Genomic DNA, 57,671 nt, shown 5'->3' with positions numbered 1-57,671 from the left:
ATAGTGGTGGCATATTCTTTAAATCGATCAGAGCTATCATTTTTTATTTCGAGATGAACCCAGCTTTTCCATACATTTTGAGTCTTGTCATAGATGCTTTTACTTTGTATGTTAGAAATAGCAACTTGATCGTTTCGTAGTTGATCGTGCCATGGTTCATCTTGTGGTGCTCCAAAAAAGATATGTTCGATTGCGTCTATTTTTGGATTGGATAAGAGTAGATTATCCAAAACAATCCAATTATAAAATGAAGATAAGTATGGAGTTTGATGAGTCTCAAGAAAAGCTCCATTTCTATCATCTTTATGTTTCTTGATAGTTTGTATTGTTTTTTTTAAGGATGTCGTATCGATAAAATATGTTTTGGTATAGTCTGGAGAATATACATAGTCTAAGGTTTCTTCTAAAGTATATCGATCCATTTTATAAGTGATCGTTATGCACGTTGGAAGTACTAAAAAACTTAGAATAGAAATACTTCTTAATAACTTAATGGATATTTGATTTTTTAATGTATTGAAGTTTTTAACAAGTTCCTGTACATGAATAACAAAAAGAAGCAATGGGGAGAGCATTAAAAATCCAGTGCCAACAATTACTATTGCAATAACAGATAATGGAAGGAAAGGTAGAAATACCATAAAGAAATATAAAGTGTAAGAAAATGTAATGCTTCTTCCTATAAATATTAAAAGTTGATATGTTTTATTTTTGATAGTAGGTAAGCATACTAAAATTCCATTGATAATAGCTAAAATATAAAACCAAACATTAGTGAAATTTCCAAAAATCCCTGATTCATTAATACTATATGAATTAAATAATATACCATTGTTGATAGCAAGTCCTAAAAGTGGGAATACAATTGTTATGGGTATTTTCCATATAAGATCATATTTTTTCCAGACAGCTCCTTTTTTAATAGCTAGAATATAAATTCCTCGTACTATAAAGAATAGAAATAATAAGGTTCCAATTATGATAAATATCAATAAAATATGGAACCCAAACTGATGATCGAATGGCTGCCAAAGAGGAATAATAACTTGTGAGAAAATATACCAACAGATTGGAATAGCAATGGCTGCCGCAAAATTTATCAATGCATTATGCTTTTTTCTTTAGGAGTAAACTGAAGAACGACAATCAATAAAGAATAAAAAAGGGTAGGCATTAAAAAAGTACCCAGATATAGAACAATATTCCCTGATATCATCCATCTTGGTATTGAAAATGGAATTATCTGATCAGCATATTCGCCGTATAGATAGATAAAGGGAATATACACTAATAAAGCGATCCATCCATAAATGGCAGATACTTGTCTTTTTCGTACTATCAAGAACAGTGTGTATGCAAAGTTCAAGAGTCCTAATATAAACAGTATACTTCCAAATATTTTCCAGTATGCAATATGAGAATCTTCTAGAAGACTTTTAACAATGTTAAACTGGCCCCAAAAAAGGAAGAATACCAAAACAATTGGAAGTGTATTTATGATTAGCAGCCATTTAGGATTACGTAAGTTGTGCATGGTGCGTATATTTTTTAATTAATGTATCGGTGATTAGATAAGTGACTATCAAAAATGATAGATTAACGAGAATACCTAAACCTTCATGGATCACATGAGTTTGAAGGTGTAATAGTTCACTAAGCCTGTTTTGCGAAATAATTGAAACAAATATTCTAGCAGTATTCACAAAGACAGTGATCACTAAAGAAAACAATAAAATTAGAGGGAATACAATCATTTTTATAAAGTGTGTTTTGGAATACTCAAGGAATAGATACAATAGCATTAAGAACAGAATTGTCCAAAGATTAAATCCAGCACAAGATTTATCGATGATGATATCAAGTTTTTGATGATAGTATCCTATGTTATCAATATATTCCGAAGAAGAACCTACCATAGCACTAAAAAGAAGATCTGTGGGTTTAAGTAAAAAAGTCAGATCTTCTAAATTTGATTGCTTAAATCCAAATTTTAGTAGCGCGAAAAGAACTATTCCAAATATATAATAATAGCTATTTTTAGAGATATTCATTTTACTGTTTTTAGTTATGATTTTATGAACTCCATTCAATTTTTCTGGAGACCATCATTATAGTTCCTAGAATTAAGAATAACCCTATACTTCCTACCAATAATGCATAATCTTCTAGCTGAATTATTACAAAAATAAAAGCGTATAGAGCGATTAATGAAGTAGATATTAAACCCATAAATTTTAGACTTCTTAAGATGGCTTTCGAATATACAGAAATAAGAAGTATAACCGAGGTTCCTGCTATGAGATACGCATATAGGAAGCTAGAGTGCTCTGATATGGATATAAGTAAGATGTAGAACATCGTTAACGCTAATCCGATCATTAGATACTGAAAAGGATGAATATTTATTTTACTAATCGTTTGTATCAAGAAAAATACTAAGAAGGTTAAAGCTATTACCAGATAGCCATATTTTGCAGTTCGTTCACTTTTTTGATAATCATCTACGGGAACTATAAATTGAACTCCAAATGCCGAGGAGTTTATGTAAGGTAATTCTCCAAAAAACTCTTGTTCGAACTCTCTATTAACCTGCAGTACTTTCCAATTTGCCTTAAAACCTTTTTCTGTAATAGATTTGGTTTTAGGATCAGGCAGATAATTTCCATCAAACTTTGGTGACGCCCAATCAGAGGTAATTGCGACATTGGTTTCTTTACCTACTGGTATAAATTTTAACTGATTGCTACCGTTGATAATTAGGTCTAAACTAAAGTCTACCGTTTTCTCTTTTGGCCAAGATTTTTCTTGTAAAAACTTCGTTTCAAGAGTATTTGTGTAGGAATCTTTAGAGTATTTGGATTGTAAAATATAATTTTCTGGTCCCAATTGTAATTGAAGATTACTTTTGATTCCTTTTAAGTTAGTTGAATTTACGATGATGGTGGATTTGTCCCATAAAATATCTTCCTCGGCTACATCTTTTATTTCGAATGAAGGAGTGGTAAAAGAACCTTTTATTTTCATGTCTGATGTATATACAGGAGATTTGTAAATTCCTCGTTTTAAGTTGTCTGTAGAAACATTAGCTTTGATGTCTAGAAGATTAGGAAAAAAATATGCATTATGAAGTGTTATCATATCTTCTTCTAGATAAGATTTAGTTTTCTCATCCCAGATTTTTTTTGTTTTATGAGTTTGGTATGGGATTTTTAAAACAGGCCCGTAAAGTAGCACTTCATTTCCCCATTTCTGATTAATGTCATTTACAACTGTTTGTTCTTGTCGTATCGATCTTTCTTGTATTAAATTTTTAATGTAGGAAAGTGGAATAAGTAATACCAAAATGAGAATTCCTACCATAAGCATACGGATGGTTACAGAAGTTTTTATCCATTGTCCAAAGGACTTTTTTTGCTTTTGAGTTTCCATAGTTTTCTTGTTTATAATGATGATATTTTTAAATAGTTTCTTTTTGATAATGGCGGATTAGGTGATAGGTAATAATTAAAAAACCTCCAAAACCTATTGTAAAAGCCCAGGTATTGATATGTTCAATAGGAGAAATAATTCTTCTAAATATATCACCGAGTATATGCATTGGATTTTGCAACAAGTCCCAGCTGTTCCAACGAAGTATTCTTCCCATATAAATTCCAAATCCGCAGAGTAATAGCGTAGTATGGATAATGAAAGAGACAGTCTTTTTGGAAAAATGATAACCAATGAAATTTTGCATCATTCTTAATGAAGCAAATCCTATGATCAATCCATTGATGGCAAAGGATAGTATAAGCAAGACATCGAACCAAACGGAATGTAATGTGCTCAAGCGGATATGCTGTAAGTCTGTAAGGATATAAGGAGCATTAGGTAAAAAAGCAAGCCAACTTATGAATCCAATAGCGAGCAAGAATCTATTTTTATATAGCTCATGAAAGCTAAGTAATGTTGTAATTGCATACGGTATGCAGGCTAAAAATAGATTCCAGATGAGGAATAGGAAAAAAATAGAATCTAATTTTGAAACTCTAATAAACAATAAACTTAGGCTGAAGATAACAGCTATACTATATCCTTTTATGAATGGTAATTGTTTTTGTAAATATTTCATGCTAGAAAGGTTTTTGGAAATGGATTATTAGCTACGATGAGGAAGTATCCTATAGTAATAGGAATGTTTAGTAAAAAGATCCCAATAGTGGTTAGATTCTCTTTTGAATTGTGATAATTTATAATAGAGTTAGCGATTAAACCAATCAATGTAATTCCGTTTAATACAATGGCAATTATGACATAAAAAAGGCCGATTACTATAATTTGATCCCAAGGTATAATGATATGCATTAGTAAAATGATCGTGCCTAATAAGAAACTGCAGGTGGCAATCATAAGTGCGTTCCGATTGATGGATTGTGTTATTTTCATGATGTAGAGATTAAAAATGTGGTTTGTATTGTTTTTAAAGGAGTGTCTAGTAATTTCCTGAAATCCAGCTGGTAAAAAGAATATGCACTTTTACCTTTTTTGAAAGCATTTCTAAATAAATTGAACTTGTCTGGGTAGAGTATAGTTCCAATAAGTATTACCGTAAATAGGTAGGCGCTTTTTTTTCCATTACCCAGCAGATAGTATTGCATTGCAATTTCTTCAGACACAGTAATTCCAGTAGCTGTAAGTACATGAAATACATCATGATTCTCAAGTTTAGGTTGAGGTGAAAAATCGTGTTTCAATAAAAATGCACCTAAATAAAAACCAAGAGTTTCTTTGGGGAATTGTAGTAGTTGTGAGACAGAGATATCCCAAGGTTCTTCACTTTTAAACCATTTTTGGTATGGAATCTTACTCCATTCGTATAAAGTTTCCAATAAAATTGCTCTCATTTTTTTGTTTTTTAAAAGTACTTTGAAATTCAAAGTAAATAGGTAAAAAAATATAACTATTGTTTTAGTAGTTTTTCAATAGCTTCTACATGTTTTTTAAAAGCTTCTCTCCCTTTTTTGGTAGCACTATATCTGGTATTTGGTTTACGTCCGATAAATGATTTTTCGACTAGTATATACGCTTCTTTTTCTAATGCTTTGGTGTGACTCGCTAAATTTCCATCTGTAGCCCCCAATAACTCTTTTAGCATTTTAAAATCAGCATATTCATTAACGATTAGGATAGACATGATACCCAATCGAATTCGATGATCAAATGCTTTATTTATGTTGCCAATTATGTTTTTCATTTCGTATCCCAAGAGCTCTTTAGGATTTTATACTCGTTTCGTAAGGACTAATGTTTCAGATAGTCCTTTTCTCTTCTATAAATAGTCTTCAAATCTTTTGATAATAGCATCTTACACTTTTCCAAGGATAAATCTGATATGGATACTGTTTTTTTACCTTTCTTGTAATCTATATAAAAGGTTTTCCAATGCTCAGGGAATAATATACCCGATGCTAAAAACAAAAGACAAAATATGCTATAATTACCATTTCCAAATAAATAAGCTTGCATTCTTATTTCATCAATTGGAGACATGCTGTATCCCAGTATGATGTGTTTCATATCGTGCTCTTCGAATTTTGGTATGATCTTAAGATTAAGGCTGTTCAACATTTTAAAAACATCATTTCCGATTGTTCCTTCAGGCAGTAAAGCTAATTCTTTTAGTTGTATTTTACTTTTAGATTGAAATAAGTATTGCAAAGGTTTAATGGCTATTGATATTTTCAAATTTTCAACAAAAGATTCTCTTAGTTTATAAGGTTTGTTGATCGTTATTTGTTTTAGGTCAAGTATCATAATGTCATTATTTACTAATTAGAATAATCATGTTGAAAATAAATCATACTTCCGTAAATAATGTGCATCACCCCAAATCCAAGTACCCAAAACCAGAATCCAAAACCAGGATATATGGCACATGCCAAACCTAATATAATTTCGACATATCCCAAATATTTTACATTACCAATTGTATATTTAGAAGCATTTACCAAGGCTAAACCATAAAAAATAAGCATCAACGATCCTGTATGTCCATAGTGATTACTATAGATTTTTATCAGAATGTAAATACCACCAGTTATTAGTGGAATTAAAAAGGCTGCCAGTAATCTTCTGGAAGTGCCATTCCATAGGGTTTCGTTATTTTTTCTTGCTTTTCTATTACTTAATATCGCAGCAGTAACAATACTCAATATAGCTATCGCCGCTAGATCAATTAAAATGTAGTTGAAGATTTTACTATGCAAAATAAGGTAATCTCTACCGCTAGTACTCACTAGATAATATGCAATGGCGGCCCCTATAATCGCATATATTCCTGCGAGTATTCCTGATAAACCACTTAACGAGAAAAATCGTGATGATTTGTTCATCATATTTTTAATCTCCGTGATGTCTTTTAAATAATCTTCTGTGCTCATTTTAAAAGTACTTTGAAATACAAAGTAAAAATAAATAAATGATACTCACAAATTTTTTTTGAGATTAAATCAATTTTTATTCTGAAACTGAGATTCCAAACTTTCTTTTGCTTCTAAATCTTCTAATGCTTTACCAAGCAGCGCTGTAGGGATTAAAGCATTGTAATCTTTCCAGAAACTAGGATCATAGGGGAGAGGATAGGTAAACAAAGAATTAGAGAAATTATTTTTAAATATATTTTCATTTTCAGGTGGTGATAGCTTTTCGGTTTTAATAGAGTTTACAACTAATTCTGATTCTGTGGTAGCTTTATAACTTTCGAATAAGTCACCTTTGTTGTCATAAGAATTAGTGACTTTAATTCTTTTTAGATACCATTTATCACGATACGCAGAGAAATTAACATAGACTTTAAAATCCTTTAAACTAGTAATACGTGTAATAAAAGCTTTTTTGGATTCTTTTTCTACTATCTCAGGTGTTCTTAGTTGTGCAGCAAAGCGTTCGTTTAATTTCTTCTTTGCTTTTTTTGTGAGTTCGTAACTATAGGAAATGATACCTTTACTTTCTTCTTCTAATGTTATTTCTCCGATATAGGGAGCTTCAATATCATTAGAATCCTTGGGTTTAAATGAGATGATATATACCAATTTATTATTGTAAGTACTCTTTCCGTATAAAGTGAATTTATATTTGTGATTTATCTTAGGATTAAAAAAATCTGCTTGCCGTTTTACTTTGTCAGCTCCCGTAAGTCTCAGTGGACCTCCGCCTATCTCATTATTTTCTAACCATTTTAAATTGGTAGTATCAATGGATTTTAGATCTTCTGATTGTTCCATAATCTTATAATCTTGAAGGTTATCGCTTTTTCTTAGAGCAATTATTTTAGTTTTATCCCTCATGTCAGCCACAAACTCCTTAGGTTCTGGAAATGGAACTTGATTTATATTAAATTCTAAACGATTGAATTGCTTGTAATTGGTGTTGGATAATAAGTAATCAAAATTATTGTCATATGCAGAATAGTAAATTTCCGTTGCTGCATCAGCAAACTTGGTATAATTATCATTTATTTTGGTTAGCTCTCTATAATACGTTTCTAGCGTGACAGGTTGTTGCGCATAGTTTTTGGGGATAAGAGAGATTGCTTCATTAATCATTTCCTTGTATTTGTTTTTCGCAGTAACCACAATTTCATCTAATGAGGTAGAGATTGATTTTAAAAAAATCTTCTGAGTAGGAGATTTTAGCTTTTTTACTGGGATACTGTTATTCTCATAACCAACGAATGAAAAAATGACTGAAGAGGAAGCATATTTTTTACTAAAAGTTAATTCGAATTTTCCATCTTCATTCGTAATAGTTCCTATAGAAGTATTTTCTAGTAGTACATTTGTAAAAGGCAAAGGATCTTTCGTTTCCTTATCAAATACAGTAGCTTCGATAGTAATAGTTTCTTGTTTCTTTTGTTGTGCGAAAGAACTAGAGGATCCAAACCCTAACAACAGGATAATAAAAACAAATAGGAGTGTTATGTTTTGAGGTTTCAAAGTGATTAGATATCTTGGGGTTACTAATATGCAACAGTCTTTCTAAAATACTATTTTTTATTGAAACCAGCGGAGCAATATATCTTAAATCAACCTGAACCATTTAAAAGGATGTTACTTCAAGTTCAGGTGATTGTAGAGTCTACTCTTCCTGAAGCCGAATTATTATTTAAATGGAGAGTTCCTTTTTACTATGTTGAAAAGGCACCCATTTGTTATTTAAACGTAACGAAAGGATACTTGGATATTGGTTTTTGGGCTGCACAATATTTTACCGATCACCTAGATAAATTGCAAAGTGATAAGAGAAAGTATGTCAGATCCTTGCGCTACAGAAATTCAGATGAGATAGAAAATGATATATTGATCGAATTACTCGAGCAAGCATACCAACATAGAAATAAGAAAATTATAACGAGTTAACAGTTTGTCTGATTGCGACTAGATTGCTTAGTAATTTTTCTAGATACTGTAAATCTAACATATTAGCTCCATCACTTTTAGCATTTGCTGGATCATAATGTGTTTCCATAAATAATCCATCTACACCAGTAACAACTCCAGCACGAGCAATTGTTTCTATCATATCTGGTCTACCACCAGTAACTCCACTCGATTGATTTGGCTGTTGTAAAGAATGGGTAACATCTAAAACTGTAGTTGCATATTGCTTCATCGTAGGAATACCTCTAAAATCTACAATCATGTCTTGATATCCAAACATGGTTCCTCTATCCGTAACCATCACTAAATCACTATCGCTATCTTTTACTTTTTTCACAGCGTGTTGCATGGCTTCAGGACTCATAAATTGTCCTTTTTTCAAGTTTACCGTCTTCCCAGTCTTCGCGGCTGCTACCACTAAATCTGTCTGTCTAACTAAAAATGCTGGAATTTGCAAAATATCTACATACTCTGCAGCCATTGCAGCATCATCATTTTCATGAATATCTGTTATCGTTGGAACTTCGAAAGTCTCGCCTACTTTGCGTAAAATTTTCAATGCTTTTTCATTCCCAATTCCGGTAAAACTATCAATTCTACTGCGATTAGCTTTCTTAAAAGAACCCTTAAAAACATATGGTATTTTTAGCTTCGAAGTAATCTCAACTACTTTTTCAGCAATGCGCAACGCCATTTCTTCTCCTTCAATAGCACAAGGCCCAGCAAGAAGGAAAAAATTATTTGCATCCAGGTTTTTTAGGTTTTTGATTTTAGAAAGTTCCATGTTTGTGATTTAGAACAGCAAAGATATATCTTTTAGTTCATATTGTTACTTTTATGTGAATAGCTTTATTATAGAAACTCAGAGAAAGAAATAGAAGTAACAGATTAAGAAAAATAATGAAATATTAAATCTCTAAAGGATTGTTATAAACATAAGAATTTTAATATCAAATTCTGATTATAATTCCTAATACTGTAAAATATGTCCTGTCTTTGGTAAAGGTTTTAAGTATCTGATTTTTAGGTGTTTTTAATATTTTAAAATTAATATACAAACTATTAAAATATAATGTAAATTTGCACGCTTAAAATCAGGCGTATATGACTGCTATAAAAAACATTGCAATAATTGCACACGTTGATCACGGTAAAACTACCTTGGTAGACAAGATTATGTATCACTGTCAATTATTTCGTGAAAACGAGAACACAGGGGATTTAATTTTGGATAATAACGATCTAGAACGTGAAAGAGGAATTACAATTACTTCAAAGAATGTATCTGTAACCTATAAAGGAACAAAAATCAATATCATTGATACTCCAGGTCACGCCGATTTTGGTGGAGAAGTGGAGCGTGTATTAAACATGGCAGATGGTGTGCTATTATTGGTGGATGCTTTTGAAGGACCAATGCCACAAACACGTTTTGTTTTACAAAAAGCAATTGATCTAGGATTGAAGCCTTGTGTGGTTGTAAATAAAGTAGATAAAGAAAACTGTACTCCTGATGAGGTTCATGAAAAGGTTTTTGACCTTATGTTCGAATTAGGAGCAGAAGAATGGCAGTTAGATTTTCCAACGGTATACGGTTCTGCTAAGAACAACTGGATGAGTGATGATTGGCAGAAGGAAACTGAAAATATAGAACCATTGTTAGATATGGTTATGGAGCATATTCCTTCACCAAAAGTGCAAGAAGGAACGCTACAGATGTTAATTACATCTTTGGATTTCTCATCATTTACGGGACGTATTGCTATCGGTAGATTACAAAGAGGAACACTTACTGAAGGAATGCAGGTTTCATTGGTAAAAAGAGACGGAACCATTAAAAAGTCAAAAATAAAAGAACTCCATACGTTCGAAGGATTAGGAAGAAGAAAGGTAGAGAAGGTAGAAGCTGGTGATATTTGTGCCTTAGTAGGATTAGAAGGTTTTGAGATTGGAGATACCGTTGCAGATATAGAAAATCCTGAAGGACTAGAAACTATTGCCATCGATGAGCCAACAATGAGTATGTTGTTTACCATAAATGATTCTCCATTCTTTGGTAAAGATGGTAAGTTTGTTACTTCTAGACATATCAAAGAAAGATTAGAAAAGGAACTAGAGAAAAACCTGGCACTTAGAGTAAATGAAACGGATAGTGCGGATAAGTTTATGGTTTTTGGTAGAGGAGTACTGCATTTATCAGTTTTGATAGAAACGATGCGTCGTGAAGGTTACGAATTACAAATCGGACAACCGCAAGTTATCATCAAAGAAATTGATGGTGTAAAATGTGAGCCTATAGAAGAGTTAACTATCGACTTGCCTGAAACGGTATCAGGAAAGGCAGTAGAGATGGTAACCTTAAGAAAAGGTGAAATGTTAAGCATGGAAGCCAAAGGAGAACGTATGATTTGTGAATTCTTAATCCCTTCTCGTGGAATCATAGGATTACGTAATCAATTGCTTACTGCTACTGCTGGAGAAGCAATTATGGCACATCGTTTTAAAGAATATCAACCTTTAAAAGGTGACATTCCAGGACGTATTAATGGATCCTTAGTTTCTATGGAAAAAGGAACTGCAATACCATATTCAATAGATAAGTTACAGGAAAGAGGAAAGTTTTTTATCGATCCAGGAGAAGATATTTACGAAGGACAGGTAATCGGAGAAAACTCTAGAGGAGATGATATGACCGTGAATGTTACGAAAACTAAAAAGTTATCTAACGTTCGTTCTGCTGGAGCAGACGATAAAGCGAAGATTGTTCCTGCTATTAAGTTTTCTTTAGAGGAAGCTTTAGAATATATTCAAAAAGACGAGTATGTAGAGGTAACTCCTAATCATTTACGTCTTAGAAAAATCTTCTTAACAGAAGTAGAGCGTAAAAGAAATAAGATCGTGTAGATAGGTATTTATCTTTGTTATAAATAATAAAAAATCCCGAGTTGCCTCGGGATTTTTTGTCGAAAATTGGGATAATTGTGGTTTTGGGATCAATTCAATTATAGGGAGATGAATTGGTTTAAGTCATTTTTGTCGGTCAACAAAAGTATATACTGCTATGGATTAAAAACTTGTAAAAAGCCTTTAAAAAAAAGGTACAACAGGTTTTATAAATAAATACATTTAACTATGATTTCAGATCAAAATTTTATCATTGAACTTATTGGGTATTTTGCATCATTTATGGTATTGATATCATTTTTAATGCGAAATATCAGAAAACTCCGTCTTATAAATACTGTGGGGTGTGTGGCTTTTGTAATTTATGGGGTCTTACTCAACTGGTCTTTGCCTATTATCATAACCAATACGGCGATAGCTGGTATAAATATGTATTACCTTTTTATAAGAAAAGAATCGTAACTCACGATCACTTATGCTAAAAGTAAAACTAATATTCCGGATACTCAAACAAATTAACTATTTTCACATTTTAACGTTTTAGTTGTTATTTTATCATAAATAAGTTTTAAAATTGAGAACATTTATGATTGCTTCGTTTTATTATGAAGATTTTTGAATCCTATGCTCAATAGTGGGAAGTGATTGGTAAAACACTTAATATTCGTTTCAACTTTCAAAATATACAATTTGTCTACCTACGTAATTAAGAGATATCATAAAGACCATTATTCAATCTGGAATAGTTTTATTGATACTGCAAAGAATGGTACATTTCTTTTTAAAAGAGATTTTATGGAGTATCATTCGGATCGGTTTCAGGATTTTTCTTTACTGGTTTTTGATCAGGACAAGTTGATAGGAGTACTTCCTGCAAATGTAAAAGGTACAGAAGTATATTCTCATTTGGGGCTGACATATGGAGGTCTAATTTTGAAAAAAAGAATAGGAGGAGAAAGAGTAAAGAATATGGTGCATCATATCATAGATTTTTTACGATTACATGATATAACAGATCTATATGTGAAATCCATCCCTTTATTTTATCATCAACAACCATCTAATGAATTTCTTTTCTTTCTTTCAGAATTAGGAGCTAAACCTTATCGAAGAGATTTAAATCTTGCGATAGATTATCACAGACCTTTCACCATACATAAAAGTAAATTAAAGAACTATAAGAAAAGAGCTGAATTAGGTTTTGAAATAAGAGAAGAAGACGATTTTTCTGTTTTTTGGGATCAGGTATTAAAACCAAGGTTGAAAGAAAAGCATGGTACAAAACCTGTTCATGCCATAGAAGAGATTCATTTGCTTAAACGTAATTTTCCAAAAGCTATACAGCAATTTGTCATTCTTTTGGATAATGAAGTATTAGCAGGAATAACCATTTTTAAAACCAAAGAAGTGGTGAAATCTCAGTACGGAGCAGTTACGGATAAAGGAGAGACACATAGAGCTTTAGATTTTCTTTTTATTTCATTGATAGAAAAGTATAAAAATGAAGGCTATCGCTTTTTTGATATGGGTACTGTAACTGATAATAACTACGGATTATTAAAGCAAAAAGAAGAGTTAGGTTGCGAAATTTATACGCAAGATTTTTATCGACTTAGTCTTTAAATATAACTTACTCTAGAAGTAGCTTTTGTTTGTCTATAGATGTATTGATATTAACTGCTATATTCTTTCCAAACATCAACATATCTCTTCGCTATCTCCTTATAGTGATGCTCTTCTTCAATAAATTTCCTTGCGTTTTTACCTATTTCAATAATTTTTTCTGGATTGAGGATTAGTTCTTCAAGGTTTTTAGCAATTTTAGCACTGTCTGGAGATGTGTCGATAGCTACGATTTTGTTTTTTAAATCGTAGTGCTTTCTAAAATCTTCTCCAGCACCGGTAAAAACAACTTTTCCCATTGCCATAGCTTCTAGCGCATTATACCCTTGATCATGTGCTTGTGCCTGGTCTAAGATAATATGAGCAGATAAGAAATGTTTGATATATTCATTATAAGGTAGATCTTTTGTGGTGATGATTTCTACTTTGTGATTATATTTTTTCGAAATAATTTCTAGTGCTTCTTCAAAATAGCGATTTCCTTTTTTTAAGTAGTTAGCGCTGTTTATTCCATGTAATATTTTGATTTTATCAAGATTTAGTTCTTGCATTTTAATCAAATCACTATTTACCGGATTCGGAATCATGGGTAATACCTTATTAGTATTTCGGTAGGCCATGTTGTATTCTACACTTACAGGAATAACTCCTTTTATATTCTTAAATACATAATCGTGTATTTTTTTTTGCTCTTTAGATACAGCTCTAAGTGTATACTTATATTCTTTTTTGAGTCCTGGATTTTTTAGCAAGGGGCTTAATGTGCTATAAGGAAACTTTCCTGCTAAAGAATAAGAAATATACCGATAGTCATCACCACAAGCTAATAAGTATACATGATTATTATTCTCGAAAAGAAATTTTAATAACTTCTTTTCAAAATAGTTTCCAATATTAAATGGAGTTTCATTAATTAATTGAACATAGTCATAATTCTTCAGGATCCCTTTATTTCTATTAAACTTAATAAGTGTTTCTACCGATGCAAGATCAATTTTAAAAATTAAAAAGAGTAAATGTCTAAGTTTGTTTAAGAAGAAATTATTCTTGATAAGAGTGCCATCAATATTAATATCAATAGGGTATTTTTTAAAGAAATCTCCATGACCAATAATTGTAACTTCATGACCATTTTTTAACAACCCTTCTTTTAGCGAATTGTGTAATCGACTATATTCTCCAACTAACAATATTTTCATTTATATCTAGTTCATTCTGTAAAAGAAGGTATTAAAAAAAATACTCCATTTTTATGGGCTTACATAAAAACAAATATCTTTGCTGTAAAGGTATTTTTAATACTTTAATAAAAAAACAGAAAGCCTACCAAATTATTTTGCTAAGAAGTAATAAAATTGGTTTCATACTTTTTAGATAATGACAAACGCTAAACTATCAATTCCGTTTTTAGATTTACCTAAGATCAATAAGCGTTATCATGAAAAATTTAAAAATGTTTTTGCGAATTTCCTAGATACTGGTATTTATATAAAAGGCAACTATGTAGAGATGTTCGAGAAGTCTTTTGCTACATCCTGTGGAGTAGATTATTGTATAGGAGTTGGTAATGGGTTAGATGCACTAACTATTATACTAAAGGCGTATATCGAATTGGGTAAATTGCGCATAGGTGATGAGGTAATTATAGCGGCTAATACTTTTATAGCAACGATATTGTCGGTTAAATATGCTGGGCTGACTCCAGTATTAGTGGAACCAGATGAGTATACCTTTAATTTAGATGTAAACCAACTAGAAAAGCATATAACTCGTAAGACCAAGGTTATTATCCCAACTCATTTATATGGTCAGTTAGCAAATATAGAAGCAATTAAAAGAATAGCAGAGCAACATAATGTATTGGTAATTGATGATGCTGCCCAGGCTCATGGCGCTCAACATGATGACACAAAAGTAGCTGGTAGTTTATTTCATGCATCTGCTTTTAGTTTTTATCCTGCAAAAAACCTTGGAGCGTTGGGTGATGCAGGTGCAATAACTACAAACGATGGGGAGTTAGCTTATACTACTAGATGTATAGGTAATTATGGTTCTTCAGAAAAATATCGAAATGAATACGCTGGAGTAAATTCTAGATTAGACGAATTGCAGGCAGCCTTTTTATTGGAAAAGGTGACATATCTTGAAGAGGATAATACATGCAGAAGATCGATTGCTAAACGTTACCTTTCCGAAATAAAAAATGAAAAAATTAAGCTTCCATTCTGGGATCAGTCTAATAACCATGTTTTTCATCTTTTTGTGGTACGAGTAGAGAACCGAAAGGACTTCTGCAACTATTTAGAAGAATCAGGAGTAGGTTATCATATCCATTACCCAATTCCGCCTCATAAACAACGGGCACTACAGGAGTTTTCTGGGCTTTCTTTACCCATTACGGAAAGAATTCATAATGAAGTAGTGAGTATTCCTCTTAATGTAAGCTTAGAAACCCATGAAATTGATTATATCATACAAGTATTAAATCAATACCAATAGCGTGAACTCCTATTTTCATAAGCTTAAAAACAACGTGTTAATTAAAGTTAGTTCTTTTAATGCTATCGGTGTGGCCGTAAAGATGATTACGGGTATGATAAGTTTAAAAATCGTTGCCGTTATTTTAGGACCAGAAGGGTTAGCGTTAATGGGGAATTTGAGGAATGTACTTACTTCTATTCAATCAGCCGGAACTGTAGGCTTGTATAATGGAATTGTAAAATACGTTGCGGATTTTAAGGATGATAAGGAAGAATTGAAGATGGTGTTGTCTACTTCTTTTGTATTATGTTTCTTGGTTACCATTTTTCTTTCTGTCTGGTTGTATATAGATCCGTTTTTTTGGAATAATCTGGTTTTTGGCACCAAATATTCATATGAATTTGTATTCAAAGGAGTGGCTATCGCATTACCTTTTTATACGGTTAATATGCTATGTCTCGCCATCATTAATGGTAATTCCAAATATAAAGTGTACATAGTGATTAATATTATCGCTAGTATTATTGGATTGTTGATTACCGTTTTTATGGTGTGGAAATATAGATTAGAAGGTGCTTTTTTAGCAATCATTATAAATCCTGCAGTTTCATTATTTATTACAATAATTCTATATCGCAAAGAGCTTTTAAATTTTATTGGGATCGATAAACCGTCTACAAAATATACTATAAAGTTGAGTTCTTATGCTATTATGGCCTTAATCTCAACAACGGCATTACCTGCGATTTTAATAAAAATCCGAAACCATATTATCTATAATGAAGGTGTGGCAGAAGCTGGTTATTGGGAAGCGATACAGAACATAAGTGCACAATACATGTTGTTTATTACCACCTTACTTACGATTTATTTATTGCCAAAATTGACGGAGATAAAAAGGAGTAAAGGTTTTAGGATAGAAGTGATCAGCTTTTATAAAATAATATTGCCAGTTTTTGTAGCTATTTTTTTAGTGATTTATATTTTAAGAAATGTAATAATTAAAATTTTGTTTTCTCAGGAATTTGAAGTGATGGAACCATTATTCCTTTGGCAGCTATTGGGTGATATTTTTAAAATAGCTTCTTTAGTGATTGCATACCAGTTTCTGGCAAAGCGAATGTTTTGGTATTACATCATCACAGAAATTATTTCACTTACGTTTTTATATGTAGTTAGTGTATTTTTAATTAATAAATATGGTTTTGTAGGAGCTTCGATAGCACATTGTTGCAATTATATTTTCTATTTTCTGTTATTGATACTAGTTTTTAGAAAATCATTTTTTGGACCTGATAGAAGTATTTGATATAGAAATGGAGACAGAACGTAAAATAAGGATATGTATTATGGTTTCTTCTCTTGGAATTGGCGGGGCAGAGCGTTCCAGTGCGATACTATCCAGAATGTTGTCGGATATTGGGTATGATATTACAATCGTGAGTATTTTAGATCATATTGTATACAATTATAAAGGTGATTTAGTTAATCTAGAGAAACTTACAGTTACTCGTAAGGGATTGCGCAAAAGATGGGATAAATTTGTGATTAGTAGAAAACTGATCAGTAAAAGCAACTTCGATTATATCATTGATGCTGCTCCTAGACCAAGCTGGTTTAGGCAATGGTTCATAAATACATTTGTGTATCAGAAAACAGATACGATCTTCGTAGTACATAATTATAACCTTAGTAGTTATTTTCCTAATAGTTCTTTTTTAGGAAAAAAGTTATACCAGAATTCCTATGAATTGGTGGGTGTGTCCAAAGAATCAGTACTCCACTTTAAAAAGAAATATCAGCTTCAAAAGGGGAGATGTATCTATAATGCTTTTGATGAGGAATACTGGAATAACTTAGCAGATGAAGAGGTGAAGGTTCCGTCTGAGCCATATATATTATCTTATGGGAGAATTACTGATGAATCAAAAAATTATAAATTCTTAATCCAATCCTATACAACTTCTGTATTACCTAAAAGTGGAGTAAAACTCTATATCATGGGTGATGGTCCAGATAAAGAGATGATACAAAATCTTGTACGTTCGTGTAAGATGGAAGAAAATATCGTCTTTTTGGGTTTTTCTGATAACCCATTTCCTTATATTAAAAAAGCGCTTTTTACGACTTTAACTAGTAACTATGAAGGTTTTCCAATGGTTTTAGTAGAGTCTTTAGCCATGGGAACGCCTGTTGTATCTGTAGACTGTAAGTCGGGACCCTCTGAAATCGTGGTTACAGGGGATAATGGTATATTAGTGCCGTTTAAAGATCAAGAATCGTACAAGAATGCTCTGAACAAAATGATAGAGGATAAAGAGTTTTATAATCAATGTGTAGAAGGAACAAAAAAGAGTGTAACAAAGTTTAAAATTGAATATATCGCACCACAATGGCAAGCAATACTTCCTCCGAAAATATAAAAGTAACCAATATGGTTAATGACTGTTTGATTATGGAAATCCCCAATATTAAGGATCCCAGAGGTACTATTGCAGTGATAGAAAAAGAGGTAATCCCTTTTGATGCTAAAAGGGTGTATTATTTGTATGATGTGCCAAGTGATGCAACTAGAGGAGGTCATGCTCATAAAGAATTATACCAATTTCTTATCGCTATCAGTGGTAGTTTTGATGTGATTTTACACGATGGAACAAACCCAAAAAAGGTTACTCTTAATAAACCAAATAAAGGTTTATTGATCAAACCTGGCATATGGAGAGAATTAGAAAACTTTTCTTCGGGTGCTGTTTGTTTGGTTATTGCTTCAGAAGTTTTTAAGGAAGATGATTATATAAGAGATTTCGAAAAATTTAAATTATTCAAAAGCAGATAATTTAATACCTGTATTTAGAAGTATTTTGTTTTTAATTGACCTTATAAAAAGATAAAGATTCTTAGGACTGTATAATAATATTTTCTGCTTGGCACTTAAATTTCGAAGATCAATACCATCCTTATATTTTCTAGCAGTTTTGTGATCTCCAGCAGCTTTATATAGTAAGGATATAGCATACCTGTTTTGGTCTAAATATTTCTTAAGACTTATGTTGTTTATTTCTTCTTGTTTAAATTTTTCGAAATCTAAAAATTTTCTTTTTAATGTATCTGTTTTAGAAATTCTATTGGTAGCATCTAGGTGATAAGTAGCTGTGATAAAGGTAGCAAGAGCAACTTCATGTGCTAAAGCGATCCTAATCCAAAGATCAGTATCTTCTCCTGCTCCATGCGTGATCGTAGTGTCAAAAACACCTATATTATCCAGTACTTTTTTGGGAACAGCACATGCCGAAGTCCATATAATTGCATCGATGATATTAGAATGAAAAAAATCTTCTACCAGTTGGAAAGTTTTACCTGTTGAATCTATATTTTTAAAATTAGCAGGAAAAATAGCAGTGGGACTATATCTTTTTTCATAAGAAGTAGCAAATATTCCGGCCTCAGGATAGGTTTGATATAGTTTCGAAAGTATTTCGAGATGATTTGGATACCAAAAATCATCAGCATCTAAAAAAGCGATAAGGGTGCCTGATGCTTTTTCTATTCCTAAATTTCGTGTTTTAGAAACTCCTTGATTAGAAGTTGTATAATATTTTATCCGTTTGTCAGCATATTGCTGTACAATCTTTTCACTATGATCAGTGGATCCATCATTAATGATAATAAGTTCATAATCATCGCATGTCTGATGAAAAACAGAATCTAATGTGGCGGCAATGCTATCTGCTTTGTTATAAAGAGGAACGATGATTGAGAAAAACGGCACTATTTTTTGTTTTTGATAAAGCAAAAATAACCTAAACGATAAAAATCATAACATAAAATAGAGGGATTAGATGATTTTAAGTTCCTTGTAAGACTGCCCTTAAAAGTAAGAAATACCCATTTGACTAATTTATCTAAATGTATTTTGCGAAGTAAATAGTACAATCTAGATACTTTATATCGATCAGGAGTAAGTTTATTCTTGTTAATTAATTGGATTAAATTTTCGATAGCGTATTCTGTTTTAGTAATAAAGGTGTCAGTATCATCATTTGCATCATGAATCACAGGGTTTTCAATATAGTTGATGGTAAAACCTTTTTGAATAATTGTATCAAAGAACACGACATCTTCACACCCATATTTTGTAAGAGTTTCATCAAACAGAACCTTATCAAATACCTCTTTTTGAATTAGAAAATTTGAAGAACATACGATAGGTCTTTTATCATTTTGTTTTTTAATTACAGCTTCTCGTTTTTTTGTATAGACCCATCGAAGTTTATAAGGTTTTTCAGGAGGTTTAGGTAGATATGTCATTCCTCCTGTTACTACTTTATGATGGATATTCTTTAAATATTTTTTAATAAAGTTATGATGAGAGGGAAAAGTACCTGCATCAATAAATAAGAGATGATCAAAAGTAGCTTTTGAAGCTAGTAAGTTTCGAATAGCACTACGTCCTATATTTTTGGGTAATATTTGATAAGTGCATCCAGCTAATTTATTAATGGTATTGTTTTCCTCAAAGGAAACATTCGAATGATCATCTAGTACAATTATTTCAAAAGCAATATTACAATCAGAAACCTGTTTATATAGTTCTTGAACGAGGGTAAACGCATTATAATTATAAACGGGAATCAAAATTGACAACATTATGGATGCTTTACTAGAAGTTTATAATTATTTTTAGGACAAATTTGTAATTGGGATTAATGAATTACCTTACCAGAGATAAAATTGCCGAATTAATTCTTTTAAAGCTCAAAGATAATGAAGAAGTTTTAAAAACACATTTTGACCAAACAAGTCAGAAAATAGGGTATTTCTATATAGATAATTTACTTCCTGATGATATCGCAAAAGAAATTTTTGAAAAGTTCCCTTTAACGAAAGATGTACAAGTAAAGCGTAGTATTAGAGAGTACAAGTATGTAGCAGCTCAGATGAATAAATATGATCCTCTATTGGAAGAAGTAATCTATGCTTTTCAGGATCAAAAAATTGTTGATTTTATTGCTGAAATTTGTGGATATGTCGATGTAGTACCGGATGAAAACTTGTATGCTGGTGGTATCTCCATGATGGGTAAAGGAAACTATCTCAATCCACATCTAGATAACTCCCATGATAAAGATGTGGAATTATGGCGTGTACTTAATTTGCTGTATTATGTAACACCAAATTGGGAGATGGATAATGGTGGAAATTTAGAGTTATGGCCCGATGGACTCAAAGAAGCTCCTATTACTATAAATTCTAGTTTTAATAGATTGGTCATCATGACTACCCATAAAACTTCTTGGCATTCTGTAAGCAAAGTTACTGCAGATCATGTTCGTTGTTGTATTTCTAATTATTATTTTTCGACCTCTCCTGTAGGTTCTAAAGGAGATTTTCATGTAACTACCTTTAGGGGTAGACCAGGACAGTTTTTTAGAGATAAAATATTAAAGCTAGATTCTTCTATACGAATGGGAGTTCGTAAAATATTTAAAAAAGGAATTCGAGAAAATCCACATGTATATAAAAAAGAAGATTCTTAATAAGAAGAAATATTCTAAGTATTTTGATAAATACCAAAGACAAAATCACTAGAATGGTTTTTTATGTAGGTATCCTCATATTCAAAAAGTTGATCTAATATATCCTCTTTTTCTTTATTTAATGTCACAAAATGATGTGCAATATCCTTCAGTACATTAGGTAATAGGTTGCCTCCATATGAGGCTTCATAAATAGTCTTATAATGTTTATGAATAGAAGGCATAATTTGAGAAGAATCTACACATTCAGACGGATCTGCCAAAATCATCCGTATCATACCAGAACCATAAAATTTATTTTTATAAATATTTAATTTAAACCTCTTTCTATACGATTTAGGAATCGATTGTAATGCAGTGTTCGTTGCCGTTATTTGATGTTTTGGAAATTGTAATCGATCAGCACCAACAAATTCATTTATAATTAACTTTCCATCACTTTTTAAAGTCTTCTTTATCTTCTTGCCTACAAGGTTTTCAATATCCTTAAAATGATGTAAAGAAGCATGAAAAAGAACTATGTCGAAATAATTTTCTGGGAATTCATATCTGTATAGATCTTGAATCTGAAAATGAATAGACTTTAATCCTTTTTCATTAGCTATTTTTCGAGCTTGATCGAATAGGACTTCATTAATATCTAAACATAAGATTTCTTTAAAATTGTCATAACCAGCAAACGTAAGTTCATGACTACAAATACCGCTTCCTAGCGAAAGCATTTTTAAATCTTTGTGATCACTTAAATAATTTTGCATCACGAAATCCTCATATTCTAAGTTAGGATCTCCCGTAATCAGAAGATTCCACCGTTTTTGTACTTTAGGAATAATCCACCAATTTGCCGAAGAGATATCTAATTCGTTAAACGCACTTTTTGTTCTTTTGATGGCATTTAGATTTAGTTTAGACATTATAAATGGTAGGCCACGTTGTCTAAACTTGGTATAGGTTTCTATAATATCATCAAGAGTAATTAAACGCATTATTTTGTGACTTCTAATATGGTTTCTTCTGTAAGTAAACCGTTCGTGGATGGATCAGTATGATCACTAGTAAATTCTAACGATTGGATGTTTGTAAAATTACTTTCTTTTAATCTATTTTTTAGTCCTTCTACAGAATATACACGTACATGATCTTCTTGTCCAAAATGCTGTAATCGTTCATTAGGATCTTTGATGCTCGGATCTTCATAGATCTCACCATCTTTAAAAGGGGTTTGAATTAATAATATTCCGTTCGGTTTTAGAACACGATACAACTCACTCATTGCTTTTTTATCATTTTCTATATGCTCTAAAATGTGATAACAGATGATAAGATCAAAGAGATTGTCTTCTACAGAAATAGCAGTGATATCATATTGAAAATCTGCGATAAACTCATTTTCGAAATCTGTACTAAAATAAGATATACTTTTATTCTTTTTCAGTCTTCTATATAATGATCTGGAAGGAGAGAAGTGTAATACATTTCCTTTTAAATCAAATTTGTCTAGTAATATTTTATAAAGCCTTCTGGTTCTGGATAAACTACCGCAGTAAGGGCATATTTTTTCTCCAGTATCTAAAACAATAAATTTTCTGAGATGGGCATTGCAAATATTACACACATGGTTTCTACCATAATATTGTATTGCAAAAGGGAATCGAATTATTTCTTCATACCGAAATAAAAGATCTTTGGGGATGATTTTTTTGAGAACTTCTTTAACACGCTCATACATACACTATCCCTTTCGTTGCACTACTTCAAAAACCTTATTGCCTTCACATTTTAGGGTTTTCGAAGGATATTTTAATAGCAATGCGTAATCGTGTGTAGCCATTAATATAGTATTTCCGTTTTTATTGATATCCTGCAAAACTTCCATAACCTCTACGGATGTTTGAGGATCCAGATTACCAGTAGGCTCATCTGCCAAAATTAATTCAGGATCATTCAATAATGCACGAGCAATAGCAATACGTTGCTGTTCTCCTCCAGATAATTGATATGGGAACTTAAAATCTTTGGTTTTCATCCCTACTTTATCTAATACATCATCAATTTTACTATCCATTGCTTTTTGGTCATTCCATCCGGTTGCTTTGAGCACAAATAATAGATTCTCTTTTACAGTTCTATCATTTAGTAATTTAAAATCCTGAAAGACAATCCCTAGTTTTCTTCTTAAAAAAGGTATTTGACTTTCTTTTAAGGTACTTAAATCAAAATCAACGATACTACCTTCACCTTCAACAAGAGGAATGTCTCCATAAAGCGTTTTCATAAAACTACTTTTTCCAGTTCCAGTTTTTCCGATGAGATATACAAAATCACCTTTGTTCACTTCTACATTTACATCAGATAAGATGAGATTTTCTCGTTGATAGATAGAAGCGTTTTTAAGACTTAAAACAGGATTAGACATATGATGAAATTCTTAGTTTAGTAATATTTAGTAAAAGTATAAAGTTTATGGAATATTGTATTTATTAAAAATGTTTTTTTATCCACGTTGATTTTGACTAATTTTCCCAAAGAATTTATATGCGTATACATTTTGCAATTTAACACGGTCGATTTTGCGTTATTCTTTCCAATCGTTTTTACATTGTATTGGTTTGTGTTTAATAGCAGTATTAAGATTCAAAATGTATTTCTTCTTATTACCAGCTATATTTTTTATGCTTTCTGGGATTGGCGTTTTTTATCCTTAATTTTTTTAAGCTCTATTATTGATTTTTTAGTTGCCAGAAGACTTAAAAATAGTATTGGAATTCGAAGAAAAATGCTTTTTGGGATTAGTGTTTTTTGTAATCTGGGAGTATTATTCGTTTTTAAATATTTTGATTTCTTTTTAGAAACGTTTGTGGATGCCTTTTTGTTATTCGGAAAACCAATTTCTTATACATCTCTACAATTAGTACTTCCTGTAGGAATTAGCTTTTATACGTTTCAAACATTAAGTTATACAATCGATGTGTATCGTAAACGAATAGAGCCAACCGATGATGTGATCTCTTTTTTTGCCTTTGTTTCCTTTTTTCCTCAGCTTGTTGCTGGTCCTATCGAAAGGGCTTCTAATCTTCTTCCACAATTTAAAAAGCGAAGAATATTCAATATAGAAAAAAGTGTAGATGGATTGCAACTCATTTTAGGCGGGTTATTTAAAAAAATGGTAATTGCAGATAATTGTGCGTTAATCGTGAATAATCTGTTCGAAAATTATACAGAGTATTCTGGAAGTACATTGTTTTGTGGAGCTATATTTTTTGGATTTCAGATTTATGGAGATTTCTCGGGTTATTCTGATATCGCAATAGGAACAGCAAGACTTTTAGGGTTTGATTTAATGAAGAACTTCAATTTTCCCTATTTATCAAAGAATTTGATCGAGTTTTGGAGAAGATGGCACATCTCACTATCCTCTTGGTTTAGAGACTATGTATATATTCCTTTAGGTGGAAATCGAGTTTCTAATGTTAGATTAATCAGTAATATTTTGATCGTTTTTGTGGTAAGTGGTTTATGGCATGGTGCTAATCTTACGTTTTTAGCGTGGGGATTGATACATGGAATGTTCTTAATCCTTACGATCTTTTTGCTAAAACATTCGAGAATTAAAGCTTTTTTGCAGACTCAGAAATCTGTCTTCTTAGATTTACTTGGCATAGGAATTACATTTTTTATTGTAACCATAGCTTGGGTGTTTTTTAGAGCCGAAACAATAACGGAAGCGTTTCAATACCTACAAGGAATCTTTTCTACTACATTATTTTCTTTACCTCAGGGAAATAAATGGTTTTTGTTGTTCTTAATAGGATATATGCTAATAGAATGGCTCCAGAAAAGAAGAGAACACCTGTTAGATATTCGGCATATATTTTCGAAATCAATTCGGTATTCTATTTATTATGCTGTAGTGTTTTTAGTGCTGTATTTTGGAGGTAATCTACAAACCTTTATTTATTTTCAATTTTAATGATGAAGGTTTTTCTAAGAAAAATACTCGTTTTTTTTATTCCTATTGCTATCGTTTGGGGAGCCCTAGAATGGTTCTACAGAACGGTGCCTTCTAATTATACCTATAAGCATAAGATCATAAAGGAACGATACAAGGAAATTGAGACATTGATTTTGGGAGATTCCCATGCTTTTTTCGGTGTTAATCCTTCTTATATAGATACAGAAACATTGAATCTGGCTAATATTAGTCAGAGTCTGTATATGGATCAATTACTTTTTGAAAAACACAAAGACAGTTTGCCCAATCTTCAAAATGTAATCATTACTGTTGGGTACTATAGTTTAAGTAAATTAAAAAATACAAAAGGAGAGATATGGCGTAAATATTTTTACCAAAATCAAATGGATTTAGAAATACCTATCATCTATCCTTGGGATGTGAAACAATATAGTTTAGCATTAACCAGACGACTCAATAAATCCATTTCTTTAGTGCATACATATTTCGATGAAGGTACGATCATAGGATGTGATGCTAAGGGCTGGGGTGATTATTATGATAGTACCAACGGACAATCCTTAGATGTCCAAAGTTGGGTAGCTGCAAAGCGACATGAAGATTTTTTATTCGATTTTAGTGAAAATATAGCTCGGCTACAAGCAATCATTGATGCTTGTAAAAAGAAAAATTGTAATGTATATATCGTAGATATGCCGGTATATCATGGATACGTATCGTATCTGAATCCAGATAAATTAGAAAAGGTTACCAATTCATGTAAAGTACTAGAGAAGGACAATGAAAATGTTCGATACATTAACCTACGCCAAGACTACAGGATAGAAGATTCAGATTTTTACGACCCAGATCATTTAAATCATAAAGGAGCAAAAAAATACACCCAAATCATAAATCAATTAATATCTACATCAAAAAATGATCGTTGATGTAATTATCTTTAAAATATTTCGTTATTAGTATGAAGATTAGGGTATCTTTAACACAAAATTTATTCGCGGGAAACGATATTTACTTTAAGAAAATTTGGTCAAGGCAAACCTTGAAATTTCTATTAAACAAGAGTGCTGGTAGTTGCCAGGTTCTAAACGTTAAAAGAAATAATTACATGAACAAATACATCACTTTGATGCTTTTTGTGGCAATCCTATCTTCAAAGATTTCTGCTCAGCAATCAGCAATTTACACCAATGAATTAGTGCTTTACAATCAAGCACTAGAACTGTATAATAACAAACAATTTTTGGCTGCTCAAAATCTGTTTGATAAGGTAAGAGATGCTGTAGATGATGAAAATATCGATGCAGAATGTACGTACTACATTGCCAACTGTGCTGTTTGGTTAAATCAAAAAGGAGCAGACGATCTCATGGAGGAGTTTGTGGTGCAATATCCTACCAGTATCAAACGTAACGCAGCGTATTTAGATGTTGCCAATTATTATTTTGATAACGGAAAGTATGCTTATGCACGTAAATGGTACGATAAAGTGGATCAGGGTAATATGAGCCGTTCTGAAAAAGAAAAGTTCAATTTTAATAATGGGTACGCCTATTTTAAAATTCAGCGTTTTAATGAAGCCAAAAAATTCTTAACTCAGGTAGAAGAAACAGATGAGTATGGAGCACAAGCAAAATATTACTTAGGTTTTATTGCTTACGAAGGAGATAATTATCAAGAAGCAGACAAGCTTTTTGATGAGGTAAAGGACTTAGATAAATACAATAAAAACTTATCGTATTTCCAGAGTGATATGAATTTTAAATCTGGAAAATTTCAAGAGGCGATTAATGACGGGTTAAGTCAATTACCTAGATCGAAACCTTCCGAAAAATCAGAACTTCACAAAATTATAGGAGAGAGTTATTTTAATCTTGGAGAATACGATAAAGCGATCCCACACCTAAAAGCCTATAAAGGAAGAAAAGGAAAATGGAATAATACAGATTATTATCAGTTAGGGTATGCTTATTATAAAGGAGGCGATTATCAAAATGCGATTTCAGAATTTAATAAGATTGTCGATGGGCGTAATGCAACCGCACAGAACGCATATTATCATTTGGCAGAATCGTATCTAAAGTCGGATCAAAAGCAGCAGGCATTAAATGCATTCAAAAATGCTTCAGAAATGGATTTCGAAGCAAAAATAAAAGAAGATGCATTGTATAATTATGCCAAGTTGAGCTATGAAATCGGAAACTCTTATGAGAGTCCTTCTAAAGTACTTTTGTCATATGCCGAAGCGTACCCAAATTCAGAGTTCAAAGATGAGATTCAAGAATTATTAATCAGCTCTTACATCACTTCTAAAAATTATAAAGAAGCGATGGATCTATTAGAAGGTAGTCGTAATTTTGAGGATAAAGTAGTGTACCAAAAAGTTGCCTTTTTAAGAGGAGTAGAATTGTATAATGAAGCCAATTATGCCGAAGCAAAAAAGTATTTCGATAAGTCTTTAGCACAACAGACCGATCCTAAATACACTGCCAAAGCTATCTATTGGAAGTCTGAATGTGATTATTTGCAAGGTAATTTTGAAGAAGCACTCATCGGGTTTAAACAGTTCAAAGGACAAGAAGGTAGTGCTGGTACGAATGAAAATAATGATATAGATTATAATATTGGATACACTTATTTTAAACTAAAGCAATACCCACAAGCGGCAAATTCTTTTGATAGCTATGCTAAAAATAGCGGAATAGACGAAGTTCGATTGACTGATACCTACTTACGATTAGGAGATAGTCATTTTATTTCTAGTAAATATTGGCCTGCGATGGAAGCTTATAACAAAGCCATCAAAAAAGGAGGTGCAGATGCTGATTATGCACATTATCAGAAGGCGATTAGCTATGGGTTTGTAAAAAAGAACGATAAGAAAATCAGCGATTTAGAAATGTTTCTAAAAAAATATACCAGATCAACATATCGCGATGATGCTATGTTTGCTCTTGGGAATACGTATGTAGCGGAAAACAAAACTCAAAGAGGTATTGATGCATATGATAAATTGATTAGAGAGATTCCAAGAAGTTCTTATGTGCCTAAAGCATTGCTAAAACAAGGGTTGATCTATTATAATGGAGACCAAGGTAATAAAGCGCTGTATAAATTTAAACGAGTAGTAGCAGACTACCCAGGAACCGAGGAAGCGATTCAGGCAGTAAATACGGCTAGATTAATTTATGTGGATTTGGGAAGAACAGATGAGTATTCTAGTTGGGTAAAAGGCTTGAGTTTTGTAGATGTAACCGATGCAGATTTGGATAATACTTCATATGAAGCTGCCGAAAAGCAGTATTTAGAGAATAATGATAATGCTGCGATTGCAGGATTTCAAAAATATTTGGATGAATTTCCAAATGGGATTCATGCGTTGAAAAGTCATTTTTATCTGGCACAATTATTTTACAAAAAAGGCGATAAGCAAGCAACCATTCCGCATTATGAGTATGTATTACAAAAAGAACGAACAGAATTTACGGAGCAAGCGTTGGCACGATTGTCTCAGATACATTTAGAAAACCGAAGCTATGAAAAAGCTATTCCGATCTTAGAAAGATTAGAAAAAGATGCCGATTTTCCGCAGAATATCATTTTTGCGCAGTCGAATCTTATGAAATCACATTATCAGTTAGTGCATTATCAGGAAACGATTGCTTATGCAGAAAAGGTATTAGAAAATCCTAAAATTCAGAATGATGTAAAAAGTGATGCGCAGATTTTTATTGCCAGAGCAGCACTACAAACTGCTGATGGTGCCAGAGCCAAAAGAGCCTATGCCGAAGTTAGAAAAATAGCAACTGGAGAATTAGCAGCAGAAGCACTATACTATGATGCTTATTTTAAAAATAAAGAAGGAGATTACAAAGGTTCTAATGAAACAGTACAAAAATTAGCAAAAGATTTTTCGGGATACAAATTATACGGAGCCAAAGGTTTGGTCTTAATGGCTAAGAATTTCTACGGATTAGAAGATGCCTATCAGGCAACCTATATTTTAGAAAGTGTGATCAAAAACTTTGTAGACTATCCTGATGTAATTTCCGAGGCACGATCAGAACTCAAAAAGATCAAAGCCGAAGAGGCAAAAACAAATTCATCTATCAAAACCGAACAATAATAATCAGTTATAAACGATTTTCCATTTATGTCTAGATATATTAAGAAATTATTTTCTTTTACCTGCGTAATCGCTTGCAGTATTTCATCATTGTTTGCACAGGAAGAAGAAGAGACTATAGAAACAGAACGAGTAGTGATCGTAAAAACATATACGCCAACGATTAGTGATGCGTTTAAGGTAAAATCTACGCCAATTTTAGACGATTCTGTTACACAAAAGAAAAAGCAATTACGATATAGTATTTTTTCGGTTCCTGTTGCATCTACCTTTTCACCCGCAAAAGGAAGAGCTGCTAATATCGATAAGCCTAAGAAAATACCGTTATATGATAACTATGCAACCTTAGGTTTTGGAAATTTTACATCGGTATTGGCGGAGTTTTATAGTAATTTTCAGTTAAATAGAACAGATAATATTGGTTTGTATTTACATCATAATTCTTCGCAAGGAGGAATAGAAGATGTCGTATTGGATGATAAATTTTACAATACGTTTTTAGATCTAAATTATACATCACGTACTAAAGATTTTACATACGGAATAGAAGTAGGAGCGGAGCACCAATTATATAATTGGTATGGGTTACCAGATATTCCTGTATTAACCCAAGAACAAATTGATGCAATTGACCCTCAACAGAATTATTTTGGGGCCAAGTTGGGGGGTAAATTGCAATTCGATGACCTGTATTTTAAGAGAGCCTCTCTAAACTATCGCTATTTTGGAGACGCTACCAGTACTGTAGAGCATCATGCCATTTTTAAACCTACATTCGAGTTTGAAATCGTAGACGAATTAGTAACTACAGATTTTATTATTGACTATTTAGGAGGTGGATTTGATAGACCTTTAAACTTAGCGTTACAAACACCAAATGACTTTAGTATTCTAAATTTAGGAGTTCAACCAAGTTTGGTCGTATTACGAGATAATTTAACTTTAAATCTGGGTGCGGCAGTATTTTTTAGTATCGATAGCCAGAATAATGATAATGATTTCTTTATTTATCCAAAAGTTACAGCATCGTATAGATTACTAGATGAGACGGTTATTGCTTATGGAGGTTTAGAAGGAGGGCTACAACAAAACACCTATAGAGATGCGGTGCAAGCAAATCCTTATGTGTCACCAACGCTATTTTTAACTACCACACACAATCAATTCGATGCTTATGTAGGTTTCAAAGGAAAACTATCTGATGTAGTAAGCTATAATTTTAGAGGTGGTTATGCTTCGGAAAATGATAAACCTTTATTTGTAAACAACAGACCAGAAGTTGTACAATTAGAAGGATTCGATTTTGGTAATTCTTTTTCATACCGATACGATGATATCCTAACCTTAAGTGGATATGGGGAATTAAATTTTAATATCAATAAGAAATTTAAACTAGGCATTACTGGAGAGTATTATAGTTATAATACAGATGATGAACAAGAAGCTTGGAATTTACCAGAATTAAAAGCGTCTGCATTATTGGATTATCAGATCACAGATCAGTGGTTTGCAGGAGCACAACTGTTTTATGTTGGTGAGCGAAAAGATATTAATACTGCGGTTGCCTTTGTACCACCAACACCAGAAGCAACAGTAACTTTAGATAGTTATTTTGATGCCAATGTAAATTTGGGCTATCGATTTAATGAGAAACTATCAGTTTTTGTAAAAGGTAATAACCTAGCAGGTCAGAACTACGAACGTTGGGCAAACTTCCCAGTACAAGGAATCCAGGTATTAGGAGGAATTACCTATAAGTTTAATTATTGATATAATCGTTCTACAAAATCAAGATTCTTTATTAGCAATTCCCAAATAAAAGCAGTATTTTATTCTGGTAATTGGGAAAGAAATGAATAGGAAGAATGTAATTTGTTGGGCGCTATCGTTTTACTCGATAGTAGTTTTTTCACAGGAAAATTTTAGAGTGTATTATCAGGAAACAGATGATGGATATAAAATTCTTGCTGATAATGGTGAGTTTTGTCCGGTTTCTGTAGAGATTGATTTTGAGATTGAAAATCTTACTTCTAGTATTGGTGATATTAAAATTATAGAGGTTCCAGAACAAACTACACAATTTTATATCGCAGATCTAACCGTAGTGGATAGAAAAAAGGCGTTACGCTTAGGGTTTAGTGTACGCTATAATCATGGAAATCACTTACAAGAAGACTATGATACCGATTATGCGTATCATCTTCCTTTTAAGAAGGGAACGGAGCATATGGTTACGCAAGGGTATAACGGTACCATTTCGCATCATAATGAGAATGCATTAGATTTTAGAATGCCCATAGGAACACCCATTTATGCTGCAAGAGAAGGTAAGGTTGTTTTGGTAGAACAGAGTTTTAACAAGACATGTACAGGAGAAGATTGCGCCAGATTTAATAATTACATTTTGGTATATCACTCCGATGGTACATTCGCAGAATATACGCATATCAAAAAAAATGGCGCTATCGTAGCTCCTGGAGATCTCATAGAAAAAGGACAACATATTGGTTTTAGCGGTAACGTAGGATGGTCTACAGGTCCGCATCTACATTTTATTGTTTTTCTGCAACGGTTTAATGATCGAGAAACCTTACCTACAAAGTTTCTGATCGGGAATGGAAAAGAGCTTACCCAATTACAAGAAAGAAAAACCTATCGCAAAGCATATTAGTTAGTGAATATCTATGAATAAATTTATCCTTGCGCTATTAGTAGCGTTTATTAGCCAATCAATAATATCTCAACGTGCCTATAATTTTGATTATATGATGGCGTATACATATCAGGAATCTTTAGAAGGTCCGATTAAAGTACAAGCAGTATTTATTAATTCTAAAGATAATAGGTACCATTTAATTTTGCAAAACGACGGAAATCCTGATTTTGAATTTAATTTTGTAGATCACGAAAGAAAGTTTGAAACTTTTTTTTCTTTGGAAAAATCTTCTTTTCTAAATGCTAATAGAATTAATTTAGATTGTGACTTGGTCAAAAGAATTGGTACACCTAAGTACAATACTAAATTTGCCAAAAAATACTTTTTCGAAATACAAAAGGATACTGTAATTCAGGATACAGCATATAACCACATCGTTCTGAAGAGAAGAAATCCTAAAAAGAGGAAGAAAAATTGGGAGATACACTACATAACTCATAAGACCGAAAAGTTTGAAAAACCTTTTATAGGAAACCATAAAGTATACTTAATATGGCAACAGATAGTAAATAAAGAAAAATTTAATTTCGATGTTATAAAAGAGGAATATTCTCTTAAAAAAGGGAAGGAAAAAGCGTTTGTGTATAAGTTTACCGAAATGAGAAAGATCACAAATAAGTATATCTATATTCCTGATGATTGTGATTATTCCAACTAATGTTTGTCGAGCAGGTTTGTCATCGTTCAGACGTATAAGTTCCTTATTAAATATCAACATATAACATTCATTTACTTTTGGACCTCATTTCTTCAACCTTCAGAAAATCAGTATATTTATAAAGAGAATCTTTCTTATACATATCACAGCCACTAACCAATACATAACATTATGAAGTATTTAAAATATCTACTGATTGCTGTAGTAGCCATCGTATTGATCTTTTTTGGAATAGGACTTTTTACTTCTTCCGTTTCTTACGAGAATGAAATTGTTGTCAATAAACCGGCAAACGAATCTTGGGCCGTAATGTCTGATGAATCTAATTTGCCCAAATGGATCGAAGGTTTTCTAAGAACAGAACATGTAAGTGGCACACCTAATACAGTAGCTGCAGTTTCTAATGTATATATCGATGAAGGTGGAGAAGAAATGATGATGACAGAAACCATTACTGCTATGAAACCCAATGAACTTATGGCCATGGTTTTTTCTATGGATTTTATGGATATGGAGTATGAAATGTCTTTTGATGAGGATAATGGTAAAACTACTATAACTTCTAAATCAATGGTAAAAGGAAACAGTCTTATGGCTAAATCCATGATCGCTTTGATGAAAAGTGGTATGAAAGCACAAGAAGATAAAAACTTAGCTGCGCTTAAAAAACTAATCGATGATAATACCAAAGATTATACTTTAGAATAGTCATACAAACTCTTATTTCCAGTTTTGCAGACAAATACTACCACTTTGCAGAATATTATGTATAGTTATAAATTAAAAGATGATTTTTGTAGTAGTAATTCACCTCAGTGGTAAAACCATGTAGAGTTGCATTGAAAAAGATGTAGATGTTAGGCAAGCCTGGAACATTTAGGTCTCAATTATCGAGTAAACTTATAGCTATTCATCGTGAAGAAGTCAATCATTATTGGATTACAAATTGGATTTTGGTTATGCTATTTGGTATTAACCATTATTTTGGTATATCTCTCAGTAGCAAGTGAGGGCAATGAAATTGTGGAGCAAATGATGGTGCGATCTCTTTATTTTTCGATCATTCCATCTGTTATTTCTTATTACTCATTTTATTTTTTGGTATTCCCCAAAATTCGAGAAAAAAGGATACTCCTGTCGATCATATATGCCATTGCCTTTTCGATTGGCGCAGCCTTCATTGGAAATGTATTGATCTATGTATTCTTGGGAAAAGAGAGTTTAACAGAAGCTCAGGAATCGGTTACCGTAGGTATCGTGTTTATTTCTTTTGTCAGTTTTATTGTTGGAGTGATCGCATTAGTGACCAAAGGATTTATTACTTGGTATGAAGAATTAAAAGTAAAAGAAGCGCTGAAGCAAAAAAATCATGAAATGGAAATGGCTTTGGTAAAATCACAGCTGGATCCCCATTTTTTATTTAATACCCTAAATAATATTGATATTCTGATTCTTAAAAATGCCGAAGAAGCTTCCAAGTATTTAAATAAATTATCGGATATCATGCGTTTTATGCTCTTTGAAACGAAAACAGATAAAATTTTGCTCACCAAAGAACTAGAGTATATCGAAAAGTACTTGGCACTGCAAAAGATAAGAACAGTCAATGAGCGTTATATCAATTATGAGATAACAGGTTCACCAAAGGGTAAGGAAATTGCTCCAATGGTGTTTCTTCCTTTTATTGAAAATGCTTTTAAGCATACTTCTAATAAAAAAATAGACAATGCCATTACGATTCATATCTTTATAGAAAAAGGAAGCATACGGTTTGAGTGTGCAAACAAGTTCAATCCTAATAGGAAAGTAACACATACGAATCATGGATTAGGAAATGCACTGATCGAAAAAAGATTGGCACTGCTGTATCCCGAAAAACACACTTTAGCTATCGTAAAAGAAAAAGAAGAATATAAAGTACGTTTGATAATCACTGAGTAAACTATTGAGTAGCATGTAAACTCGATTATCGAGTAACATTTTAAAGAATTGAATCGCGAATGACACCATATTCATGTATTATTATCGAAGACGAACCTTTAGCACTCGAAAGAACTAAAGAATTTGCCGAGAAAATCCCTTTTCTCAATGTTGCAGCTACTTTTGATAACGCTCTGGATGGTCTAGCTTTTTTAAAAGCAAATACTGTAGATGTGATCTTCCTGGATATCAATATGGATGAATTATCGGGGATAGAACTGTTGGAAAGCTCAAAGATTACGAGTGAAGTCATAATGACTACTGCCTATCAGGAATATGCTTTAAAAAGCTTTGAACTCAATGTTACGGACTACCTGTTAAAACCTTTTACCTTCAACAGGTTTTTACAAGCGGTGAATAAAGCTCAGGAAAATCTAGAAAATAAAACCCAAAAGCAACAACCAGATTTCATTTTTGTAAAGACCGAAAACCGATTAGAAAAAATCAATCTGGCAGATATTTTATATATCGAAGGAATGCGAGATTATCGCCGAATACATATGCCAGATAAAAGAATTATGACGCTACAAAACTTTAAAGAATTTGAGCAGATCATTCCTGCTAGTTTGGTTTGTAGGGTTCATAAATCCTATATGGTTTCTATTAGTAAAATTGATTCCATCGAACGAAACCGAATACGAATCGGCGAACAACTCATTCCCATTTCCGAAACCTATAAAGCTTCCTTTTTTCAGCAAATCAGTACCAGTAAATGGTAAGGTTGTGGTGATTAGAATTCATATCAATTCAAGGCTAGAGATAAAAACCCTTTCCAGCGTTGGGATTTGACGTTCCAAAGCAGCGCTTTGAATTTTTTTTCACCAGTGTAAGATTTGTTTCGTTTCTTTATTGTATCCGACGAGGTAACGAGAGGAATGCATCGCAAAAGAAATGAACAAAAGGTTGAAATGAAAACGAATTCTAAATGTTTAATAATTAATTCATAAAAGCATCAATTCGAGTGATTTTTCGTAATAGAGTGAAGAAAAATTGTATCGAGAATAGCTTTTATTCTCAATGATAATTCTCATAAATCTCAAAACCTTTTGCAGATAGAAAATCCGCTTTTGCAGACACATATCTTCGTCTTGCATAGTAAAGTTTTATAACCATTCACTTCACTAGATATTTGCTTCAGTATTAATTGTGTAATCCAGTAAAAAATGAAGTAATGAGAACTTTACGAATCAAATTATTGTTATTCATCATCGCCACAGTATCCGAAATGGCAGCGCAGGTAGCAATTCCAAACGGAGATTTTAATCAGTTCGAAACGATCTATTGTCAAGATCAGGAATATGAATTGCCAGTAGGATGGAAAGAACATCCTAAAAACGAACTATGGAGACAATCGTATAACGAAGGTTTTGCCTACAAATATGAATTGCCAGATGCCAATGGAACTGCTTTGGCATTATATAGAGGATATCTAGCACAAACCAATGAAATTATGACTAGTTTTTTTGTTACTGAGAATATGCAACATCTACAATTGACAGGACGCTATAAATTTTCTGGATTGGATATCGATGAGGCAGAAGACGTATTACGAATCATCGTCATTTCTTCGAAAAAAATAATCCACACGATCTCAGATAAAGATTTGGAAGATGCTCATATTTTAGACATCACCACGCCCAAAGCCCAATTCGATAGGTTCTATTTGGAGATCGACGAGATCCACAAGAATGCCTACATCACCATTGCGATTCAATTAATATCTGGTAGCGATGATAGTTTTTATTGGGGGCAATCCAATGCCGTTTTGGATGATCTCAAATTTATAACGAATCATCGCATCTCAGCCATTCACTAACATTTTAATCCATTTAAAAAATACAACAGATGAAAACAAACACTATAGACCCAAGAATATTATTATCCACCTTATGGATTGTCATTTTATTTAATATGATCGTAAGAGATCTACACGAATTTTTACGCGAAGGATATATCGAACATATGATGTCGCTTCAAATCCCAGAAGTGAATATGTTGTTGTATGGTTTCGTAGCGCAGATTCCCATTTTAATGATCTTATTATCCAGAATATTAAAAGATAAAGCCAATACTTGGTACAATACGGTTGCAGCGATCATAACCTCACTTGGTTTTCTAAGCACATTACCTAATGCTGATATGGATGATATCTTTTTTGTAGTCATCGAAAATATCTTACTACTCGTAATCATTAGAGTTTCCTGGAAACTATCCAATAAACCCCCAAAACCAAACACAGAGCAGTTATTATAAACTTAAACAAAATTTACGTCAGTCAGAGTGATCCGCTTCGGGCGGATTGTATCGAAGACAAGTAAATTTTGAAGAACAAACAATGAATGCGAGCACTGAGCTTGAAATGGCCTATCAAAAAGAACTTTAAAAATCAAGGCAGCAGTGAGGACTTGGGGATGAAAAACTGAGCTCAACACGAGATCGGACACTGAGGTACTCGAAGTGTCGAAGTGTAATCAACACAAAAAACAATCATATGATACATATTAAGAAACTACTAATCATCGTATTACTGCTATGGATGATAGCAATGAATGCACAACAACAAGATCGTTCCTCATTTTTTGTGGGATACGAAACCTTTGAAATGACGATGAACAAGTTCCAGAATTTTGCGGGAGAAGTAGGCTATCGTTTTAATGAGAAGCACCAACTCCGATTAATGATCGGAGAGGTGAATCTCACCGAAAGACATTTATCTAGTAAGTGGGAATCTGCTGCGGTGGATGGTGACAATGTAGAAGGCTATTTTCGGATTTATGAATTGTACTACGATCGGTATTTTGGAAAGCGCAAGAACTTTTATTACAGTGGTAGTGTTGCCTATGTAAAAGATGAGTATAACCATCTAATCTCTACCAATCGTTTGGTAAATGAAACCGCAACGGTAGGATTTGCCATTGGCTATCGAAAAGAAAATATATTTGGCATCAAACATTTATATACCAATATCTCTATCCCTTTTCGGTATTATTTTAATAACATCCCAGAAACACAATGGGAAGGCGCTACGATCAACGCACACAGATTTGTAAACAACTTTTGGTTTTTTATCGGCTATCAATTCTAACTCCAACCACCAATCTAGCACTGAGGCGTCGCGCTGAGCTGACACAAAATTTACGTCAGTCAGAGTGATCCGCTTTGGGCGGATTGTATCGAAGACAAGTGAATTTTGAATAACAAAAATGAAGCGTCGTGCTGAGGTGTCACACTGAGACATCCAATAAAAGTTTTATTCAGTATAGGTATTTAACGTAATGAGCTTGAAATGGCCTATCAAAAAGAACTTTAAAAATCAAGTCAGCAGCGAGGGCTTGGGGATGAAAAACTGTTTGAGCGATAGCGAGTTTTTTTCATCCGTGGCTGAAGGTGGCGTAGCATTTTCTTAAGTTCTTTTTGTAAGCCTAGACTTTTTTGTTTCTTTTTTTGGCAATGAAAAAAAGAAAAGAAGCTCCATCAAAGTGAATTAGATAAAATTTAAATTCATTGTATCGATCTGAAAACAATGTTTTATATAATACGTCAATGGTAGCCTGTCGAAGTGCTCTCGAAGTACGGTACAGTAATCATGCAGTGTCACACTGAGCTTGTCGAAGTGCTCCCAGCACAACCACTCACACAACAAAACCAGCAACTTATACAAGTTGGTTTTTTTATTCGGGGAAATTTACGTTTCTTTAGTGGGGTTTGTGCATACACATTTTTAGATATGGTATTTTAGAAAGGCTATATACAAATGTTTGTAAGTAAGTACAAATGCATTAAAATATAATAACTATAAAGCGATAGGTGTGTATATGCCTACGTTGTATGCAATAAGACAGAAATGATTGAAGATAAAATACAAGAATTCAAATCTGAACTTAAATTAAAAAAAGATGTAGATATCGTTAGAAAGTTTATTACATCTGGAGACAGTCATGTTCTAGATTCTGATATGTATTTAGATCTGAAAGGCTCAATCGCTGATCATTTTGAAATTCACCCAAATGAGGTTTTAATAGTTGGCTCTGGAAAACTCGGTTTTTCTATATCTGAAAACTTAAAAAAAGGAAAAAGAAGATATAGAAGTTTTGGTGAGGAATCAGATATAGATGTTGCAATAATTTCTCAAACTTTATTTGATGATATATGGAAGCTTCTTTATGATTACATTGAGGATAAAGGTTATTGGAATAAACAAAAAGAATTCACTACATATCATTTCCAAGGCTGGATGAGACCTGATATGTTGCCAACTTCACCAAAATTTGATTTTACTCAAGATCAATGGTGGAACTTTTTTAATAAAATGACTTCAAGCAATAAATATGGTCCTTACAAAATCAGAGGCGGGCTTTATAGAAATTGGCATTTTTTAGAGAAATACCAATTAAAGTCTATTTCAGAATGCAAATTAGAATTTTAATGAAATGAAAACATCAGGAACAAATATTAGATTAAGGAAATTACTTTCGGGACTTAAAAATGGAACATTAATTCCTCGACCAGAATTTCAAAGAAGATTAGTGTGGGCTAATAAACATAAAATAGCATTTATTCAGACAGTGCTAGAAGGCTTACCTTTTCCAGAAATATACATTGCTGCTGGTGATGTAAATCTTACAAGTGGTGAAGGAAATGAAATGATTGTTGATGGTCAGCAAAGAATTTCAACTTTATACCAATATTTTATTGGTTCTGATGAAATTAAGTATCATTCTGATATTTTGCCTTATAAGAAACTAGACCCAAAACAACAGGAAGATTTTTTAGAGTATGAGGTCGTCATAAGAGATTTGGGGAAACAAACAATTGAAGATATTAAAACTATTTTTCAGCGTATAAATTCAACAAATTATTCGCTAAATGCAGTTGAAATTCATAACTCTAGATTTGATGGAGAGCTAAAAATATTTGCCGAAAAATTATCTGAAAACTCATTTTTTGAAAATCACTCAGTCTTTACAAATAATGATGTAAAAAGAATGAGAGATCTAGGCTTTTCACTGCTAACCTCAATTACATTACTTTCAAGTTATTTTAATCTTGAAACAGAGTTCGAGACATTCCTCGAAAAATATAACGATGAGTTTCCAGATTCTGAAAAGTTAAAGACAGAAATTGATTTTATATTAAAGCAAATAGACTCATTAAATTTTGATGAAAAATCAAGAGTTTATAAAAAGAATGATCTGTTCACTCTAATTGTGGAACTACACAGAGGACAATTTAAGGAATCAAAAGAATTTGACAACAAAAAATTAGAGGTTAATTTGAAGGAGTTCTATGCAAAAGTAGACGATGAAGATATGTCACCAGATGTACAAGAATATATTAAAAATGTTATTCAAGGTACTAATAGTAGAAGTGCTAGAATTACAAGAGGGCGAATAATCTCAACGGTAATAAATAAATGAATAAAAAAAGCTGGTAACAATTTGTAAAGGCATAGCTCCCTGTGGGAAGCTACGACACCATGCACTAGCCTTAGCAGTAGTCTAAGACAGTCCTCAGAATAACATTAAACAAAGCGAAAACAATAAATGACAATAGGCGTAAATCAGAAAGTAGCACCAATAAAATTTTGTTTTCTAATTGAGCCTAACTCTGAAAGCAAATTTGAAAGAGCAATTAAAATTTCGTTTTCTTATTGGGGCGGAATTTTCAGCCCAATTTTACCACTTCATTCAGTTTTACCAGAAGAATTTAAAAGTGAATACGCTATTGATTATGACGCTTTAAATTACTACAAAAATACAATAGACAATTTTGACCCCGATATTATCCTTCACGACAATTCGTTGGACATAGAATTTATTAAGACAATAAGTGACGACAGAACTTTACTATCAATAGAAGACTTTCTTTCTGACACAGATAATGGAGTTATTAAATACGGAATAAGTGTCTTAGAACTAATTTCTGATATTATTGAAAGGGAATTTAAGTTTTTACGAAATGACAACTTAAAACTTTCTATTCCTAACACTCAAAAATCAGATTTATTTTTAAAATCATTTATCGGTTGCTTTGTTGATAGTTTTCAAACGGAAATAAGCAATCAATTAAAATCGTCTTCATTCTTTGAACAGCCCGAAATAACTTTTGACAACATTGCCAATCATTTTCCCAATCAAAATATTGATACATTGAATATCAATATGGGAGAAATAAAAATATATCCGGAAAGGCATTGGTATAAGGGAGAAGGGATATACTTTCTAAATGAGGAAAGACTAAACGACATTAATAACTATTGGAATTTGAGAGCACTTGGGTGGTATATTATTCCTATACCTCTTAGCCAAATTGACAACGTATATTTTAGTGGTTTTATAGAGAGGTTTAGTCAGTTTCAATTAAACAAGTCCGAAAGTTTCTCATTCGTTAATTTTAAATTTAGCACGACAACAACTGACGAGCAAAAACAAAGAGTTGAGAAAAAACTTCGAGAAATAAAAAATAAAATCGGAGGCAAACTTAATTTTTCATTTCAACATTGGTTTCCTAGATTTTGGGCTGGTGATAGGTCTGTATTGGAAGCAGACAAAGTGCTGTGTGTGAAAACAGAAATTAATTCCACGTATTCTCAGGTAGAAATCCAAGAAAATCATGTAAAATTTAAAACCAACAACTTACCATTCAAGCTTAAAAACAATTACAGTCTTATTGCCTCACATAAAGTCAATCTTACGTTTAGTTACTTTGACGAATATTTAAATGATGCAGGGCTGATATACGGAATAGAAACGATTGACTGGATAAGATTAACCCATTCATATGGTCGCGATAAATGGAGATTGTCCAAGAAAGGTTTGAGCCACTACATTAGACGAGATGATGATGAAGTTTATTTTTTCATTCCCAAAGCGAAGGACTTTTTCAAAGTATTTTTCTCTAAAAGTGGAAACAAAGTAATAGAAACATCAAACGGTCGTTTAGCAAATGAAGTATTGAAAAACATTGGTGGCATAAGAGGGTCTTATTTTTTGCAAAACAAAGCCTCACTTAAAATTCTTGATTTAATTGAAGACGGTAAAACAGTTTACCACCCAACATTAGTTGGTGCGATAAAGAAGAGTTTGAAAAACAACAATAATGAACAAATTAATTCTTATATAAAAGGAATAATTGAAAACAAGATAATTGAATTTGGGACTATTCTTCAATGCGAAGTTTGTCATCAACGTGCTTTTTATCTTCCATTTGAATTAAAAGAAGCTATGACTTGTGCTATCTGTAGAAACAATTTTAGTTTGCCAATGCACCAACCAACCGAAATTAAATGGGCATATCGTGGAGTTGGACCTTTCAGTAAGAATAATAAAGTTGGCGGTGTAATTACAGTTTTTTTAACTCTCAAATTATTTAATCAAGAATTTGCGGACACTTCAGGTAATATGTCAGCACTAATCGGTTTTGAACTTTTAAAAGACAACCAAACAAAAGAAGTAGACCTTGTTATTATGCTTCAAGAAAAGCACAAAGACAATATTCTACCCGACTTAGTTTTTTGTGAATGCAAAACATACAAAAACTTTACATCTGGCGATGCAGATAGAATGATTGAATTAGGAACAGAATTTCCCAATTCAATTTTGACATTTGCGACACTGAATGACGAGTTAACCGAAAATGAGAAAACAGAAATTTTAAAGGTTGTAAATCATTTTAGAACAGGAAGTGGTCACAGACCGACAAACCCAATTCTCATTCTGACAGCAAAAGAGTTGTTGCCAAAAGATTTTTGGAGACATTTTGGCGAGTATGAGAACGACTCTAAACCTTATCACAAGTACAACGACTGGATAGGAAATTTATGTGAGTTTACCGTAAAGAAACACCTAAGCGTAAAAACATGGGGAGAAATACAGAGTGAATTATGGCAAAATGAAATGAAGAAAAGAAACGAAGCAGCCCAGGACAAACAAAAAACAAGTGAATGAAAACTACTGCCAACAAAGTGTATAGATAATGGCGGTTTAGTGCTATATTTCACTGTTTTTAACTTTTAATAAATTTAGTGCTAAAACCGAAAGTTTTGTGCTTCGAAATCCGCTACTAACCATACACAAATCGTTGTAAATAAATAGCTCTTCAAAGTTCCCAACTTCGTAGCTCTATAAAAATTGTAATTCAGAAAATGCAAATATCATTTACAACCTATACAGACAATGATAAAACGGAGGTGTTGGAAATGATGGCTGCATTTAATAAAATAGAGGGCTATGAATTTGATCCAATAGGTAGAGAAGAGAACGTATTAGCATTTACTTCAGACGAATCTTTAGGGAGACTCTATGTAATGAAATACCAACAACAAATCATTGGATATCTAGTCCTAGCATTTGGATTTAGTTTTGAGTACAAAGGTAGGGATGCGTTTATAGATGAGTTCTATATAAAACCAGCGTATAGAAATAAAGGAATTGGCGGCTTAACACTAGATTTTATAGCTTCAGAATCCAAAAAACTAGGCATACAAGCGCTACATCTAGAAGTAGAACCTCGTAATGTAAATGCTAATAAATTGTATCTAAGCAAAGGCTATCGCTCCAACGATCGAAAATTGATGACTAAAAAAATAAATGAACGTTAATATTTAGTAAAAACCAGCAACTAATAACTACTGGTTTTTTAAATAGGGAAAATTTGTATTTCTTTAGAGAGTATATGCAAAATAAGTACAAACACAACAAAGTATCATACCTATATATCGATAGACTGATATCATCCTATGGTACCTGCAAGCTAATATGAATCCTATTTCGAACTTAATTGATAAAATAAACAACCAAAAGCTTTGGGATAGAGAAGTAGTATTAGAACGTAATGAATATCTAAAGGTAAAGGGGACTATTGATACCAATATTTATTTGATAAAAAGTGGAAGTTTACGAATATTTGTAATCGATGAATATGAAGAACATACCATAAGATTTGGGTATAAAAATAACTTAATAGCATCTTTAGATTCTTTCCTAAATGAACAACCTTCAGATTTCTATATACAAGCATTAAAAAAGACGAATGTTAATGTCATCAGTAAAAAAAAGTATATATCTTTTATTGAATCATCACCTGAGAATAAAGAACTATGGCTTTCTGTTTTAGAAAATTTTGTATTACAGCAAATGGAAAGAGAAAGAGATATTCTAACATCATCTCCTGTGGAGCGCTATAAGAGAGTTTTAAAACGAAGTCCACAACTGTTTCAAGAGATACCGAATAAATATATTGCTTCGTATTTAAGAATGACACCAGAAACACTTTCTAGAATTAAAAAATCTTAATTTCAATCAATTTTTTTTTTAAAATCTCTGTTGACATTTGTAATAAAATAAAGGTAATGGCAATAGCGACTAAAAAATTATTACAAGACTTATTAGAAATTACACGAGCGAACCTAAACGGTGCAGAACAATTAAAAAAGGAATCTGTCACAGCTCTAAATTGGAAACCAGCTTCAGAAAGTTGGAGTGCTTTAGAATGTATTGAACATCTAAATAGGTATGGAGATTTTTATATTCCTGAAATCACAGCCAAAATACAAACCTCTACACACAAGCCTTCTGAAATTTTTAAGAGTAATTGGCTGGGTACATATTTTAGCAAGTCCGTTTCTTATAATGAGAATGTAAAGAAAATGAAAACCTTTACGTCTATGAATCCTCTGCACTCAGAATTAGATCTTCAAACCATAGACAAGTTTATACATCAACAACATCAGATACTAGCACTTTTAGATCAGTCCAAAAATGTAAATCTTGACAAAACGAAAACTGCAATTTCAATTTCACGATTCATCAAATTAAGATTAGGAGATACGTTTAGAGTGGTCATATATCATAATGAACGGCATATGAAGCAAGCAGAAAAGGCAATAAAAATGTCAATAGGTAACAAGTTGCATGTTTAATTAAAGTGAGTTTGATGTGATTTTTAAATTCTTAAAAGCCGTCAAATTGAGTGATTTTTCGCAATAAAATGAAGAAAAATAGTATCGAAATTAGGCTTTTACCTAAAATGTACTTGTCTTCGATACATCTCGCCTTCGGCGGACACGCTGACTGACGTAAATTTTCTTAGGTCGAATTCATGTCAATTACTGCAGCGCTATGAAGTTTGTTTCCTAAAAACTGTAAAAATGTAAACAAAGGTTATCATTCCAACGACAGTAAACTTTAACTAAAAAAATAAATGAACGTTAATTTTTAGCAAAAACCAACAACTAACAACTGCTGGTTTTTTGTATGTAGGGGAATTTGTGTTTCTTTAGTGAGTAAGTACACATAGAATAACATACAGTAAGAATAAAACGATAGCTTGGTATATAATTAACCTCGTTTTGCATAAAAAATAAAATGATGAAAAAAAGCATAGTTACTTTCAGTTTCCTATTCTGTCTAATGAGCATTTCTTTTTACGGACAAAACAAAAAGGATTCTTTAGAAATCAAACAAGTAGCATTGGATTATATTGAAGCTCAGCATAATGTAAAACCAGAACAGTTCGAACAAGCTGCGCATCCAAGAATGGTAAAAAGAACTTTTTGGACGAATAAAAAAACAGGAAAGGAATATTTAAGAGAAACTTTCACTGATGCCATGATTCTACTAGCAGAAACCTATAATCAGGATAAAGATAAGTTTCCCGAAAATCCCAAAAAGGAAGTTGTTATTCTGGATATTTATGACAAAGTAGCTTCTGTAAAACTCATTGCAGATGACTGGATAGACTATATGCACATTGTAAAACTCAATGGCAAATGGCAATTGGTAAATGTGTTGTGGCAGTTTAATGACGCTAAAAAGCACTAAAAATATACATCCGACCTTACATTATCCCGAAAGGTTAGCAATCAATACGCAGTTTTTGTCTAAATCCGGGTAACATTTTCATTTTTCAGGATATACATATACAACCTTGTAAAACATCTAAAACCAACTTTATGAAAAAAATTCTAGTGTTAGGATTAGTTTTAATTTCAAGTATCTCATTAGCGCAAAGTGATGTAAAAATGAAATCTGACTATTCATCCGATAATCCCGAAATAAGAGATATTTTAGAATTTCAAGGAATTGAATATTTAAAGATGCGTTTTGCAATGAATACTATTTGCTAAAAAAGAGTGTTATGAATCTTTAAAATGAACAAATCAGTAACAAAGTAGAAAAATATAAACAAGTGAAAATATATGCCTCATTAATTGCCACCATTGGATTTCTTTTTTCATGTACTGCGCAGGTGTCAGAAGAAGATCAGTTGATTAGCATCGATAGTTTAAAAATAAAATCAATAAGACCAATGGTAGGAGAGTACAATTCTCCTTTTACAGATGTAAAACAATACACTTCCATGGAAGAGGCATTGGCTAATAAAAAAGATGTATTAAGACTTTATTTAAACTCGAAGCGAGTAGCTAATGGAATCCCGAAATCAATAACAGAATTAAAAAACTTGGAAGAGTTGGTAATTAGAGGAGGATTATCGGAAATTCCAGAGTTTATCTCCGAATTAAAAAACTTAAAACGCTTATACCTGGATTATAATAGTTTTTCCACAATACCTGTTGCTATTAGTAGGTTAAAAAAACTCGAAGTACTAAGTCTAAGCGATAACACTATAAAGCAGTTACCAGATTTTTTAGGCGAAATTAAAAGCCTAAAAATATTGAACGTTTTTGAGAGTGGGATTGATAAATTACCAGAGAGTATAGGCGATCTAAAGAATTTACGTGTACTCAATATATCACATACGAGTATCTCTAGTTTGCCAAAATCTTTAAAAAAACTGAAAAAATTGGAAAAACTAGATATACATGGAACCAAAATAAAAAATATACCTCTCGCTCTTATAGATTTACCTCTATCAAAATTACCAGCAAAAGAAAAAGAGATAACAGAAGTTGATGAAGATATAAATCCTTTGGAAGTTACATTACTACGATTATCGAATAAAAATCTAAAGAGCATTCCTGAGGAAATTAGAGCTTATAAAAATTTAAGAGAATTAAATATTTCAGATAATCAGATTGAAAACATACCAGAATGGATCGAAGAACTATCTAATTTAGAAACACTTGATTTTACAAATAACAACATAAAAAAAATACCGCAATCTGTCTACAGGCTTAAAAAGTTACGCTATTTATATTGTTCTAGTAATGAGATCACTTTTTTATCAGATACTATTGCAGAATTGAAACGTCTTAAGAGGTTAAGCTTACATCAGACGAAAATTAAAGAACTACCAAATGCGATAGGATTATTATCAAATTTACGATACATAAGCTTTCCAGACAATATAACTTTACCAAAGACCTTTAGAAATTTACAAAAACTCTTTAACGTGGGTGCTAGTCCACGTACACTTCTAGAAAACTACGAGGAGATTCGAAGGTTAAATCTAGTAGAAATTAATTTATCAGAATTAGGGCTAACCGAATTACCAGATTGGGTTTTGGATATAAAAAGTTTATCAAAGTTATTTCTAACCGGGAATAACTTAAAAACGTTACCAGATTTATCATCTTTAAGTAATCTTAATATGATCGAATTATGTAATAATAATTTAAGTAAGGTTCCTGCAGATTCCCTAAAAGGCTTGCAAAATGTAAGGCTGTATGTATACAATAATAATATTGCAGATAAAGAGGATTATGATACGCAAGATAAAATCAACGCTTTATATCCTGACTTATATATTATATTTTATGAGCATAATAGACGTAGACATCGATAAATAAAGGTTTTAGCTTTTTTTGATGCCATAGCATTGTTTTGTATGTGCTTAGGTGTATTCTAAAAATGGAAAGGAATAGCACCTAAAATTATTTTATGCATAGTAAGTTAAGTTATAGGTGCTTTACTAAACTTTGTTATATACCAATTAATTCAATACATTGAATTATTGAAATTTGACATATTCCGATGTATAAAGGGTTACATGTGCTTATACTTAATAAATAGCAAGGTTTTTTGATTTAACTAAACTAGAAAAGTAAAAAGCAAGGTAACATTTCGTTCATTCAAGACACTTATATAAAAAAAATAGTTAATAACCGACCTTAAAATGACTGCACAGATTTCTGATCATATCATATATCAAGGAGAGATATATGATCTAACAGGATATACAGAGGAAATACCATTTTTTGTAGAATCATTTGGACTTAATCCAGTTGGAAAAACAACTGCTTGCTGGAGAGGATTTCAACGAACTTTTATTATTGATAAGGATCAATTACTAATTCAAGGTGTAGATATAAATTTAAAAAAAGAGAATTCTAAAAAGTCTCCTTTACCTAGTATTAATGGGGTTACCCCAAATACAAAAGTTCGAAGACCTAAATCGTTTTTTTTTAATACAGAATATGAAGGCCTAAATTATTTAATTGAATATTCTGGATCTTTATTAATCGGTAAAGATTTTATTAGGAACTTATATGTTCATATGGGATTTCATCCAGCGTGGAAATATGAAAAAGTATTGGAGTTTGAATTTAATCATGGAGTTTTAGTGAAAATTGAAGATCTAAGTAAGAAAATGAAGGGAATTAGAGCAGAATTACAGGAAAATGAAAATAGTATGAAAGATATTAATACACATGATTGGATTGAATCAACTTTTAATCAGAAATATAAAAAATAAGATTGTGTCTTATTAGATACATATGTAAAATTTTAAGTAATCAATAAGAATTAATTTTGAAAAATAAAATTCCATTTGATAAACATCTTTACATTGAACAAACAAGATTAACTTTTCCTTATATTTTTCATGAAGAATATAAGAAAATGAAAGAATCAGCAATTATTGCTTGCGTGTTTTTTATAATTGGATTTAGTATCCTAATAGCAGGAAGTGAATTAAGTACATTGTTCTTTATTGTTGGAATTTATGCAGTGTTTGATCTTTATTATAAGAATGAAAGGTATGTCGGATTAAAAAACGATTACACCAGAAATTTAAAAAAGCTACTGGAAGAGAATGAACTCACCAAAATGGGAACATTTGAACTTAATGATAATTGCTTAAGATATTCCAATGATTATCTATGTAATTGGACAAATTGGGAAGATTTTTTAAAATTTAAAATCATTAAATCTAATCTCGTACTAATTAAAAAAGAGAATTGTGAAGAGACTTATGTAATAGGGGAATCCGAAGTTGGTGTAGTAGAGTTTCAAAATATTCTAAATTTCGTAAAAGAAAAAATAAAGAAATGACGCAATTGATATTATTCCTTACTTTTAAGCCTGTACAAAAAGGTTTTCATACGTGTCTATTAAACAAGTAAACAAACATAAAAAAGGAACAGTATGGCAAAAATTTCTGAGCAGTTCAGCATGGCGTTGGTTACAGAAAGCCATGGTGTTAATCCTCTTTTCATTAGTCGTAAATCATATAGCAGCAAGCGATAATTTTCAGGATGATACGGCATATAGATTTCCTATTGAAGGTTTTCTGTTCACTATTATTTTTTCTACGCTGGTAGCCATAATAGCACATTTCAATTTTAAGTTTTACAAGAAAAAGTATTTTTCCATAAAGGTAGAGATCGCCAAAATAGGAAGGTTTATGGCCTCAACTTTGGGATATATTACAATAATTTATATTCCTGTAAATATCATTGTAGAAGCTCTTGCAGATGGAGATATACAATTCTATTATATCGTAATTGGCTTACTAATTACCTTACTAATATGTTTTATTTTGATAGGTTTATGGTACGCTCAGGATATCTACGAGTTATATAAGTTATCTTTAAAAGATGCTGAAATTACGATTGATAACGGTATAAAAATGACAAAGCTGAGTTATGAAAACATAGCTTGTTTTTACAGCGAAAACAAAATTGTATATACCATTAAGAATGATGGGACAACCATGAATACAGATTTTACCTTAAACGAGCTCGAAGAAAAAATAAATGATCAGTTATTTTTTAGAGCCAATAGGCAAATGATCGTTCATAAAGATACCATAGATCAAGTTGAAAAGATTGAAAACGGCAAGTTGCGTATTTTATTAAAACCCTTTATTAAAAACGATGCAATCGCCGAAATCACTATCAGTCGTTACAAACGAAAAGCATTCATGGATTGGTTTCTATAAATGATGGCTAGAAATTATCGACTATTCAGCTGTAATTTACGACCATTCAGTAAAAACATAAGTATTTAAAGGGGTTTTCAGAGATTTTGTTCATTATTTCGTTTAGAATTTAAAATCAAAAACAATGAACAAAATGAGCTTACGACAAATAGTAATTCCATTAGTTACTACTGCAATTATCTTCTTTTTATGGTTCGGACCGATTACCCTTAGTTATGTAGAAAACATCGTTATTTCGATATTAATCATTATTGCTAATTATATAGAGTACCAAGGAAAACCATATTTGGCACTTGGGTTTCAACGAGAAAAATTTACAACCAAAAGTATATTCGTACTTGCTCCATTGGTAGCACTAGGTCTTTTTGTTTTTTATGTGTTTTTATTAGTTCCCGGAATTACAAAACTCACAGGAGCTCCGATAGACTATTCGAGTTTTAATGAATTAAAAGGAAATCTTCCAGCTTGTTTAGTGGCTTTATTGATCGTATGGGCATCAGCAGGATTTGGAGAAGAAATTATCTTTCGAGGTTATTTTATGCGACAGTTGGTGAAATTCTTTGGCGAAAGTAAAATGAGTATACTACTTAATATATTGCTTCTGGCTTGTTTTTTCGGATTCATGCATAGCTATCAAGGTATCACAGGGCAGCTTGTTACAGGGATTGTTGGAGCAATTTTAGCAACGATATTCTACTTACGTAAATACGATTTGTGGTTCCTTGTTGCAGTACATGGTTTTTTTGATACCATAGCCTTAATTTGTGTTTACTTCGGTTTATTCTAAAAAATACAAAGGATTAGCACCTATAACTTTTTTATGATCCTTGTGCATAGTGAGTGCGTTATGGGTGCTTTTTTAACTTTGTTATATACTAATTAATTCTTTACATTGAAGTCATTCAAACTTAGCACACTTTGATATATAAAGAATCACATACACTGATACTTAATAATATAGCCAGGTTTATTGATTTAACTGAGCTAGAAAAGCAAAAATACCTCTCTTTACTTACCGAAATAGAAGTAAAAAAGAAAGAGTTTTTGATGCAGGCTGGTGATATTACGACCTATGAGTATTTCATCACAAAAGGATGCTTAAAGGTGTATACATTAGATGAAGATGGAGTGCCTCACATATCAATGTTTGCCATAGAGGATTTTTGGACAGGTGATATGGCTAGTTTTATGACTAAAGAACCGACGCGTTATTTTATTAAGGCTACCGAGCATTCGGAATTATTAGGGATTTCTAAAGCTAATTATGAATTGTTATTTCAGGAAATTCCAAAGTTCGAGAAGTTTTATCGTATCCTATACCAAAGATCGCTAGTAAGTTATATAAGACGTTCTAATCATGGTATCTCCTTAACTGCCGAAGAACGATATATTGAGTTCAAAAAGAAATATCCACAAATCATTAATAGAATTACCCAAAAAGACTTGGCAGCGTATATTGGCATTACTCCAGAATTTATGAGTAAAATTATTTCGAAAGTAAATCGAATGTAAAAGTCTTAAACTAGTTCATTTTTTTTCATGCATTCCTGTCGGAATTTTGAAGCATGAAAAAAATAAACATCATTACTTCGTTTCTAATAGTTTGGTTTTCAAATGATTTGCAAGCACAATTCGCACAAATCGAACTGTTTTCTGGATTAGATAAAACAGACTTTACCATATACTCCAGTTATACGATTAATGACAGCAAAACGCTAAGCATTAATACACTTGCCTTTTTCCAGAAGTTTCATAACGAAGAAAACCAGGATTTTGATGAGATCGGTGTACAGCCCACACTATTTTGGAATATCCATAAGAATGTAGGTATTGGTCCATCGATATATTACAACAGCTTTGCTGGGTTTTCAGAACGTTTATCGGCATATATTACGTTCAAGAATTCGCGGTTTTTATTCGTAGCGATTCCTACCATAGCCTATTCCGAGGAAAAAGATGCTAGCTATACCGAAGCATTTCTACAGTTCCAATACAATACACCAATAAATAATAACCTCTCTTTTTGGTTAAACGGACAGTTTGTAACGATCTGGGACAAATTTAAAACACACTCCAGAAGTTATCAGCAATTACGAGCTGGAGTATCATGGAAAGGACATCAGTTTGGTATCGGTTTCGACTTTGATCAGTATGGACCAAAACCCATAGAAGTAACATCTTTTGGCGTGTATTATCGAAAAACTTTATAAACATTTTTAAATCTTAAACAGTATGAAAAATTTAGTAAACAAACTTTTAACAACAGATCCCAATATTGGATTTAGTATCGCACGACTCACATTAGGGGTAGTTATATTTCCGCATGGAGCACAAAAATTATTAGGACTCTTTGGAGGGTATGGATATTCAGCGACTATGGAATCCTTAACTACCCAAATGGGGTTGCCCAGTATTGTGGCTGGTGCTGTAATCATAATTGAATTTTTCGGATCTATCTCATTACTGTTGGGAATCTGCAGTAGGTTTTGGGCATTAGCACTAGCAGGAATGTTTACAGGAATTATTGTCACAACACAACTGGAACATGGGTTTTTTATGAATTGGTTTGGCAATCAAGCCGGAGAAGGGTATGAATATTCGCTTCTAATCATTGGTCTGGCTCTAAGTATTGTCATAAACGGTAGTGGAAAATGGTCCGTAGATCATCTAATCTCTAAAAAATAGGAATCATGAAAAAAATAATCACAATTGCAGGAACCAATAGTCAAAAATCTATCAACAAGAGTTTACTGTCCTATACCACCAGCTTCTTAGAAGAAGTAGAAATTATTTCTATTGATTTAAACGATTATGTCCTACCCATATATGGTGTAGATTACGAAGCGGAAAATGGAATACCTACAGCGGTTAAGAGACTCGATGAACTGATCAATCAGGCAGATGGTTTTATTATTTCTCTTGCAGAACATAATGGAGCCTATGCAGCAGTATTTAAAAATGTGCTCGATTGGTTGTCTCGAGTACATATGAAGATATGGAGAGAAAAGCCCATGTTGTTAATGGCTACTTCGCCTGGTGATCGAGGAGGTATAACCGTTTTGCAATCTGCAAAGATGTATTTCCCATATCTGGGTGCTCATATTGCTGCAGATTTTTCATTGCCTAGTTTCTATGATAATTTTTTAGAAAATGAAATCGCTGATCACGAATTAAAAGAAGAATTGAGGGAGAAAATCCAACTTTTTGAACAACAATTAAGCCCTTCCATAAGATGAGGATAGTGTCTTTGGAAGTGCAGATACATACAACCCTCCTAATTTAAAACCAGTAGATATCCATACTGGTTTTTTTATGTATAGGAATTTATGTTTCTTTAAAAGAACTTTCAAGATGATCACAAAATAAAAGTGAGTGTTCAGGTACAGATACAATCATTAGAATTAACTTTATTAGATGGAAATGACATTAGAATATTGGAATGAATTAGGAAAACAAACGCTTTTAATTACTTCGTTGTTAAGTGGTTTTTCGATTACTGTGGTAGCAAACCTATTAGTTGCTGATAAAAATGATAAACTCACTAATCGTATTTTAAAATCTGCAACACTGGCAGCTGGATGTTTTTTAGTGAGTGTGTTTGCTATGGTCAATATTGTAATGACAACCACACCAGGAGGCTATATTAAGGATGTGTCATTAAACGATTTTCAAGTTGCTAGAGTAGTGGGGATGATCACTTTTATTATCGGACTTTTTTCTCTTACCACTATGATTGCCTTATCTGGTTGGACCAAATCTAAAAGAGTAGGTCTTTTTACTACGATCATTGGTATCTTGACTTTGCTACTAATTTTTATAACCATGACCAGATTTGGGAGTTAATTCACGAAACACGAAACTCAATAAAAATTTGCTTGCTTTACAAAATATGGTTTATGAGCATTGTGATTTAGAAATTTCTGATCTCATTGTTGAATCCGAAGGAAAGGAATATGATGCTTGTAATTTTTTGCTAAATGAAAAGCGAGTGATTAGTAGAAGCGCGAAGATCACTCCTAAAAAAGTGGGTCAGTTTGTAACCTTTTGGAAACGAAATAAAGAAGGGATCACAGCACCTTATGAAGCTAGTGATCATTTTGATTTCTTTATCGTACAAGTTACCAACAAACACAGATTAGGACAGTTTGTTTTTCCAAAAAAAGAGTTGGTGAACAGGGCGATAGTAACTACTGAATCAAAAGACGGAAAAAGAGGTTTTAGAGTATATCCAATTTGGGATCAACCACAGAGCAAGCAAGCCATCAAAACTCAGCAATGGCAATTACATTATTTCTATGAGATTACCAATAAAACCGATGTGCAAAAAGTAATCGAATTATACCATTTACAATAAATCTAAAGGTTGCGCATAATAGCTCAAGGACAATCCAACATTTATAGAGATCAATTAGAGCACATCTAGTTTTTTTATCTGGGGAAATTTGCGTTACTTTAAAGGAGGTTTGATGATTCTTGCATTGGGGAATAAAATAGAGCAAGAATATTTTCGGTGGGAGATATATACCTACTATACAGGTAATTGATCAAATTCTAAAAGGGCATACTATGAATACTTACGCTGATAAAACACAAGAACATACATCGGTGACAGCTTCTAGCGCTAGGGAACAGAGCAGTGGAGAATCTACATTGCAGTTTGTAGATAATAAACCAGAGGCTTCGGCACAACGAAAATTGCAAACGATCGCTAATAATAGTCCAAAAGCAAAGCAATTGAAAGCTCTTCAAAAAATGGCTTTTCAAACAGTACAAATGAGACGAGTAAGTGTTAGTCAATTAAGAGGTGGCGGGTTAACTGGACCCAACAAAGGAAATACTTACAATTATAATCCTGGTAATGGGATTCATATAACTGTTCGGAAAAGTGGCCCTGATGTTACTCATTTTCATGTTCGCAAGGATACAAAAGGAGGCGTCTATAATCGAATAGATTATAATGAAGATGATAAAGGAGATTGGATTGAAAGCAACGTAAATGTTCCAGCAGGAGGTGATTTAGAGACTCAAATGAAGAATGCTGCAGCCGATATGATCGCTTGGCTTAAAGGTTTGCCAACACCTCCTAGCTAATCAAAAATGTTGCTAAAAAATTAAAAATAAAGGTAACATTTTACTCGTCTGGGATACCTATATTAAATAAAATCATAGATATGAAGACTACACTACCATGTTTACTTGTTGTATTAGTATCTTTTAGCTGCAACAATACTACAGATATAAGGAAGACAGAAACAGAGCAAAATGAAATAACAACTATAACCGAAGAGCAAAAACTAGCGATGGCCGCGGAAGGTAAGCAGGTTGGTAGTGCCACAATCACCACAATAGATAGTACCTTTATTGGAACAGATACATTTAGAGGCAAATTATTAGTAATTGATTTTTGGGCGACTTGGTGTTCTCCTTGTATAAAAGAAGCTCCGATGTTTAAAGAGATTGCAAAGAAGTATAAAAATGAAAATGTAACATTTATCTCTATATCCATTGATAGTGATTTCTCCAACTGGAAAGAGTATGTTACAGAAAATAATTGGGAAGGAAATAATTACTGGTATGGTAGATTTAACAAAGATTCTTTCGCATATTTAATTTATTCAAAATTTAACGTGAAAGATGAGGAAGTAGTAGGAATAAGTTTGCCTAAATATGTGATCATATCTCCTGAAGGCAAGATCCTAAGTAATGCAGATTTAAGACCGAGCAAACCAGGCTTTGAAACTGAAATTAAAAAATATTTGTAGTTAAAAACGTATGATTAATATGTCGATCTTAATTAAGGATCAATTCATATTCAAATGGTAACAAAATGAAATATAATATAGATACTATTAACAAATCCGAATATCAAGAAGTAGTAGAGGTGTGGGAATCATCAGTAAGAGCGACACATCACTTTTTGAAAGAAGAAGATATAGCATATTTTAAACCACTGATCTTAAATACATATTTGGATGCGGTAACGTTAAGATGTGTACGAAACGAGAATAAGAAAATAGTTGGTTTTCTAGGAGTAGCAGAACAGAATTTAGAAATGCTATTTATTGATCCTAATTACCGCGGTAAAAAGATAGGGAAAACATTGTTAGAATATTCCATTGATCAAATGGAAGTAATTAAAGTTGATGTAAATGAACAAAATGAGCAAGCAGTTGGGTTTTATAAACATCAAGGATTTGAGGTGATAAATCGTTCAGAGTTGGATGCTACCGGAAAACCATATCCGATACTTCATATGGAATTAAAAAAGTAGATAAAAAAATGTATTTATTGAGTTTCAATATTGTTAATACTTGCTCAGTTATACATAGAAATTTATGAAAACAAATCGATTCTTAGGAATACTATTTTGTGTTATGTTTTATGCTTGTAAAGCACAAAAAGATGATCGTATTATATTCTTTCTACATAATCGTTTTTTAGAAGAACATACATTACAAGAATCTCATCCGCAATATGGAAAGGTAGCGTATAAAGAGATTTTAGACACCTTCAAAAGGAGCGGATTCAAGGTGATGAGCGAACAAAGAAACGGAAATGTAAATGCACGTACGTACGCGATTGGAGTCGTGAATCAAATCGATAGTTTACTACAAAATGGAGTAGCACCTGATAAAATAACAGTTGTTGGTACTTCCAAAGGTGGTTATATTGCACAATATGTGTCTACTCTAGCCAATAACCAAGACCTAAATTTTGTATTTGTAGCAAGTTTTCAGGATAGTGATATCGAGCAAATTCCTGAAATTAATTATTGTGGAAATATTTTAACTATTTACGAAAAGTCGGATCCTTTTGGTGTTTCTGCAAGTAAACGAAAAGAAAACTCCACTTGTACGATCAAGAATTTTAAGGAAATAGAATTAAATACAGGAATGGGGCATGGATTTTTATTCAAGCCTTTACAAGAATGGATAACCCCTACGATTCAATGGGCAAAAGGAAATTATAAATGAAATAAGGAATCACTTGTAAGAGTATTAAAATCATAATTTATAAAAAAAGATTCTTTTCTATGTTAACCTTTTTAAAAGTAGAAAGATTAATAGGAAAACACTTTTAAATATTAAATTATGAAAACTTTAAAAAAGCTATTTTATTTTTCGTTTATAATCTCTTTATCACTGTTTGTTTCTTGTGAAGGAGAAGATGGTATGGACGGATTAAACGGGGAACAAGGAGTACAAGGAGAACCTGGACAAGATGGGAATGCAAATGTAACAGGTGTAACAGTAGATCCTTTTCCTTCATGGACATCAGGATCTTACTTAGGTCAGGAAGCAAATTTTGTAGAAATAACAGAGACCTCATTAACAGAAGCAGTTATTGACGATGCTTTAGTTTTAGTTTATTTCCAACTTTTTGGTGATAATGTTTGGTATCCTATGACGTATGCATTTCCATTTGATAGTGGTAATGAAGAAGTAATCACCTATACCTATGAACCAGATTTGGTTACCATTTATGCTCTTTCCACTACGGGTCCATTAAATGCTAGTATTTCGAAAGTTCGTTATTTCATTATTCCGACTAGTGATGCGACTGCACGAAGTGCTTCTACAAGAGAGATGAAAGTACAGCAATTATGGGATAAAGGGATTGATATTAATAGCTACGAAGAAGTAGTAAATTACCTTAATCAATAGTAAATCATTAGTAATACAAAATATTTATAAAAACCGAGATGTTCATAAACATCTCGGTTTTTTTTGTATAACAAGAATTTGTTCATCTGCTTTAAATAATGGGAAACGTAACATATTATTCATATTGTTATAGAATTCAATTATTCCTAAGCCTAAAAAATATACAAGATTCGAAATTTTGTATACGAAAGTAACATCCTGTGACACTTAACTTTGCAGTATTCTTTTTAATAAAATATTAAAAAAATGAGTACAGAAGCGTTTGGTAAAAAAGGGTGGACTCCCAATAGGATTAAAGATGTAAGCGGACGAACATATGTCATCACTGGCACTACAAGTGGTACTGGTTTTGAAGCAGCGAAAATATTGTTGTCAAAAGGAGCGAAAGTAGTGATGCTTAATCGAAATCCTAAAAAGTCAGAAGATACCATTTCAATATTAAAAGCAGCATTAGGAAATCATATTGATGTAG

At 32.2% G+C, this 57,671-nt stretch carries 63 protein-coding genes (2 of these 63 cut by a window edge); 45 read left to right on the top strand and 18 right to left on the bottom strand.

Annotated features, from left to right (window positions below; translation table 11 throughout):
• The 11 genes from Q1B37_RS19300 to Q1B37_RS19250 form a co-directional block, all read right to left on the bottom strand.
• On the bottom strand, positions 1-1,103 hold the 5' end (the start) of the coding sequence (locus Q1B37_RS19300) for an MSEP-CTERM sorting domain-containing protein (protein ID WP_299901443.1). 1,288 nt of this gene lie to the left of the window's left edge; only the first 1,103 of its 2,391 coding nucleotides appear in the window; it begins with the start codon at positions 1,101-1,103; the stop codon falls past the left edge of the window.
• Complete coding sequence (locus Q1B37_RS19295) at positions 1,100-1,534, bottom strand: hypothetical protein (RefSeq protein WP_299901440.1); 435 nt, start codon at positions 1,532-1,534, stop codon at positions 1,100-1,102. The genes Q1B37_RS19300 and Q1B37_RS19295 overlap by 4 nt, the downstream gene beginning before the upstream one ends.
• Positions 1,518-2,051, bottom strand: a complete 534-nt coding sequence (gene xrtK, locus Q1B37_RS19290) for an exosortase K (RefSeq protein WP_299901437.1) — start codon at positions 2,049-2,051, stop codon at positions 1,518-1,520. The genes Q1B37_RS19295 and xrtK overlap by 17 nt, the downstream gene beginning before the upstream one ends.
• Positions 2,052-2,073: 22 nt before the next feature.
• Positions 2,074-3,429 carry a cell envelope integrity protein CreD gene (creD, locus tag Q1B37_RS19285; protein ID WP_299901435.1) on the bottom strand — a complete coding sequence of 452 codons (1,356 nt, stop codon included), beginning with the start codon at positions 3,427-3,429 and terminating at the stop codon, positions 2,074-2,076.
• Between the two features lie 28 nt (positions 3,430-3,457).
• Positions 3,458-4,111, bottom strand: a complete 654-nt coding sequence (locus Q1B37_RS19280) for a DUF1361 domain-containing protein (RefSeq protein ID WP_299901432.1) — start codon at positions 4,109-4,111, stop codon at positions 3,458-3,460.
• Positions 4,108-4,425, bottom strand: coding sequence for a hypothetical protein (locus tag Q1B37_RS19275; RefSeq protein ID WP_299610199.1), 318 nt, complete (start codon positions 4,423-4,425; stop codon positions 4,108-4,110). Before Q1B37_RS19275 ends, Q1B37_RS19280 begins: the two co-directional genes overlap by 4 nt.
• Positions 4,422-4,883 carry a hypothetical protein gene (locus Q1B37_RS19270; protein WP_299901429.1) on the bottom strand — a complete coding sequence of 154 codons (462 nt, stop codon included), beginning with the start codon at positions 4,881-4,883 and terminating at the stop codon, positions 4,422-4,424. The genes Q1B37_RS19275 and Q1B37_RS19270 overlap by 4 nt, the downstream gene beginning before the upstream one ends.
• A 56-nt stretch (positions 4,884-4,939) precedes the next feature.
• Positions 4,940-5,233: a transcriptional regulator gene (locus Q1B37_RS19265; RefSeq protein WP_299901426.1), complete on the bottom strand. Its 294-nt coding sequence runs from the start codon at positions 5,231-5,233 to the stop codon at positions 4,940-4,942.
• 47 nt (positions 5,234-5,280) lie between these two features.
• On the bottom strand, positions 5,281-5,793 hold the full coding sequence (locus Q1B37_RS19260) for a hypothetical protein (protein ID WP_299901424.1): 513 nt from the start codon (positions 5,791-5,793) through the stop codon (positions 5,281-5,283).
• Positions 5,794-5,807: 14 nt separating this feature from the next.
• Positions 5,808-6,419 (bottom strand): hypothetical protein, encoded by a 612-nt coding sequence (locus Q1B37_RS19255; RefSeq protein WP_299901421.1) that lies wholly within the window; start codon positions 6,417-6,419, stop codon positions 5,808-5,810.
• A gap of 69 nt (positions 6,420-6,488) precedes the next feature.
• The gene (locus Q1B37_RS19250; RefSeq protein WP_299901418.1) at positions 6,489-7,973 is read right to left on the bottom strand and encodes a carboxypeptidase-like regulatory domain-containing protein; all 1,485 of its coding nucleotides are present in this window, start codon (positions 7,971-7,973) and stop codon (positions 6,489-6,491) included.
• 60 nt (positions 7,974-8,033) lie between these two features.
• On the opposite strand from Q1B37_RS19250, the gene Q1B37_RS19245 reads away from it, so the two are divergent.
• On the top strand, positions 8,034-8,396 hold the full coding sequence (locus tag Q1B37_RS19245) for a DUF1801 domain-containing protein (protein ID WP_299901415.1): 363 nt from the start codon (positions 8,034-8,036) through the stop codon (positions 8,394-8,396).
• Here Q1B37_RS19245 and kdsA read toward each other — a convergent pair.
• Positions 8,383-9,201, bottom strand: a complete 819-nt coding sequence (gene kdsA / locus Q1B37_RS19240; RefSeq protein WP_299610189.1) for a 3-deoxy-8-phosphooctulonate synthase — start codon at positions 9,199-9,201, stop codon at positions 8,383-8,385. The genes Q1B37_RS19245 and kdsA overlap by 14 nt on opposite strands.
• Before the next feature lie 320 nt (positions 9,202-9,521).
• Between kdsA and typA the strand changes: the two genes are divergently transcribed.
• Positions 9,522-11,321 carry a translational GTPase TypA gene (typA, locus tag Q1B37_RS19235; RefSeq protein ID WP_299610188.1) on the top strand — a complete coding sequence of 600 codons (1,800 nt, stop codon included), beginning with the start codon at positions 9,522-9,524 and terminating at the stop codon, positions 11,319-11,321.
• Positions 11,322-12,011: 690 nt separating this feature from the next.
• Entirely contained in the window at positions 12,012-12,944 is a 933-nt protein-coding gene (locus Q1B37_RS19225) for a GNAT family N-acetyltransferase (protein ID WP_299901412.1), read from the top strand.
• A gap of 50 nt (positions 12,945-12,994) precedes the next feature.
• On the opposite strand, the gene Q1B37_RS19220 is transcribed toward Q1B37_RS19225, so the two are convergent.
• The gene (locus Q1B37_RS19220; protein WP_299901409.1) at positions 12,995-14,143 is read right to left on the bottom strand and encodes a glycosyltransferase; all 1,149 of its coding nucleotides are present in this window, start codon (positions 14,141-14,143) and stop codon (positions 12,995-12,997) included.
• Between the two features lie 178 nt (positions 14,144-14,321).
• Between Q1B37_RS19220 and Q1B37_RS19215 the strand changes: the two genes are divergently transcribed.
• The 4 genes from Q1B37_RS19215 to Q1B37_RS19200 are packed head-to-tail and all read left to right on the top strand — an operon-like array spanning position 14,322 to position 18,261.
• Positions 14,322-15,443 carry a DegT/DnrJ/EryC1/StrS aminotransferase family protein gene (locus tag Q1B37_RS19215; protein WP_299901406.1) on the top strand — a complete coding sequence of 374 codons (1,122 nt, stop codon included), beginning with the start codon at positions 14,322-14,324 and terminating at the stop codon, positions 15,441-15,443.
• 34 nt (positions 15,444-15,477) lie between these two features.
• Complete coding sequence (locus tag Q1B37_RS19210) at positions 15,478-16,734, top strand: O-antigen translocase (RefSeq protein ID WP_299901404.1); 1,257 nt, start codon at positions 15,478-15,480, stop codon at positions 16,732-16,734.
• Positions 16,712-17,848, top strand: coding sequence for a glycosyltransferase (locus Q1B37_RS19205; RefSeq protein WP_299901401.1), 1,137 nt, complete (start codon positions 16,712-16,714; stop codon positions 17,846-17,848). The genes Q1B37_RS19210 and Q1B37_RS19205 overlap by 23 nt, the downstream gene beginning before the upstream one ends.
• The gene (locus tag Q1B37_RS19200) at positions 17,818-18,261 is read left to right on the top strand and encodes an FdtA/QdtA family cupin domain-containing protein (RefSeq protein WP_299610178.1); all 444 of its coding nucleotides are present in this window, start codon (positions 17,818-17,820) and stop codon (positions 18,259-18,261) included. Before Q1B37_RS19205 ends, Q1B37_RS19200 begins: the two co-directional genes overlap by 31 nt.
• Here Q1B37_RS19200 and Q1B37_RS19195 read toward each other — a convergent pair.
• Both Q1B37_RS19195 and Q1B37_RS19190 read right to left on the bottom strand, forming a co-directional pair.
• Positions 18,244-19,194, bottom strand: a complete 951-nt coding sequence (locus Q1B37_RS19195) for a glycosyltransferase family 2 protein (protein WP_299901398.1) — start codon at positions 19,192-19,194, stop codon at positions 18,244-18,246. The two genes, Q1B37_RS19200 and Q1B37_RS19195, sit on opposite strands and share 18 nt — an antisense overlap.
• On the bottom strand, positions 19,194-20,072 hold the full coding sequence (locus tag Q1B37_RS19190; RefSeq protein ID WP_299901395.1) for a glycosyltransferase family 2 protein: 879 nt from the start codon (positions 20,070-20,072) through the stop codon (positions 19,194-19,196). The genes Q1B37_RS19195 and Q1B37_RS19190 overlap by 1 nt, the downstream gene beginning before the upstream one ends.
• 59 nt (positions 20,073-20,131) lie before the next feature.
• Here Q1B37_RS19190 and Q1B37_RS19185 point away from each other — a divergent pair, with 59 nt between their 5' ends.
• Positions 20,132-20,962 carry a 2OG-Fe(II) oxygenase gene (locus Q1B37_RS19185; protein WP_299901393.1) on the top strand — a complete coding sequence of 277 codons (831 nt, stop codon included), beginning with the start codon at positions 20,132-20,134 and terminating at the stop codon, positions 20,960-20,962.
• 14 nt (positions 20,963-20,976) lie between these two features.
• On the opposite strand, the gene Q1B37_RS19180 is transcribed toward Q1B37_RS19185, so the two are convergent.
• From Q1B37_RS19180 to Q1B37_RS19170, 3 genes are read right to left on the bottom strand one after another with little or no spacing between them, the layout of a single operon-like run.
• The gene (locus Q1B37_RS19180; RefSeq protein WP_299901390.1) at positions 20,977-21,948 is read right to left on the bottom strand and encodes a class I SAM-dependent methyltransferase; all 972 of its coding nucleotides are present in this window, start codon (positions 21,946-21,948) and stop codon (positions 20,977-20,979) included.
• The gene (locus Q1B37_RS19175; RefSeq protein WP_299901388.1) at positions 21,948-22,691 is read right to left on the bottom strand and encodes a class I SAM-dependent methyltransferase; all 744 of its coding nucleotides are present in this window, start codon (positions 22,689-22,691) and stop codon (positions 21,948-21,950) included. The genes Q1B37_RS19180 and Q1B37_RS19175 overlap by 1 nt, the downstream gene beginning before the upstream one ends.
• A 3-nt stretch (positions 22,692-22,694) precedes the next feature.
• Positions 22,695-23,378, bottom strand: coding sequence for an ATP-binding cassette domain-containing protein (locus Q1B37_RS19170; protein ID WP_299610167.1), 684 nt, complete (start codon positions 23,376-23,378; stop codon positions 22,695-22,697).
• 132 nt (positions 23,379-23,510) lie between these two features.
• Between Q1B37_RS19170 and Q1B37_RS19165 the strand changes: the two genes are divergently transcribed.
• The 37 genes from Q1B37_RS19165 to Q1B37_RS18985 form a co-directional block, all read left to right on the top strand.
• Entirely contained in the window at positions 23,511-24,932 is a 1,422-nt protein-coding gene (locus Q1B37_RS19165) for an MBOAT family O-acyltransferase (RefSeq protein WP_299901385.1), read from the top strand.
• Positions 24,932-25,864, top strand: a complete 933-nt coding sequence (locus Q1B37_RS19160; protein ID WP_299901381.1) for a hypothetical protein — start codon at positions 24,932-24,934, stop codon at positions 25,862-25,864. The genes Q1B37_RS19165 and Q1B37_RS19160 overlap by 1 nt, the downstream gene beginning before the upstream one ends.
• A gap of 179 nt (positions 25,865-26,043) precedes the next feature.
• Entirely contained in the window at positions 26,044-29,061 is a 3,018-nt protein-coding gene (locus Q1B37_RS19155; protein WP_299901378.1) for a tetratricopeptide repeat protein, read from the top strand.
• A 27-nt stretch (positions 29,062-29,088) separates the two neighbouring features.
• Positions 29,089-30,831, top strand: coding sequence for a TonB-dependent receptor (locus Q1B37_RS19150; protein WP_299901375.1), 1,743 nt, complete (start codon positions 29,089-29,091; stop codon positions 30,829-30,831).
• 82 nt (positions 30,832-30,913) lie between these two features.
• Positions 30,914-31,732 (top strand): M23 family metallopeptidase, encoded by an 819-nt coding sequence (locus Q1B37_RS19145; protein ID WP_299901372.1) that lies wholly within the window; start codon positions 30,914-30,916, stop codon positions 31,730-31,732.
• Between the two features lie 13 nt (positions 31,733-31,745).
• On the top strand, positions 31,746-32,435 hold the full coding sequence (locus Q1B37_RS19140; protein WP_299610156.1) for a hypothetical protein: 690 nt from the start codon (positions 31,746-31,748) through the stop codon (positions 32,433-32,435).
• 171 nt (positions 32,436-32,606) lie between these two features.
• Positions 32,607-33,143, top strand: a complete 537-nt coding sequence (locus tag Q1B37_RS19135) for an SRPBCC family protein (protein ID WP_299610154.1) — start codon at positions 32,607-32,609, stop codon at positions 33,141-33,143.
• Positions 33,144-33,350: 207 nt separating this feature from the next.
• Positions 33,351-34,376 (top strand): sensor histidine kinase, encoded by a 1,026-nt coding sequence (locus Q1B37_RS19130; protein ID WP_299901369.1) that lies wholly within the window; start codon positions 33,351-33,353, stop codon positions 34,374-34,376.
• 59 nt (positions 34,377-34,435) lie between these two features.
• Positions 34,436-35,134 carry a LytTR family DNA-binding domain-containing protein gene (locus Q1B37_RS19125; RefSeq protein WP_299901366.1) on the top strand — a complete coding sequence of 233 codons (699 nt, stop codon included), beginning with the start codon at positions 34,436-34,438 and terminating at the stop codon, positions 35,132-35,134.
• Between the two features lie 452 nt (positions 35,135-35,586).
• A complete protein-coding gene (locus tag Q1B37_RS19120) occupies positions 35,587-36,231 on the top strand; it encodes a hypothetical protein (RefSeq protein WP_299901363.1) in 645 nt (214 codons plus the stop codon).
• Positions 36,232-36,260: 29 nt separating this feature from the next.
• A complete protein-coding gene (locus Q1B37_RS19115; RefSeq protein WP_299901361.1) occupies positions 36,261-36,668 on the top strand; it encodes a DUF6326 family protein in 408 nt (135 codons plus the stop codon).
• A gap of 238 nt (positions 36,669-36,906) precedes the next feature.
• Positions 36,907-37,500: a hypothetical protein gene (locus Q1B37_RS19110; protein WP_299901358.1), complete on the top strand. Its 594-nt coding sequence runs from the start codon at positions 36,907-36,909 to the stop codon at positions 37,498-37,500.
• A 759-nt stretch (positions 37,501-38,259) separates the two neighbouring features.
• On the top strand, positions 38,260-38,841 hold the full coding sequence (locus tag Q1B37_RS19105; protein ID WP_299901355.1) for a hypothetical protein: 582 nt from the start codon (positions 38,260-38,262) through the stop codon (positions 38,839-38,841).
• Positions 38,842-38,845: 4 nt separating this feature from the next.
• Complete coding sequence (locus Q1B37_RS19100) at positions 38,846-39,832, top strand: DUF262 domain-containing protein (protein ID WP_299901352.1); 987 nt, start codon at positions 38,846-38,848, stop codon at positions 39,830-39,832.
• 126 nt (positions 39,833-39,958) lie between these two features.
• Complete coding sequence (locus Q1B37_RS19095) at positions 39,959-42,361, top strand: hypothetical protein (protein WP_299901349.1); 2,403 nt, start codon at positions 39,959-39,961, stop codon at positions 42,359-42,361.
• 197 nt (positions 42,362-42,558) lie between these two features.
• Complete coding sequence (locus tag Q1B37_RS19090; protein WP_299901346.1) at positions 42,559-43,014, top strand: GNAT family N-acetyltransferase; 456 nt, start codon at positions 42,559-42,561, stop codon at positions 43,012-43,014.
• A gap of 157 nt (positions 43,015-43,171) precedes the next feature.
• On the top strand, positions 43,172-43,708 hold the full coding sequence (locus Q1B37_RS19085) for a Crp/Fnr family transcriptional regulator (protein WP_299901343.1): 537 nt from the start codon (positions 43,172-43,174) through the stop codon (positions 43,706-43,708).
• A 56-nt stretch (positions 43,709-43,764) separates the two neighbouring features.
• On the top strand, positions 43,765-44,334 hold the full coding sequence (locus tag Q1B37_RS19080) for a DinB family protein (protein ID WP_299901341.1): 570 nt from the start codon (positions 43,765-43,767) through the stop codon (positions 44,332-44,334).
• Between the two features lie 448 nt (positions 44,335-44,782).
• Positions 44,783-45,235 (top strand): nuclear transport factor 2 family protein, encoded by a 453-nt coding sequence (locus tag Q1B37_RS19075; RefSeq protein ID WP_299901339.1) that lies wholly within the window; start codon positions 44,783-44,785, stop codon positions 45,233-45,235.
• Positions 45,236-45,366: 131 nt separating this feature from the next.
• Positions 45,367-45,540 carry a hypothetical protein gene (locus Q1B37_RS19070; protein WP_299901336.1) on the top strand — a complete coding sequence of 58 codons (174 nt, stop codon included), beginning with the start codon at positions 45,367-45,369 and terminating at the stop codon, positions 45,538-45,540.
• 62 nt (positions 45,541-45,602) lie between these two features.
• On the top strand, positions 45,603-47,159 hold the full coding sequence (locus Q1B37_RS19065) for a leucine-rich repeat domain-containing protein (RefSeq protein ID WP_299901334.1): 1,557 nt from the start codon (positions 45,603-45,605) through the stop codon (positions 47,157-47,159).
• A gap of 330 nt (positions 47,160-47,489) precedes the next feature.
• On the top strand, positions 47,490-48,068 hold the full coding sequence (locus Q1B37_RS19060) for a hypothetical protein (RefSeq protein ID WP_299901332.1): 579 nt from the start codon (positions 47,490-47,492) through the stop codon (positions 48,066-48,068).
• A gap of 146 nt (positions 48,069-48,214) precedes the next feature.
• Complete coding sequence (locus Q1B37_RS19055) at positions 48,215-48,646, top strand: hypothetical protein (RefSeq protein ID WP_299901330.1); 432 nt, start codon at positions 48,215-48,217, stop codon at positions 48,644-48,646.
• 52 nt (positions 48,647-48,698) lie between these two features.
• A complete protein-coding gene (locus Q1B37_RS19050) occupies positions 48,699-49,535 on the top strand; it encodes a LytTR family DNA-binding domain-containing protein (RefSeq protein WP_299901327.1) in 837 nt (278 codons plus the stop codon).
• A 133-nt stretch (positions 49,536-49,668) separates the two neighbouring features.
• Positions 49,669-50,322 carry a CPBP family intramembrane glutamic endopeptidase gene (locus tag Q1B37_RS19045; protein ID WP_299901325.1) on the top strand — a complete coding sequence of 218 codons (654 nt, stop codon included), beginning with the start codon at positions 49,669-49,671 and terminating at the stop codon, positions 50,320-50,322.
• 131 nt (positions 50,323-50,453) lie between these two features.
• Positions 50,454-51,047: a Crp/Fnr family transcriptional regulator gene (locus tag Q1B37_RS19040; protein WP_299901323.1), complete on the top strand. Its 594-nt coding sequence runs from the start codon at positions 50,454-50,456 to the stop codon at positions 51,045-51,047.
• 53 nt (positions 51,048-51,100) lie between these two features.
• Positions 51,101-51,745, top strand: coding sequence for a hypothetical protein (locus tag Q1B37_RS19035; RefSeq protein ID WP_299901320.1), 645 nt, complete (start codon positions 51,101-51,103; stop codon positions 51,743-51,745).
• Between the two features lie 22 nt (positions 51,746-51,767).
• Positions 51,768-52,220 (top strand): DoxX family protein, encoded by a 453-nt coding sequence (locus tag Q1B37_RS19030; protein WP_299901319.1) that lies wholly within the window; start codon positions 51,768-51,770, stop codon positions 52,218-52,220.
• A gap of 5 nt (positions 52,221-52,225) precedes the next feature.
• A complete protein-coding gene (locus Q1B37_RS19025; protein ID WP_299901317.1) occupies positions 52,226-52,771 on the top strand; it encodes an NAD(P)H-dependent oxidoreductase in 546 nt (181 codons plus the stop codon).
• A gap of 178 nt (positions 52,772-52,949) precedes the next feature.
• Entirely contained in the window at positions 52,950-53,378 is a 429-nt protein-coding gene (locus tag Q1B37_RS19020; protein ID WP_299901315.1) for a hypothetical protein, read from the top strand.
• Between the two features lie 28 nt (positions 53,379-53,406).
• A complete protein-coding gene (locus Q1B37_RS19015; RefSeq protein ID WP_299901313.1) occupies positions 53,407-53,889 on the top strand; it encodes a MepB family protein in 483 nt (160 codons plus the stop codon).
• A gap of 212 nt (positions 53,890-54,101) precedes the next feature.
• On the top strand, positions 54,102-54,626 hold the full coding sequence (locus Q1B37_RS19010; protein WP_299901310.1) for a hypothetical protein: 525 nt from the start codon (positions 54,102-54,104) through the stop codon (positions 54,624-54,626).
• Positions 54,627-54,706: 80 nt separating this feature from the next.
• Positions 54,707-55,297 carry a TlpA disulfide reductase family protein gene (locus Q1B37_RS19005; protein WP_299901307.1) on the top strand — a complete coding sequence of 197 codons (591 nt, stop codon included), beginning with the start codon at positions 54,707-54,709 and terminating at the stop codon, positions 55,295-55,297.
• Positions 55,298-55,362: 65 nt separating this feature from the next.
• Positions 55,363-55,806, top strand: a complete 444-nt coding sequence (locus Q1B37_RS19000) for an acetyltransferase (RefSeq protein WP_299901304.1) — start codon at positions 55,363-55,365, stop codon at positions 55,804-55,806.
• Between the two features lie 64 nt (positions 55,807-55,870).
• Positions 55,871-56,509 carry an alpha/beta hydrolase gene (locus tag Q1B37_RS18995; RefSeq protein WP_299901302.1) on the top strand — a complete coding sequence of 213 codons (639 nt, stop codon included), beginning with the start codon at positions 55,871-55,873 and terminating at the stop codon, positions 56,507-56,509.
• Positions 56,510-56,626: 117 nt separating this feature from the next.
• Complete coding sequence (locus Q1B37_RS18990; protein ID WP_299901300.1) at positions 56,627-57,199, top strand: hypothetical protein; 573 nt, start codon at positions 56,627-56,629, stop codon at positions 57,197-57,199.
• Positions 57,200-57,445: 246 nt separating this feature from the next.
• A protein-coding gene (locus Q1B37_RS18985; RefSeq protein ID WP_299901297.1) for an SDR family oxidoreductase crosses the window boundary here: on the top strand, positions 57,446-57,671 show its 5' end (the start). It continues 725 nt past the right edge of the window; the window shows 226 of its 951 coding nt (coding positions 1-226); the start codon lies at positions 57,446-57,448; the stop codon falls past the right edge of the window.

Origin of the sequence: uncultured Aquimarina sp., from assembly GCF_947492965.1 — a bacterium.
GTDB lineage: Bacteria > Bacteroidota > Bacteroidia > Flavobacteriales > Flavobacteriaceae > Aquimarina.
This window is presented reverse-complemented; position numbering and strand designations above follow the sequence as displayed.

What these genes read in the sequence shown, in the direction of transcription:
- xrtK (WP_299901437.1), bottom strand. Translation starts at nt 2,051, where the DNA reads ATGAATATCTCTAAAAATAGCTATTATTATATATTTGGAATAGTTCTT.
- Q1B37_RS19125 (WP_299901366.1), top strand. Translation starts at nt 34,436, where the DNA reads ATGACACCATATTCATGTATTATTATCGAAGACGAACCTTTAGCACTC.
- Q1B37_RS19025 (WP_299901317.1), top strand. Translation starts at nt 52,226, where the DNA reads ATGAAAAAAATAATCACAATTGCAGGAACCAATAGTCAAAAATCTATC.
- Q1B37_RS19135 (WP_299610154.1), top strand. Translation starts at nt 32,607, where the DNA reads ATGAAGTATTTAAAATATCTACTGATTGCTGTAGTAGCCATCGTATTG.
- Q1B37_RS19140 (WP_299610156.1), top strand. Translation starts at nt 31,746, where the DNA reads ATGAATAAATTTATCCTTGCGCTATTAGTAGCGTTTATTAGCCAATCA.
- Q1B37_RS19035 (WP_299901320.1), top strand. Translation starts at nt 51,101, where the DNA reads ATGAAAAAAATAAACATCATTACTTCGTTTCTAATAGTTTGGTTTTCA.
- Q1B37_RS19260 (WP_299901424.1), bottom strand. Translation starts at nt 5,793, where the DNA reads ATGATACTTGACCTAAAACAAATAACGATCAACAAACCTTATAAACTA.
- Q1B37_RS19255 (WP_299901421.1), bottom strand. Translation starts at nt 6,419, where the DNA reads ATGAGCACAGAAGATTATTTAAAAGACATCACGGAGATTAAAAATATG.
- Q1B37_RS19270 (WP_299901429.1), bottom strand. Translation starts at nt 4,883, where the DNA reads ATGAGAGCAATTTTATTGGAAACTTTATACGAATGGAGTAAGATTCCA.
- Q1B37_RS19030 (WP_299901319.1), top strand. Translation starts at nt 51,768, where the DNA reads ATGAAAAATTTAGTAAACAAACTTTTAACAACAGATCCCAATATTGGA.
- Q1B37_RS19190 (WP_299901395.1), bottom strand. Translation starts at nt 20,072, where the DNA reads ATGTTGTCAATTTTGATTCCCGTTTATAATTATAATGCGTTTACCCTC.
- Q1B37_RS19045 (WP_299901325.1), top strand. Translation starts at nt 49,669, where the DNA reads ATGAGCTTACGACAAATAGTAATTCCATTAGTTACTACTGCAATTATC.
- Q1B37_RS19215 (WP_299901406.1), top strand. Translation starts at nt 14,322, where the DNA reads ATGACAAACGCTAAACTATCAATTCCGTTTTTAGATTTACCTAAGATC.
- Q1B37_RS19175 (WP_299901388.1), bottom strand. Translation starts at nt 22,691, where the DNA reads ATGTATGAGCGTGTTAAAGAAGTTCTCAAAAAAATCATCCCCAAAGAT.
- Q1B37_RS19055 (WP_299901330.1), top strand. Translation starts at nt 48,215, where the DNA reads ATGAAAGAATCAGCAATTATTGCTTGCGTGTTTTTTATAATTGGATTT.
- Q1B37_RS19160 (WP_299901381.1), top strand. Translation starts at nt 24,932, where the DNA reads ATGATGAAGGTTTTTCTAAGAAAAATACTCGTTTTTTTTATTCCTATT.
- kdsA (WP_299610189.1), bottom strand. Translation starts at nt 9,201, where the DNA reads ATGGAACTTTCTAAAATCAAAAACCTAAAAAACCTGGATGCAAATAAT.
- Q1B37_RS19060 (WP_299901332.1), top strand. Translation starts at nt 47,490, where the DNA reads ATGACTGCACAGATTTCTGATCATATCATATATCAAGGAGAGATATAT.
- Q1B37_RS19100 (WP_299901352.1), top strand. Translation starts at nt 38,846, where the DNA reads ATGAAAACATCAGGAACAAATATTAGATTAAGGAAATTACTTTCGGGA.
- Q1B37_RS18995 (WP_299901302.1), top strand. Translation starts at nt 55,871, where the DNA reads ATGAAAACAAATCGATTCTTAGGAATACTATTTTGTGTTATGTTTTAT.
- typA (WP_299610188.1), top strand. Translation starts at nt 9,522, where the DNA reads ATGACTGCTATAAAAAACATTGCAATAATTGCACACGTTGATCACGGT.
- Q1B37_RS19150 (WP_299901375.1), top strand. Translation starts at nt 29,089, where the DNA reads ATGTCTAGATATATTAAGAAATTATTTTCTTTTACCTGCGTAATCGCT.
- Q1B37_RS19115 (WP_299901361.1), top strand. Translation starts at nt 36,261, where the DNA reads ATGAAAACAAACACTATAGACCCAAGAATATTATTATCCACCTTATGG.
- Q1B37_RS19155 (WP_299901378.1), top strand. Translation starts at nt 26,044, where the DNA reads ATGAACAAATACATCACTTTGATGCTTTTTGTGGCAATCCTATCTTCA.
- Q1B37_RS19265 (WP_299901426.1), bottom strand. Translation starts at nt 5,233, where the DNA reads ATGAAAAACATAATTGGCAACATAAATAAAGCATTTGATCATCGAATT.
- Q1B37_RS19185 (WP_299901393.1), top strand. Translation starts at nt 20,132, where the DNA reads ATGAATTACCTTACCAGAGATAAAATTGCCGAATTAATTCTTTTAAAG.
- Q1B37_RS19080 (WP_299901341.1), top strand. Translation starts at nt 43,765, where the DNA reads ATGGCAATAGCGACTAAAAAATTATTACAAGACTTATTAGAAATTACA.
- Q1B37_RS19090 (WP_299901346.1), top strand. Translation starts at nt 42,559, where the DNA reads ATGCAAATATCATTTACAACCTATACAGACAATGATAAAACGGAGGTG.
- Q1B37_RS19110 (WP_299901358.1), top strand. Translation starts at nt 36,907, where the DNA reads ATGATACATATTAAGAAACTACTAATCATCGTATTACTGCTATGGATG.
- Q1B37_RS19010 (WP_299901310.1), top strand. Translation starts at nt 54,102, where the DNA reads ATGAATACTTACGCTGATAAAACACAAGAACATACATCGGTGACAGCT.
- Q1B37_RS19105 (WP_299901355.1), top strand. Translation starts at nt 38,260, where the DNA reads ATGATTGAAGATAAAATACAAGAATTCAAATCTGAACTTAAATTAAAA.
- Q1B37_RS19085 (WP_299901343.1), top strand. Translation starts at nt 43,172, where the DNA reads ATGAATCCTATTTCGAACTTAATTGATAAAATAAACAACCAAAAGCTT.
- Q1B37_RS19280 (WP_299901432.1), bottom strand. Translation starts at nt 4,111, where the DNA reads ATGAAATATTTACAAAAACAATTACCATTCATAAAAGGATATAGTATA.
- Q1B37_RS19095 (WP_299901349.1), top strand. Translation starts at nt 39,959, where the DNA reads ATGACAATAGGCGTAAATCAGAAAGTAGCACCAATAAAATTTTGTTTT.
- Q1B37_RS19070 (WP_299901336.1), top strand. Translation starts at nt 45,367, where the DNA reads ATGAAAAAAATTCTAGTGTTAGGATTAGTTTTAATTTCAAGTATCTCA.
- Q1B37_RS19120 (WP_299901363.1), top strand. Translation starts at nt 35,587, where the DNA reads ATGAGAACTTTACGAATCAAATTATTGTTATTCATCATCGCCACAGTA.
- Q1B37_RS19170 (WP_299610167.1), bottom strand. Translation starts at nt 23,378, where the DNA reads ATGTCTAATCCTGTTTTAAGTCTTAAAAACGCTTCTATCTATCAACGA.
- Q1B37_RS19020 (WP_299901315.1), top strand. Translation starts at nt 52,950, where the DNA reads ATGGAAATGACATTAGAATATTGGAATGAATTAGGAAAACAAACGCTT.
- Q1B37_RS19145 (WP_299901372.1), top strand. Translation starts at nt 30,914, where the DNA reads ATGAATAGGAAGAATGTAATTTGTTGGGCGCTATCGTTTTACTCGATA.
- Q1B37_RS19180 (WP_299901390.1), bottom strand. Translation starts at nt 21,948, where the DNA reads ATGCGTTTAATTACTCTTGATGATATTATAGAAACCTATACCAAGTTT.
- Q1B37_RS19075 (WP_299901339.1), top strand. Translation starts at nt 44,783, where the DNA reads ATGAAAAAAAGCATAGTTACTTTCAGTTTCCTATTCTGTCTAATGAGC.
- Q1B37_RS19275 (WP_299610199.1), bottom strand. Translation starts at nt 4,425, where the DNA reads ATGAAAATAACACAATCCATCAATCGGAACGCACTTATGATTGCCACC.
- creD (WP_299901435.1), bottom strand. Translation starts at nt 3,429, where the DNA reads ATGGAAACTCAAAAGCAAAAAAAGTCCTTTGGACAATGGATAAAAACT.
- Q1B37_RS19200 (WP_299610178.1), top strand. Translation starts at nt 17,818, where the DNA reads ATGGCAAGCAATACTTCCTCCGAAAATATAAAAGTAACCAATATGGTT.
- Q1B37_RS18990 (WP_299901300.1), top strand. Translation starts at nt 56,627, where the DNA reads ATGAAAACTTTAAAAAAGCTATTTTATTTTTCGTTTATAATCTCTTTA.
- Q1B37_RS19005 (WP_299901307.1), top strand. Translation starts at nt 54,707, where the DNA reads ATGAAGACTACACTACCATGTTTACTTGTTGTATTAGTATCTTTTAGC.
- Q1B37_RS19220 (WP_299901409.1), bottom strand. Translation starts at nt 14,143, where the DNA reads ATGAAAATATTGTTAGTTGGAGAATATAGTCGATTACACAATTCGCTA.
- Q1B37_RS19000 (WP_299901304.1), top strand. Translation starts at nt 55,363, where the DNA reads ATGAAATATAATATAGATACTATTAACAAATCCGAATATCAAGAAGTA.
- Q1B37_RS19295 (WP_299901440.1), bottom strand. Translation starts at nt 1,534, where the DNA reads ATGCACAACTTACGTAATCCTAAATGGCTGCTAATCATAAATACACTT.